Annotated in this window: 52 protein-coding genes; 20 read left to right on the plus strand and 32 right to left on the minus strand. The window is 68.4% G+C overall.

Going from position 1 to position 44,799, the window contains the following annotated elements; all coding sequences use genetic code 11:
- The 3 genes from MB1_RS23510 to MB1_RS23520 all read left to right on the plus strand — a co-directional run.
- Positions 1-364: PadR family transcriptional regulator (locus MB1_RS23510; protein ID WP_084352562.1), on the plus strand; the 364-nt coding region annotated here is incomplete at its 5' end.
- Positions 365-549: 185 nt separating this feature from the next.
- Positions 550-1,263, plus strand: coding sequence for an HNH endonuclease family protein (locus MB1_RS23515; protein ID WP_245650336.1), 714 nt, complete (start codon positions 550-552; stop codon positions 1,261-1,263).
- A 176-nt stretch (positions 1,264-1,439) separates the two neighbouring features.
- Positions 1,440-1,715, plus strand: coding sequence for a GlsB/YeaQ/YmgE family stress response membrane protein (locus MB1_RS23520; RefSeq protein ID WP_066913308.1), 276 nt, complete (start codon positions 1,440-1,442; stop codon positions 1,713-1,715).
- 91 nt (positions 1,716-1,806) lie between these two features.
- Here MB1_RS23520 and MB1_RS23525 read toward each other — a convergent pair whose 3' ends face one another.
- The 7 genes from MB1_RS23525 to MB1_RS23555 all read right to left on the minus strand — a co-directional run bounded on the left by MB1_RS23525 (position 1,807) and on the right by MB1_RS23555 (position 8,042).
- Complete coding sequence (locus MB1_RS23525) at positions 1,807-2,829, minus strand: phosphotransferase family protein (RefSeq protein WP_066913310.1); 1,023 nt, start codon at positions 2,827-2,829, stop codon at positions 1,807-1,809.
- Positions 2,826-3,998 (minus strand): acyl-CoA dehydrogenase family protein, encoded by a 1,173-nt coding sequence (locus MB1_RS23530; RefSeq protein WP_245650341.1) that lies wholly within the window; start codon positions 3,996-3,998, stop codon positions 2,826-2,828. Before MB1_RS23530 ends, MB1_RS23525 begins: the two co-directional genes overlap by 4 nt.
- 164 nt (positions 3,999-4,162) lie before the next feature.
- On the minus strand, positions 4,163-4,447 hold the full coding sequence (locus tag MB1_RS23535) for a hypothetical protein (RefSeq protein ID WP_157084340.1): 285 nt from the start codon (positions 4,445-4,447) through the stop codon (positions 4,163-4,165).
- A gap of 295 nt (positions 4,448-4,742) precedes the next feature.
- The gene (locus MB1_RS23540; RefSeq protein ID WP_066913316.1) at positions 4,743-5,915 is read right to left on the minus strand and encodes an LLM class flavin-dependent oxidoreductase; all 1,173 of its coding nucleotides are present in this window, start codon (positions 5,913-5,915) and stop codon (positions 4,743-4,745) included.
- Positions 5,916-5,943: 28 nt separating this feature from the next.
- Entirely contained in the window at positions 5,944-6,438 is a 495-nt protein-coding gene (locus tag MB1_RS23545) for a flavin reductase family protein (protein ID WP_066913318.1), read from the minus strand.
- Positions 6,435-6,953: an NADPH-dependent FMN reductase gene (locus tag MB1_RS23550; protein WP_066913320.1), complete on the minus strand. Its 519-nt coding sequence runs from the start codon at positions 6,951-6,953 to the stop codon at positions 6,435-6,437. Before MB1_RS23550 ends, MB1_RS23545 begins: the two co-directional genes overlap by 4 nt.
- A 234-nt stretch (positions 6,954-7,187) precedes the next feature.
- Positions 7,188-8,042, minus strand: a complete 855-nt coding sequence (locus MB1_RS23555) for an SDR family oxidoreductase (protein ID WP_245650337.1) — start codon at positions 8,040-8,042, stop codon at positions 7,188-7,190.
- 194 nt (positions 8,043-8,236) lie between these two features.
- Between MB1_RS23555 and MB1_RS23560 the strand changes: the two genes are divergently transcribed.
- The gene (locus tag MB1_RS23560; protein WP_245650338.1) at positions 8,237-8,728 is read left to right on the plus strand and encodes an HIT family protein; all 492 of its coding nucleotides are present in this window, start codon (positions 8,237-8,239) and stop codon (positions 8,726-8,728) included.
- A gap of 7 nt (positions 8,729-8,735) precedes the next feature.
- The gene (locus tag MB1_RS23565; protein WP_066913322.1) at positions 8,736-9,377 is read left to right on the plus strand and encodes a Type 1 glutamine amidotransferase-like domain-containing protein; all 642 of its coding nucleotides are present in this window, start codon (positions 8,736-8,738) and stop codon (positions 9,375-9,377) included.
- A 33-nt stretch (positions 9,378-9,410) separates the two neighbouring features.
- Here the strand turns inward: MB1_RS23565 and MB1_RS23570 are convergent, their stop codons facing one another.
- Complete coding sequence (locus MB1_RS23570) at positions 9,411-9,887, minus strand: hypothetical protein (RefSeq protein WP_066913324.1); 477 nt, start codon at positions 9,885-9,887, stop codon at positions 9,411-9,413.
- Between the two features lie 206 nt (positions 9,888-10,093).
- On the minus strand, positions 10,094-10,585 hold the full coding sequence (locus MB1_RS23575) for a WKL family lipoprotein (RefSeq protein ID WP_066913326.1): 492 nt from the start codon (positions 10,583-10,585) through the stop codon (positions 10,094-10,096).
- A 226-nt stretch (positions 10,586-10,811) separates the two neighbouring features.
- Between MB1_RS23575 and MB1_RS23580 the strand changes: the two genes are divergently transcribed.
- The 5 genes from MB1_RS23580 to MB1_RS23600 all read left to right on the plus strand — a co-directional run bounded on the left by MB1_RS23580 (position 10,812) and on the right by MB1_RS23600 (position 14,826).
- A complete protein-coding gene (locus MB1_RS23580) occupies positions 10,812-11,327 on the plus strand; it encodes a GNAT family N-acetyltransferase (protein WP_066913328.1) in 516 nt (171 codons plus the stop codon).
- Positions 11,328-11,494: 167 nt separating this feature from the next.
- Positions 11,495-12,253: a TenA family protein gene (locus MB1_RS23585; protein ID WP_066913394.1), complete on the plus strand. Its 759-nt coding sequence runs from the start codon at positions 11,495-11,497 to the stop codon at positions 12,251-12,253.
- A complete protein-coding gene (locus MB1_RS23590; RefSeq protein ID WP_066913332.1) occupies positions 12,250-13,278 on the plus strand; it encodes an ABC transporter substrate-binding protein in 1,029 nt (342 codons plus the stop codon). Before MB1_RS23585 ends, MB1_RS23590 begins: the two co-directional genes overlap by 4 nt.
- Positions 13,256-14,077, plus strand: a complete 822-nt coding sequence (locus MB1_RS23595) for an ABC transporter permease (RefSeq protein WP_066913334.1) — start codon at positions 13,256-13,258, stop codon at positions 14,075-14,077. The genes MB1_RS23590 and MB1_RS23595 overlap by 23 nt, the downstream gene beginning before the upstream one ends.
- Positions 14,074-14,826 (plus strand): ABC transporter ATP-binding protein, encoded by a 753-nt coding sequence (locus tag MB1_RS23600; RefSeq protein WP_245650339.1) that lies wholly within the window; start codon positions 14,074-14,076, stop codon positions 14,824-14,826. The genes MB1_RS23595 and MB1_RS23600 overlap by 4 nt, the downstream gene beginning before the upstream one ends.
- A 66-nt stretch (positions 14,827-14,892) precedes the next feature.
- Here MB1_RS23600 and arcA read toward each other — a convergent pair whose 3' ends face one another.
- From arcA to MB1_RS23625, 5 genes are all read right to left on the minus strand, one after another.
- Complete coding sequence (gene arcA, locus MB1_RS23605) at positions 14,893-16,107, minus strand: arginine deiminase (protein ID WP_066913335.1); 1,215 nt, start codon at positions 16,105-16,107, stop codon at positions 14,893-14,895.
- A 66-nt stretch (positions 16,108-16,173) separates the two neighbouring features.
- A complete protein-coding gene (locus tag MB1_RS23610; protein WP_281190361.1) occupies positions 16,174-17,085 on the minus strand; it encodes an SDR family oxidoreductase in 912 nt (303 codons plus the stop codon).
- A gap of 514 nt (positions 17,086-17,599) precedes the next feature.
- Positions 17,600-18,265, minus strand: coding sequence for a TetR family transcriptional regulator (locus tag MB1_RS23615; RefSeq protein WP_169801726.1), 666 nt, complete (start codon positions 18,263-18,265; stop codon positions 17,600-17,602).
- A gap of 1,083 nt (positions 18,266-19,348) precedes the next feature.
- Entirely contained in the window at positions 19,349-20,230 is an 882-nt protein-coding gene (locus MB1_RS23620; protein WP_066913338.1) for a phosphotransferase, read from the minus strand.
- Positions 20,227-21,459 (minus strand): helix-turn-helix domain-containing protein, encoded by a 1,233-nt coding sequence (locus MB1_RS23625; protein WP_084352570.1) that lies wholly within the window; start codon positions 21,457-21,459, stop codon positions 20,227-20,229. Before MB1_RS23625 ends, MB1_RS23620 begins: the two co-directional genes overlap by 4 nt.
- Before the next feature lie 250 nt (positions 21,460-21,709).
- Here MB1_RS23625 and MB1_RS23630 point away from each other — a divergent pair, with 250 nt between their 5' ends.
- Positions 21,710-22,033, plus strand: a complete 324-nt coding sequence (locus tag MB1_RS23630; protein WP_157084342.1) for a hypothetical protein — start codon at positions 21,710-21,712, stop codon at positions 22,031-22,033.
- A gap of 317 nt (positions 22,034-22,350) precedes the next feature.
- Here the strand turns inward: MB1_RS23630 and MB1_RS23635 are convergent, their stop codons facing one another.
- The gene (locus MB1_RS23635) at positions 22,351-23,247 is read right to left on the minus strand and encodes a DUF4230 domain-containing protein (RefSeq protein WP_066913343.1); all 897 of its coding nucleotides are present in this window, start codon (positions 23,245-23,247) and stop codon (positions 22,351-22,353) included.
- A 163-nt stretch (positions 23,248-23,410) separates the two neighbouring features.
- Positions 23,411-23,863 carry a hypothetical protein gene (locus MB1_RS23640; protein WP_066913344.1) on the minus strand — a complete coding sequence of 151 codons (453 nt, stop codon included), beginning with the start codon at positions 23,861-23,863 and terminating at the stop codon, positions 23,411-23,413.
- A gap of 86 nt (positions 23,864-23,949) precedes the next feature.
- On the opposite strand from MB1_RS23640, the gene MB1_RS23645 reads away from it, so the two are divergent.
- On the plus strand, positions 23,950-24,777 hold the full coding sequence (locus tag MB1_RS23645; protein WP_169801727.1) for a helix-turn-helix domain-containing protein: 828 nt from the start codon (positions 23,950-23,952) through the stop codon (positions 24,775-24,777).
- Here MB1_RS23645 and MB1_RS23650 read toward each other — a convergent pair.
- Entirely contained in the window at positions 24,766-25,443 is a 678-nt protein-coding gene (locus tag MB1_RS23650) for a hypothetical protein (protein ID WP_066913348.1), read from the minus strand. The two genes, MB1_RS23645 and MB1_RS23650, sit on opposite strands and share 12 nt — an antisense overlap.
- 152 nt (positions 25,444-25,595) lie before the next feature.
- Complete coding sequence (locus MB1_RS23655; protein ID WP_245650340.1) at positions 25,596-26,204, minus strand: dihydrofolate reductase family protein; 609 nt, start codon at positions 26,202-26,204, stop codon at positions 25,596-25,598.
- Between the two features lie 139 nt (positions 26,205-26,343).
- Between MB1_RS23655 and MB1_RS23660 the strand changes: the two genes are divergently transcribed.
- Positions 26,344-27,165, plus strand: a complete 822-nt coding sequence (locus MB1_RS23660; protein ID WP_066913352.1) for a TIGR03619 family F420-dependent LLM class oxidoreductase — start codon at positions 26,344-26,346, stop codon at positions 27,163-27,165.
- Between the two features lie 4 nt (positions 27,166-27,169).
- Here the strand turns inward: MB1_RS23660 and MB1_RS23665 are convergent, their stop codons facing one another.
- Positions 27,170-27,625: a DoxX family protein gene (locus MB1_RS23665; protein ID WP_066913357.1), complete on the minus strand. Its 456-nt coding sequence runs from the start codon at positions 27,623-27,625 to the stop codon at positions 27,170-27,172.
- A 77-nt stretch (positions 27,626-27,702) separates the two neighbouring features.
- Here MB1_RS23665 and MB1_RS23670 point away from each other — a divergent pair, with 77 nt between their 5' ends.
- Positions 27,703-28,308 (plus strand): TetR/AcrR family transcriptional regulator, encoded by a 606-nt coding sequence (locus MB1_RS23670; RefSeq protein ID WP_084352572.1) that lies wholly within the window; start codon positions 27,703-27,705, stop codon positions 28,306-28,308.
- Positions 28,309-28,352: 44 nt separating this feature from the next.
- Here the strand turns inward: MB1_RS23670 and MB1_RS23675 are convergent, their stop codons facing one another.
- The 4 genes from MB1_RS23675 to MB1_RS23690 form a co-directional block, all read right to left on the minus strand.
- On the minus strand, positions 28,353-28,592 hold the full coding sequence (locus tag MB1_RS23675; protein WP_084352586.1) for a hypothetical protein: 240 nt from the start codon (positions 28,590-28,592) through the stop codon (positions 28,353-28,355).
- Between the two features lie 158 nt (positions 28,593-28,750).
- Entirely contained in the window at positions 28,751-29,614 is an 864-nt protein-coding gene (locus tag MB1_RS23680) for a 3-hydroxyacyl-CoA dehydrogenase (protein WP_066913363.1), read from the minus strand.
- 61 nt (positions 29,615-29,675) lie between these two features.
- Positions 29,676-30,332 (minus strand): TetR/AcrR family transcriptional regulator, encoded by a 657-nt coding sequence (locus MB1_RS23685; protein ID WP_157084344.1) that lies wholly within the window; start codon positions 30,330-30,332, stop codon positions 29,676-29,678.
- 104 nt (positions 30,333-30,436) lie between these two features.
- Entirely contained in the window at positions 30,437-30,778 is a 342-nt protein-coding gene (locus tag MB1_RS23690) for a hypothetical protein (protein ID WP_066913365.1), read from the minus strand.
- 310 nt (positions 30,779-31,088) lie between these two features.
- On the opposite strand from MB1_RS23690, the gene MB1_RS26705 reads away from it, so the two are divergent.
- The 3 genes from MB1_RS26705 (at position 31,089) to MB1_RS23705 (ending at position 33,637) form a co-directional block, all read left to right on the plus strand.
- Entirely contained in the window at positions 31,089-32,393 is a 1,305-nt protein-coding gene (locus MB1_RS26705) for a TetR/AcrR family transcriptional regulator (RefSeq protein ID WP_066913367.1), read from the plus strand.
- A 129-nt stretch (positions 32,394-32,522) separates the two neighbouring features.
- Positions 32,523-33,188, plus strand: coding sequence for an SDR family NAD(P)-dependent oxidoreductase (locus tag MB1_RS23700; RefSeq protein WP_066913370.1), 666 nt, complete (start codon positions 32,523-32,525; stop codon positions 33,186-33,188).
- Positions 33,185-33,637, plus strand: a complete 453-nt coding sequence (locus MB1_RS23705) for a cyclophilin-like fold protein (RefSeq protein ID WP_066913371.1) — start codon at positions 33,185-33,187, stop codon at positions 33,635-33,637. Before MB1_RS23700 ends, MB1_RS23705 begins: the two co-directional genes overlap by 4 nt.
- Before the next feature lie 28 nt (positions 33,638-33,665).
- On the opposite strand, the gene MB1_RS23710 is transcribed toward MB1_RS23705, so the two are convergent.
- The 5 genes from MB1_RS23710 to MB1_RS23730 all read right to left on the minus strand — a co-directional run bounded on the left by MB1_RS23710 (position 33,666) and on the right by MB1_RS23730 (position 38,064).
- Entirely contained in the window at positions 33,666-34,685 is a 1,020-nt protein-coding gene (locus MB1_RS23710) for a zinc-dependent alcohol dehydrogenase family protein (protein ID WP_066913372.1), read from the minus strand.
- 178 nt (positions 34,686-34,863) lie between these two features.
- Entirely contained in the window at positions 34,864-35,481 is a 618-nt protein-coding gene (locus tag MB1_RS23715; RefSeq protein ID WP_066913374.1) for a LysE family translocator, read from the minus strand.
- A gap of 108 nt (positions 35,482-35,589) precedes the next feature.
- Positions 35,590-36,486: a hypothetical protein gene (locus MB1_RS23720; RefSeq protein ID WP_066913376.1), complete on the minus strand. Its 897-nt coding sequence runs from the start codon at positions 36,484-36,486 to the stop codon at positions 35,590-35,592.
- An 89-nt stretch (positions 36,487-36,575) separates the two neighbouring features.
- Positions 36,576-37,355: a helix-turn-helix transcriptional regulator gene (locus MB1_RS23725; protein ID WP_066913378.1), complete on the minus strand. Its 780-nt coding sequence runs from the start codon at positions 37,353-37,355 to the stop codon at positions 36,576-36,578.
- The gene (locus MB1_RS23730; RefSeq protein WP_218000308.1) at positions 37,348-38,064 is read right to left on the minus strand and encodes a TetR/AcrR family transcriptional regulator; all 717 of its coding nucleotides are present in this window, start codon (positions 38,062-38,064) and stop codon (positions 37,348-37,350) included. Before MB1_RS23730 ends, MB1_RS23725 begins: the two co-directional genes overlap by 8 nt.
- Before the next feature lie 96 nt (positions 38,065-38,160).
- On the opposite strand from MB1_RS23730, the gene MB1_RS23735 reads away from it, so the two are divergent.
- Entirely contained in the window at positions 38,161-38,778 is a 618-nt protein-coding gene (locus MB1_RS23735) for a DUF4386 family protein (protein WP_218000309.1), read from the plus strand.
- On the opposite strand, the gene arr is transcribed toward MB1_RS23735, so the two are convergent.
- Positions 38,771-39,181 carry an NAD(+)--rifampin ADP-ribosyltransferase gene (gene arr, locus MB1_RS23740; RefSeq protein WP_066913380.1) on the minus strand — a complete coding sequence of 137 codons (411 nt, stop codon included), beginning with the start codon at positions 39,179-39,181 and terminating at the stop codon, positions 38,771-38,773. The two genes, MB1_RS23735 and arr, sit on opposite strands and share 8 nt — an antisense overlap.
- 189 nt (positions 39,182-39,370) lie before the next feature.
- Positions 39,371-39,931 carry a TetR/AcrR family transcriptional regulator gene (locus tag MB1_RS23745; protein ID WP_169801728.1) on the minus strand — a complete coding sequence of 187 codons (561 nt, stop codon included), beginning with the start codon at positions 39,929-39,931 and terminating at the stop codon, positions 39,371-39,373.
- A 53-nt stretch (positions 39,932-39,984) separates the two neighbouring features.
- Here MB1_RS23745 and MB1_RS23750 point away from each other — a divergent pair, with 53 nt between their 5' ends.
- The gene (locus MB1_RS23750) at positions 39,985-40,848 is read left to right on the plus strand and encodes an alpha/beta fold hydrolase (protein ID WP_169801729.1); all 864 of its coding nucleotides are present in this window, start codon (positions 39,985-39,987) and stop codon (positions 40,846-40,848) included.
- Between the two features lie 56 nt (positions 40,849-40,904).
- A complete protein-coding gene (locus tag MB1_RS23755; RefSeq protein WP_084352581.1) occupies positions 40,905-41,564 on the plus strand; it encodes a TetR/AcrR family transcriptional regulator in 660 nt (219 codons plus the stop codon).
- A gap of 20 nt (positions 41,565-41,584) precedes the next feature.
- On the opposite strand, the gene MB1_RS23760 is transcribed toward MB1_RS23755, so the two are convergent.
- Positions 41,585-43,282, minus strand: a complete 1,698-nt coding sequence (locus MB1_RS23760; RefSeq protein ID WP_066913387.1) for an aldehyde dehydrogenase family protein — start codon at positions 43,280-43,282, stop codon at positions 41,585-41,587.
- 68 nt (positions 43,283-43,350) lie between these two features.
- Entirely contained in the window at positions 43,351-44,559 is a 1,209-nt protein-coding gene (locus MB1_RS23765; protein ID WP_157084348.1) for an oxygenase MpaB family protein, read from the minus strand.
- Positions 44,560-44,799 lie beyond the last annotated feature (240 nt).

A 44,799-nucleotide genomic window follows, 5' to 3' on the forward strand; every position in this document is an offset into this window, starting at 1 on the left:
CGAGATCGCGACCCGCACCGAGGGACGCTGGACCCCCAGCCCCGGATCGGTGTACCCGACGATCTCCCAGCTCGAGGACGAGGGCCTGGTGCAGACGACCAAGCAGGACGGACGCCGGGTGGTCGAACTGACCGACGCCGGCACCACCTGGGTCGCCGAGCACCGCGAGGAACTCGATCGCGTCTGGGAATCGGCTGTCGCCGAGGACGAGCCCGCACCGGCCGATCAGCTGTGGGAGCAACTCGCCCAGCTGCACGCCGCCGCCGCGCAGATCGCGCAGGCGGGCACGCCCGAGCAGATCGCCGAGGCGACCACTGCGATCACCGAGACCCGCAAGGCCATCTACCGGCTGCTCGCCGAGTAGTGGCCCGACGCCGATAGGGCGTCGACAGCAGGACCCACTCTCCGGGGGTGTCGCGACAATTATTGTCGCGACACCCCCGGATTCGTCCGTTCCGTGGCGTGCATACCCGGGGATAACCCCGCGGCACCCCGGAGCCCGGGGATAACCGAACCCGCCGATCGGGCCATCCGAGCGACACTGCCGAGGTGTCCGCCCCGGGGAAAACCGCGCGCCGTCTCGGCTGGATCTTCTTGCTGTGCACGGGATTGGCCGGCTGCCTGCCGTGGTTCGACCGCGTCGAGCCCGCGCCGGGAAGCCCGGGCCGCGAACAGCTGACGGCCTTGCTGGCGACGGTCGAGGTCATCGACGAGCGGCCCCGGGCGCCGGGATACGACCGCGACTGCGGCGCCGGCCGCGGCTGCGTCTTCGGGCCCGCATGGACCGATGCCACCGGCGCGCCCGGCGGTCGGGACGGCTGCGATACCCGCAACAACGTGCTGGCCGCGGCCCTGCGCGATGTCGAATTCCGTTCCGGCACCAACGATTGTGTCGTGGTCGCCGGCACCCTCGACGACCCGTACTCCGGCGATACCTTCCGCTTCGTCCGGGGTTCCGGTGGTGGCGGCATCGAGATCGACCACATCTATCCACTCTCGGCCGCCTGGGATATGGGCGCTCGCGACTGGACCCTCGCGGAGCGCATGCGGTTCGCCAACGATGTCGACATCACGCTGGTGGCGGTGCGCGACAACGTCAATCAGGACAAGTCGGACGCGATGCCCGGCCGGTGGCTACCACCGGATCCGAGCCGGCACTGCTACTTCGCCGGCCGATTTCTGATCGTCGCGGCGTCCTACCGGCTGCCGATCACCACCGAGGACGCCGACGCACTGACCCGAGTGATCGCGAGCTGCCCCTGAGTCGCTCCACGAACGGGATTCCGACCGGTCCGCTCTGCCGGCGTCATCGACGGGCGACGAGCGTCGCCGATCGGTCACCTCGTGGACCGAAAAGCACCCGATCGGTGACCACACCGTTGTCAACCCGAAGAGGATAATTCACCCGCCGTGCGCCGTCCGGGACTATCGTTCCCCGCATGAGCATTGGAGCAATCATCAGCCTGCTGATCGCAGGCATCGTCTTGGGCATCATCGGCCGGCTCATCGTTCCGGGCAAGCAGAACATCCCGTTCTGGTTGACGATCGTGGCCGGCATCGTCGGTGCGCTGGTCGGAACCTTCGTCGCGGGCATCTTCGGGGTGGACCAGACCCGGGGTATCGACTGGATCCGCATCATCCTGCAGATCATCGCCGCAGCCCTCGCGGTTGCCGGCGCCGCTGCCATCTGGCCGCGGGTCAGCTCCGGACGCTAACCGCCACATACGGACTCGGGCCACCGGGTGCTTCCCTGCGGGGAGGCACCCGGTGGCCCGCTGCGTTTCGCCATCCGAACGGCGCGTGTGCTCAGAGGATTCCGGCGGCCTCCGCCAAAGCGCCCGCGCGGGCGATCACCCCGTCGACCAACTGCTTCGTCGGGGCTCCGGCTGCCCGGTTGCGCGGATCGTCGGTGATCCGGCGCAGCACACCCTCGGCGATGATCGCGAGCTTCCACGTGGTCAGCGCATGCCAATAGGGCACGGCCGAGACATCGCGGCCCGTCGTGCGCGCGTACCGCTCCACCAGTTCGGCGCGGCTCGGGAACCCCGGCAATGCCGACGCACCGAACAGGGCGATCGCGTCCTCACCGGGTTCGGTCCAATACGTCAGCAGGGTGCCGACATCGGCGATCGGATCGCCGAGCGTGCACAGCTCCCAGTCGACGACGCAGCGCACCCGCCCGACCTCCGGGTCGACGATGACGTTGCTCAGGTGGAAGTCGCCGTGCACCAGCGTGACCTCGGACTGCTCGGGCGCGTGCTCGGCGAGCGCGACCGCCAACCGCTCGATCACCTCGGAGTCGCGGGTCTTCGACTTCTCCCATTGCGCCGACCAGCGCCGGATCTGCCGGGCCGCGAACGGCGCATGCGACGCCAAGCCATCCAGACCGGCGGCCGTGAGGTCGACCGCGTGGATCGCCCCCAGCACATCGGCCATGTCGACACCGATCTCGTGGCGGACCGATTCCGGGAGCGGCTCGGCGACGGCCGGATCGCTGAGCACCACACCGTCGACGTGGCTCATCACCACGATCGGGGCATCGGTGAACTCGGGGTCCTCGATCGTGGCGAGCATCCGCGGCACCGGCACGTCGGTGTTCTGCAACGCGGACAGGATCCGGTACTCGCGCAGGACATCGTGGGCGGACGCCAGCACCGAGCCGAGCGGGGGGCGGCGCAGTACCCACCGCTTGCCTTCGGCGTCGGTGGCCAGATAGGTCAGATTCGATTGACCGTTGCCGATGCGCGCGACGTCGATCGGTCCGACCGCGCCGAGTGAGGATTCCGCGAACCACTTTCCGATGGCGGCATCGTCCAGTCCGGTGGTCATTTCCGCTCCTGTCGGTACGGGCGCAGTTCGGCGCGCGCAATGGTCCGCTTGTGCACCTCGTCCGGTCCGTCGGCCAGCCGCAGGGTGCGCAGGTGGGCGTACATCATCGCGAGCGGATAGTCGTCGCTGACGCCGGCGCCGCCGAAGACCTGGATCGCGCGGTCGACCACCTTCAACGCCACATTCGGCGCGGCGACCTTGATCGCCGCGATCTCGGTGCGCGCCTCCCGATTTCCGACGGTGTCCATCATCCAGGCGGCCTTGAGGGTCAGCAGCCGGGCCATCTCGATGTCGATGCGCGACTCGGCGATCCAGTCCTGGATGTTCGCGTTGGCGGCGATCGGCTTGCCGAAGGCGATCCGGGTGGACGCCCGCTCGCACATCAACTCCAGGGCGCGTTCGGCCATGCCGATCGCGCGCATGCAGTGGTGGATGCGGCCGGGGCCGAGCCGGGCCTGCGCGATCATGAAGCCCGCGCCGGGACCGGCAAGCACGTCGGAGCCGGGGACCCGGACGTCCTCGAAGACGATCTCGGCGTGGCCCTCGCGGTCCTGGTAGCCGAAGACCGGCAGCCCCCGCACGATCGTGACGCCGGGAGCGTCGATCGGTACCACCATCATCGACTGCTGCAGATGGGTCGCCGCGTCGGGATCGGTCTTGCCCATGACGATCAACACGCGACAGAGCGGATGCAGCGCATTCGAGGTCCACCACTTGCGGCCGTTGAGGATCCAGTCGTCACCGTCCGGGGTCATCCGCATCTCGATATTGGTCGCGTCCGAGCTGGCGACGGCCGGCTCCGTCATCGCGAAGGCCGAGCGGATCTCACCGTCGAGCAGCGGGCGCAGCCATCGCTGCTTGTGCTCCTCGGTGCCGAAGAGGGTCAGCACCTCCATATTGCCGGTATCCGGCGCGGCGCAGTTGGTGGCCTCGGGGGCGAGCAGCGCGCTGCGACCGGTGATCTCCGCCAGCGGCGCGTAGTCCGAGTTGGTCAGACCCGCACCGTATTCCGGGTTCGGATGGAAGAGATTCCAGAGTCCGAGATCGCGCGCCCGACGCTTGAGATCCTCGACGATCGGCGGATGGAAGTGCGGGTCCCCCGATGCCGCCATCTGCTCGGCGTAGACCGGTTCCGCCGGTATCACCTCGTCGGAGACAAAGGCTGTCAGCCGTTTGCCGAAATCGACCGCCTTGTCACTGGGTGCAAAGTCCACCGCGTCACCTTTCGCCCCGCCGCCGCCTCGTCGCGACAACTGCGCCGAACGCCGCCCGGTCCGCGACCGTACGGCGCCTTACTCCACCACCCGACGATAGCGCCGCGAGGTCGGCGAACTCACCCGGCCGGTGACGTTCGACCGAGCTGCGGCATCAACAGGTCGCACACCGACTCGACCACCCGCTGATCGAGGGCGTCCGAGGTGAACAGAAAGCCGTCTCCCCCGACCTCCTCGTACACTTCCCGGAGGAATCCGGCTGCGGTGCGTGGTGACCCGATCACCTCGAATTTGGCCTGGCCGACGACGAAGTCCCGCAGTGTCGACTGACCCGCGTTACGGAAGTACTGCTCGACGAGCCCGCGCGTCCCATTGGTCGACACACTCGAGGCGTACGTGGACATCGGAACGTCCGGGTCGAAGGCCGAGAAGTCGACGGCGGTGTTGATCGAGGTGATCGCGGCGGACTCGACGATATTCGCCCGGGCAGCGTCACGCGTCCGTCGCCACGCCGCCAGAGCATCGTGGTCCGTTTCGGCGATATAGGGGACCGTCAGATACAGGACCTGGCCATGCCACTATCGGCGTAGGACGTCGCCCACATCCGGAGGGGGGCGCTGCGGCGGCTCGATCCGCCGAAGGAGCGCAATTGCTGCTGTCCCAGGTGAAGTGCGAGATACGTCAATGTCGTCGGACCTTTCATCGTTCCACCGTCAGCGGATTGACGGCATGGGAGCGAAGTACGCCCCGCCGTTGGAGTTCGGGGACGAGGCCGTCGGTGATCGCGGCGACGTTCGCGTAGCTCAGGTCGTCGTCGACCTCGAAGAGGAATCCGTCGCCGCCGACCTCGGCCATCATGTCGATCAGTTGATCGGCGACCGTCGCGGGTGTTCCGGCGACCACGGGCAGGCCCTCGTGGACGGCGACCTCGAGCAGGGTCATATCGCCGTACGCCCGGACCATGCTCTCCATCAGGCCTTTTGTTGCGTTGGCGTTGACCGCGACGTCCTTGAGCAGCGTGCCCGGGTCGTACGTCGACAGGTCGATACCGGCCTGGCGCGAGAGCATCGGCAGCACGTAATCCGGGTACTGCATCAGATGCTCGGCAACCCGATCCTTGATCGCGTGGGCTTCCTCGTCGGTCGACGCGACGATGGGCCACACGATGAAGTAAACGCGGCAGTCGTCGGGATCGCGGCCGTGCCCGACCATCCGGCGTCGCACATCGTCGCGGTACTCGGTCATCCCGGCGACGGTCGGCGAGTACGCGACGATAACGTCTGCATGTTGCGCGGCGAAGTTGCGGCCGGCTTCCGACGCACCGGCCTGGGCGGTGAGCGGACGGATGGTCGCCCTACGGTCCCAGACCTCACCGACGGTCTGCACGTACGTGTGGGCGTTGCGGTACCGGTCGGCGTGCGAGGGCAATTCCTTGCCGTAATTGTCCATCGCCCGCTGATCGAAGCCGGTGACCGCGTTCCAGCCGGAGCGCCCACCCGACTGTTCGGCGAGCGCCGCCGTGACGCGGGCGAGCGGTTCGGGTTCCCATTCGTTGGTGCCGAGCGTCGGGAAGATGACGATATGGTCGGTGGCGCTGAGCATTCGGGCGGCCAATGGGATCGGATCGCCCTTCGGGACGCCGACCGCATTGCGCACATAGGGATCGATCGTTCCGGTGTGCTTGTCGGGGATGTAACTCGAGTCTTCGAGCAGGATGAAGTCGAAGCAGGCGCGCTCGAGGCTCTTGGCGAAGTCGACGTAGAAGGTCGGATCGGCCCAGTTCGCGGCGTGGCTGTCGGTGATGGAATCCCAATGCACCGGCGAGTACCCGTCGACGAACCACCCGAGACCGAACGATTGTGGAGATATCATGAGCGCCCTTTCGTGTTGGCCGGTTCGATCAGCTCGCGAGCGTCGCGAACTGCGATCGATGCCAGACAAGGGGGTGGTGGTCGAAATCGGCGCGCAGGCCGAGGACTCGCATGACGACGATGTCGTGGTCGCCCGCCGGATGGGTGGCCCAGATGGAGCATTCCAGCCAGATCGGCGCTCCTTCGAGGAAGAGTGCTCCGCTGTCGACCGTGGTGCTCGCGACACCGGCCAGTCGGGCGGCCTTGTCCTTGGCCGCCAACTGGCGGGTGACGTCCACATGGGAGGTGCCCAGCACGGATACCCCGAGTGTGGGTGCCGCCGACAGCGCCGGCCAGGTGGTCGAGCTGCGTTGGACCGCGAACATCACCAGCGGCGGAACCTGCGACACGCCGACGGTGAACGACGAGGCCACCAGGATGTGCGGCTCCTGATCGATGACGGCACTCAAAGCTGCTACACCGCAGGGGAACCCGGAGAACGCTCGGCGCAATGCGCTCGGGTCGTCCGAGGTGGGGGTGATCATGCGAGACTGCCCTTCCGGGTCGTGGCGGACGCGGCGGCGAGGAGTACATCGCCCCACTGCGCAAACCAGGTCTGCGCGACGTCGGTGTCGGCGTATTGCCTGTCGTTGAGGTAGAGACCCTGCGCGGGGACGATCGCGCCCAGCTCGACCAGCACTGGCTTGAGCAGCAGCTCCGGAGCGAGCGCATGGGTCGGGGCGGCGCCGAGCATCAGCGGCACGGCGACCACCCCCGCCAGACCAGTCGCCGTGGCGAATTGGTCGAGGAAAAGTTTGAGCACCCCCGTATAGGTGGCCTTGAACGTCGGCGACGCGATCACGACCAGATCGGAACCGGCCACGGTTGCCACCGCCTCGGCCACCGCCGGGTCGCCCCAGCCGAGCAGACCCGGTCCGAGGGTCACCACGTCGACCACGTGATCCGGGGCGGCTCCGGTGAGCCGTTCGGCGACGAGGCCGGCAGCCTCCAGCGTTCGGGAGCCGGCCTTGGGATTTCCGGCGACTACAGTCACGTGCATCTGCGCTCCTGGTGACGACTCTCCGGGTGACGACGAGCTGACACCATGGAAAGGCCTCGGAGTGTTTCGGTGATTGCGCCACCGTCACCAGATGTTTGCGCCGCGCCCGGCCGGGTATCCGACCAGGTCAGCGCCGCGGCCGATTGTGTTGCGCCGCCGTCCGGAGCCACGACGGCCGCCGTGGGGCGAATCACGCCGCGCCGGCGGCGTCGCGTGCGCCGCTTCGGCGGGTATCTATTCGCCGCCGGCGGCCGCGCCCTGTTCCAGGACCCGTCGGTAGCGCCGCATCCCGGACAGCCACCGCTCGTAGTCGGCGCCCTTGCCGCGATACATCTCGAGGACCTCGGGGTGCGGCAGGATCAGGAAGCTGCCCCGCTCGATGCCCGCGATCACCTCCCGGGCGACGTCCTTCGGTTCGAGCACCGCCCCGGCGGTGGTCACGGCGGCCGCGGCGATCGCTCCGTCCGGGCTGCCCTCGGAGAATCCGGAGTGCAGCAGCGCGGTGTTGACGCCCATCGGGCACAGGCACGAGACACCGATCCCGCGGTCGCCGTAGGTCACCGACAGCCATTCGGCGAACGCCACCGAGGCGTGCTTCGACGCGGAGTAGGTCGGCGAACCGATCTGGGTGAGCAGGCCCGCCGCCGACGCGGTGGCCAGGAAGTAGCCGGCGCCCCGCTCGAGCCATTCCGGGACCAGCAGCCGCGCCGCGCGCACCTGCGCCATCACATTGACCTCGAGCGCCGAGCGCCACTGCGCGTCGGTCGATTCCAGGCCCACTCCCCCGGCGACCCCGGCGTTGGCGACGTAGAGGTCGACCGGGCCGAACCGCTCGCGGGCGGTGTCGACCATCCGCTCGATCACCGCGAGGTCGGCGGCGTCGCCGGGGACGGCGACCGCGTTCGGACCGAGGTCGGCGGCGATCCGCGCGACCGCATCGGCGTCGATATCGGAGACGACCACCCGGGTGCCGTGCTCGACCAGCGCGGCGGCGATCGCCGCACCGATCCCGGCGCCGGCGCCGGTCACCACCGCCACCCCACCGAGCGGGCCCGTCGAATCCACCTGTGCGTCCGTCGTATCCGTCACGGTGCCGATGCTAGAGGGCGCGGCCGTCCGGGTCGGGCGCTTCGCTCCGGTCGGTCGCCTTCCGTCCACGCCACAACACGCGTCACAGAGCGACGCCGAGGACATATCGTCCTCGGCGTCGCCCCCAGCGTCGTCTTGTGGACGTCTACCCCGACGACTACTGATCCGGCCGACCGCCCGCCTACAGTAGCCGCGTGGATGCCGATATCGACGGGCCCTCCGAAGCACTCGGCGGAGTGGACTGTGCATTTTGTCGGATCGTCGAGGGTGTCGGCCCGGCCGAACGGGTCCACGAGGACGACCATGTGGTCGCCTTTCTCGATATTCGACCGATCAGTCGTGGTCACACGCTGGTGATTCCCCGAAAACATTGCCGGGATCTGACCGACGCCGATCCCGCGACCACTGCACATATGTTCGCCGCTGCACATCGGATCGCGGTGGCAATGCGGCGATTTCCGGTCGGCGCGGACGGGGTGAACCTCGCCGTCAACGACGGGCGGGCCGCCTTCCAGACGGTCTTCCACTCCCACGTCCACGTCGTCCCGCGGTGGAAGGGCGACCGGTTGCGCTTCGCCGCCGGCTTCCTCACGCGACGGCCCGGAGACGCCACGACGATCGGCGCGCAGGTGCGCGCGGCAATCGCCGATGCCTCCCCGTCGACCGATCCGCGCCTCCCCGACTGAGCCGGGCATGCGACTGTTCCTGGCCTCGTACCGCTTCGGGGCAGATCCGGACGTGCTGCTCGATCTGGTGGGCCGGCCGGGCCGCATCGCGGTGCTCGCCGCGGCTTGTGATGCCTGGTCGCCGCCCGCGCGCGCGTCGGCGGTGACCAGCGATCTGATCGCCCTGCGGGGCTTGGGATTCGACCCCGTCGAGATCGACCTGCGCGCACCCGACCCGGCCGCGCGGATCGCCCGATTCCCCGCGGTATGGGTGCGGGGCGGCAATACCTTCGTGCTGCGCCATCAATTGGCCGCCGGCGGCGTGGACACCGCGTTGACCGACCTGGTGCGGGCCGACGCAATCGTCTACGCCGGCTACAGCGCGGGTGCCTGTGTCACCGGTCCCGACCTGCGCGGCCTGGAGTATGCGGACCCGATCGAGGAGCTCGCCGAGGTCGCCGGCCCCGGAACGGCGGTTCCGACAGTCGGATTGAACTGGATCGATCGAGTACTCGTCCCGCACTACCGATCCGAGTTCCTCGGCGGGGCGGAGAGCGACCGGATGATCGGCGATCTGCGCGAGCGGGGTACGCCCTATCTGACCCTGACCGACGACCAGGTCGCCGTCGTCGACGGGCCCATCGGAACGGCGCCGGTCGTCATCGGCTGATCGGCGCCCGGGTCGGGGCGCCGATCGGTCGGGTCAGAAGCGACGCAGGACCACCGAGATCGCCGGATCGTTCGGATCGTGGGCGTCGATCGACAGGTCGTACTTGTTGACCCGCAGGATCGTGTCGACGCAGACACCGGTCGAGCCGGTGACCTCGACGATCCGCTGAGCCCCGTCGACGCCGATCTCGCGCCAATTGGCGGTGCAGGGAGCCTCGGGCGAGCTGAGCGTGCCCACCAGCGGAGCCTCGCCGGTCGTGGTCAGCGTCGCCGGGAAGAGTCCACCGGCAAACGCCCAGGTACCGGTCCACTTGGTACCGGTCGGCTCCGATTCGTCGCCGCCGGAGGATCCGAAGAACTGGGCGATGCGGCCGAAGAGGCTGCCGAAGGAGCCGCTGGACGAACCGTTGGACGAGCCGGCCGACCCGGTGTCGGCACTGCCCGGTTGGGCCGACGCCATCGGCGCGCCCGTCACGGTCAACGCGGCGACCAGCGCGCCACCCGCCACCATTCGTGTGATCCGTCCGGCCGATGGCCGCCCAACCCGCATTCCGAACCTTCCCTCGACCGACATATCGGCCGGGGAGTCGCCACCGGCCGCGGAGGCGGGCACCAGACCTCACCGCCGGGACGAAGTCTAAGCATCCGGCTGCGGCGGCCGGCAATCCTCTCCCCGAACGACAGACGTCCGATCGGCGAACGATCGCGGCCGGTCGGTCAGCAGGCGACCTGTCCCATGGCGGCCAGAGCGCAGAAGCTCGGATCGGCCAGCTTCCAGCTGCCGTCCTGCTCGACGAAGGTGAACGGGATGGGCGCACCGCCGTGCGGCCCCGCGACGTCGACCTGCGCGGTGGCCGTGGTCGGGTCGACCTCGACCACATCCGAGACGCCGAAGGTCAGCGGGTAGTTGGCCAGCACGGCGTTGAACGCCTCGATCACCGCTTCGCGGTCGGTGCCGTCCTGGACCAGGTCGACCTTCTGCGCGGTCGGCAGATTCGGGTCGCCGATCCCCTCGACGACGGCGAGCAGCGTCGCCTCGTCGGGCGCGCCGGCGGCGGCTTCGGTGGTCGCGTCCGCGGTCTGCGTGGTGCTGTGCTCGGCGTGATCGCCGGTCTCGGTATCGGACCCGCCGCTCGAACTGCACCCCGCCAGCGCTACCGCGCCCAGCGCCGCAATGGCGATCGATGTGCGCATCCGCGACATCGGCATGTCCTTTCCTCGGGGCGGAGCCCGGGATCGGTGCTCCGACCAAGGGGATGCTAACAGTCACCGATCGGGCGAGGAGCGCTACATCCGGCCGGGCCCGGCCGGTGCGCGGCGTCCACCGGCCGTCCGAAGACCTCGCTCGACGGTCGCCGCCGACGACCTGCCTTCGGCCTGCGCGATACGTCGGAATTCCCGCGCGAGCTGCGCGACCGAGCCCTATGCTCGCTCCATGACCGTGCTCGACGGGGACCGGGTCCGACTGCGGACCGCGACCGCCGCCGATGTGGACGAACTGGCGGCCATCCGGGCCATGCCACGTGTCCATCGCTGGTGGGGTGGTGATCGCGACACCCTCGTCGAGGAGACGCGCGCCGATGTCGAGGACGACGCCCGCAAGATATTCGTCGTCGAGTACGACGGTCGCACGGTCGGCGCCATCCAGTGGTGGCAGGAGGACGACGATCAGTATCGCCACGCCGGGATCGACATCTTCCTCGATCCGCAGGTGCACGGTCGCGGCCTCGGCTCCGACGCGGTGGACACGATGGTGCGCTACCTGATCGAGACCGAGGGCCACCATCGGCTGATCATCGATCCTGCGGCCGACAATCGCGCGGCGATCGCCTGCTACGAGTCGGTGGGCTTCCGGCCGGTCGGTGTGATGCGTCAATACGAACGCGGCGCCGACGGCGGGTGGCACGACGGGCTGCTGATGGAGTTGTTGGCGTCCGACCTGCTCGACTGATCCACACGCGGGCGCGCGTCTCACCGCGACGCCTGTCGTTCACCCGCTCCACACGCCGCATTCGTGCGTGTATGGTCGAAGCGGACACGGGGTGCCCGGTGCAGACGCCGAGCTGAGAACACACCCGAGAACCTGATGCAGGTAATGCTGACGAAGGGATTGTCACGATGGCCTCCCCATCGGACGCGGTCGAAACACGCGACCCATCCATCACCACCGCCCTCTGGGATTCGATTGCGCCCCTGCGTGATCGCATCGATTCCCTCGAATTCCTCCACCGCCTCGGCGACGGGACGCTGCCGATCGAGGCCTTCGATCGCTATATCGCCCAGGACGCGATCTATCTGCGCGGCTATGCGCGCGCCCTCGCGCTGCTGGCGGTGCGGGCGAGCGACCCCGACGCGGCGGTTTTCTGGGCATCCGCTGCCGCCCAAGCGATCACGGTCGAATCTCAGTTGCACGCCGAGCTGCTGTCGAAAGATGCATCCGGGCAGGGTGATTCGTTCGACATCGCCGACCTGCCGGAGCCGACACCGACCTGCTTGGGATACGTGAGCTACCTGATCGCGACCGTCGCCACCGAGCCGTACGCCGTGGGCGCCGCCGCCGTGCTGCCCTGCTTCTGGATCTACGCCGACGTGGGCACCTCGCTCGCGCGGCGGGCGCACGACGTGCTCGCGGCCGATCCGGATCACCCGTACGCCAAGTGGGTCGCGACCTACGGAGATCCGGCCTTCGGTGAGCAGGCGGCCGCCGCGCGCCGATTGGTCGACCGGGCCGCGGCCGAGGCCGGCGCCGCCGAGCGTGCCGCGATGACCACCGCATTTGTCACCGCCTCGCGCTACGAACTCGCCTTCTGGGATACCGCGCTGTACCCGCAGCCGTGGACGTCGGGGCACGGCGTCGACGCGGCGGTGACGTCGTGATCGGCCGGACCGTGCGGCGGATCGCCGTCGCCCTGGTGCTGGTCCTGGCCGCCTCGGCGTGCTCCTCCTCCGGGTCTTCCGACTCGCAGGCGCAGAGCGACCAGCCGATCCGTTTCGCGCTGGACTGGACGCCGAATACCAATCACACCGGGCTCTACGTCGCGCTGGCGAACGGCTGGTTCGCCGACGCCGGCATCGACGTATCGATACTGCCGTACTCCGATACCGCCCCGGATACCCTGATCGATTCCGGCGCAGCGGACTTCGGGGTCAGCTTCCAGAGTTCGACCACCTTCGCCCGGTCCTCCGGCGCGCAGGTGGTGTCGGTCTTCGCCCCGCTGCAGCATTGGGCTTCGGCGATAGCGGTGCGCGAGGAATCCGATATCGCGCGTCCCCGCGACCTCGACGGGCGCACGTACGCCGGCTTCGGCGATGTCGGCGAGATCGCCTCCCTCGAGCGGGTGATCCGCGACGACGGCGGCACCGGCGACTTCCGGTCGGTCACCCTGGGCACCTCCGCCTACGAGGCGGTGTACTCGGGCGCCGCGGACTTCACCACCTCCTTCGTCGCCTGGGAGGGCATCGAGGCCGAGCGCAGCGGAATGCCGATGCGCTACTTCGACTTCACCGACTACGGCGTCCCCGACACCTACAACGTGGTCATCGACGCCAATCAGGAGTGGCTCGCCGCGAATCCGGAGCGGGCACGCGCCTTCGTCGGGGTGCTCGCCCGCGGCTATGCCTTCGCCGCCGATCATCCGGAGGAGGCCGCCCGCATCCTGATCGAGCAGAACCCGGGCACCTTCACCGACGAGCAATTGGTGATCGACAGCCAGCAGATGCTCGCGGAGTCCTATATGCGGGACGCGTCCGGTCGGGTCGGGCCGATGACCGCCGAGCAGTGGGCCGATTACGGCAACTTCCTCTACGACTCCGGCACTCTGAGCGACAACGCCGGCAACCCGTTGACCGAGCGCCCGGACTGGTCGACATACTTCACGAATGAGTATCTCGACCCAGCCTGAGAAGGAGGCGCAGCCGACTCGCCGGTCGGGTCCGGTCGGGCGTCTGCTTCCGCCGATCATCGTGACGGCGGTGGCGATCGCCGTCTGGCAGATCTACGTGTCGGTGGCGCAGCCGCGGCCGCAGGTGCTGCCGTCGCCGGGCCGGATCGCCCAGCAGGGGTGGGCCAATCGGGAGATCCTGCTCGAGCACACCCTCGCGACCCTGCAGGTGACGATCATCGGGTTCTCGATCTCGTTGATCTGCGCCGGACTGCTCGCCACCGCGATGGATTTCGTCACGTGGCTGCGCCGCGCCCTGGTGCCGTTGATGGTGGTCTCGCAGACCCTGCCGATCGCCGCGATCGCGCCGCTGATGATCATCTGGTTCGGGTTCGGGACCCTGCCGAAGGTCCTGGTGGTGGTGCTGGTGACCTTCTTCCCGATGACCGTCGGCCTGGTCGAGGGCTACTCGTCGGCGGATCGGGACGCGATCGCGATGGTGCGCGGTATGGGCGGCGGGCGCTGGAAGGTCTTCCGGCTGATCCGACTTCCGGCGGCGATGCCGCGGTTCTTCACCTCGCTGCGCATCGGCATCACCTACGCCGTGGTGGGCGCGGTATTCGCCGAATATGTCGGCGCGGAACGGGGTCTCGGGGTGTACATGAGTCAACAGAAGAACTCGTTCCGGACCGATCTGGTGCTGGCGGCGGTGGCGGTATGTGCGGTGGTCAGCGTGACGCTCTTCGCGCTGACCTACCTGGTCCAGCGGCTGGTGGCGCCGTGGATCACCCGGATCGCGCGGGCGGAGGCGTACACGTGAGCGACTTCGTCTCCGTCGAACATGTCGATGTGCGCTTCGGCGATCGCGCGGTCCTCGAGGCGGTGACCTTCGGGCTGGCGAAGTCGTCGTTCGTGTCGATCATCGGGCCCAGCGGGTGCGGCAAGTCGACGCTGCTCAATGTGCTGGCCGGGACCGTGCAACCGTCCGCGGGTGCCGTGCGCAGCCCGCGAGCGGCGCATATGCCGCAGAAGGATCTGCTGTTGCCCTGGCGAACGGTGCTGGACAACACCGCACTCGGGCTCGAGGTACAGGGCGTTCGGCGGGCCGAGGCGCGGGCGCGGGCAGCGGAGTTGTTCGCCCCGTTCGGCCTCGACGGTTTCGAGCGGGCCTGGCCGGAGCAACTGTCCGGCGGGATGCGGCAGCGGGCGGCGCTGCTGCGCACCGTCGTTCAGGGCCGGCCGGTGTTGCTGCTCGACGAGCCGTTCGGCGCCCTGGACGCGATCACCCGGATCCGCATGCAGGACTGGCTGCAACGGATGTGGCAGGAATACCGGTGGACGATCCTGATGATCACCCACGACATTCGGGAGGCGATCCACCTCTCGGACCGGGTGATCGTGCTCGGTGGCCGCCCGGCACGGGTGCGCGCGGATATCGAGATCGACCTGCCCCGACCGCGGACCTCGACGCTGCACGCCGATCCGCATTTCGGGCGGATCGAATTGTCGGTATCGGCTGCGTTGGATCAGGGCAGCCCCGACAACCTGCTGCTCCCCCACCTGCCCTGAGCCCGGCCGGTCGCCCACCCTCCGAGGTGGCGGCACACGGCGGTGAGCCGTGCTGCGCAGGGCGCCTTATAGGGGATCGCGCAGGACCGGGCAGGACATGCAACGCGGGCCGCCGCGGCCGGAGCCCAGTTCCGATCCGGAGATGCGCAGGACCTCGATACCGGACGCCTCGAGCCGGGCGTTGGTCTCCACATTGCGCTCGTAGGCGATCACCACTCCGGGGGCCAGCGCGAGGGTGTTGTTACCGTCGTCCCACTGCTCGCGTTCGGCGGTCACCGCGTCGAGACCGGTATCGATCACCCGCAGCTTGTCGATCCCCATCGCGTCGGCGGCCGCCTCGATGAAGCCGTTGGCCCCCTTGATGCTCACGCCCTTGTCCTCACGGTGGATCGTGAAGGCCGACAGGGTGTTCTGGATATTGGGGTACATGACCACCGCGTCGCGGTCGACCATGGTGCACACCGTGTCGAGGTGCATCGACGCGCGCTCCTGGGCGATCGGCACCGCGAGCACCGTATGCGCGAGGTCGTCGTCGAAGAGGCTGCGCGCCAACGCTTCCGCGCCCGCGGGTGTGGTCCGCTCACCGACGCCCACCGCCACGACCCCGGGGGCGAGCAGCAGCACGTCGCCGCCCTCGACGGGAGCGGTATGCGACTCGTAGGCGCGCCGGGCGCCGAGGAAGCGCGGATGGAAGGCGTAGATCAGGTCGGTCAGCGAGGTTTCGCGGACCCGCGCGGGCAGCGCCAACGACGTGATCGCCACCCGGTCGCCGATCCAGAACGACGAGTCGCGGGTGAACAGCAGATTCGGCAGCGGTTCGATGACGAAGTCCGGGCCGTGGTGCATCCGCCGGACCAGCGAGTCGTTGCTGCCACCGAAGGACAATTCGTCGAATGTCAGTCCGGCCATCAGGATTCCGGCCAGTTCGTCCGCCGGAAGGCTGCGCAGATGGACCGACAGTTCGTCGGCGAGGGTATGTCCGAGCCGGCGCGGGTCGACCGCCGCGGCGATGCCCTGGACGCGCGCGGCACCGCTGTGCCGCAGCGTCTCGGTCAGCAGATCGGCCAACAGCAGCACCTCGACACCGCGCTCACCGAGCACCTCCGCGAAGCGGTCGTGCTCCTCCTGGGCGCGATCCACCCAGGGCAGACCGTCGAACAACAATTGATCGTTGTTGCGCGGCGTCAGTCGGCGAAGCTCGTCCCCGGGACGATGCAAAATGACCGTCCGCAGCCGGCCCACTTCGCTGTTGGCCCCGAACGGGCCCGATTCGCTGGTCATTGCAGCACCGTACCCCGCCACCTGCGAAGTTCTCACCCGGAACAGCACGAACAGCGACCGCCGAAGCTAGCGCGGCCGCGCCGGAAGGATGCTCGAGAATCGGTCGTTCGCCTTCTGCATGACGAACTCGTACGGCGGCGCGAATTTGCGTGCCCACCAATAGCCGAAACGTACCTCGCGGGAGGTATGCACCAGATAACGACGCCGGGCCACCCCGTCGATGATGCAGGCCGCCACGTGTTCCGGCGTCGCCGCGCGCCGCTCGAACAGTCCGGTCATGCGCCGCACCCGAGGATCGTCGCGGTCGATGCCGGCGATCTGCACCGTCTCGACCAGCGGCGTGCGCACCGCGCCGGGCACGACGAGCGACACCCCGATGCGATGGCGGGCGAGGTCGAACCGCAGGACGTCCGAGATCCCCCGCAGCCCGAACTTGCTGGCGCTGTAGGCGGCATGCCACGGCAGGGCGAGCAGACCCGCCGCCGAGGAGACGTTGACCAGGTAGCCGCCCGTGCCCGCGCGCACCATGGGGGGCAGGAAGGTTTCGATGATGTGGATCGGGCCCATCAGGTTGACCTCGATGACCGATCGCCATTGCTCGTGGGTGAGGTTCTCGACGGTGCCCCAGACGGAGATACCCGCGATGTTCATGACGATGTCGACGCCGTCGACATGCTCGTGGACGATCGCGCCGAAGGAGCGCACCGCCTCGTAGTCGGTCAGATCGAGTGCGCGACAGACCGGCACGGCACCGCCGGCGTCCTCGATCGCCTCGCGGGTCTGTTCGAGCGACTCGGCATTGATATCGGTCAGCACCACGCGGGCACCGAGGGCGGCCGCCGCCTTGGCCGTCGCAGCACCGATCCCGCTGCCGGCGCCGGTGATGACGACGGTCTTGTCCCGGAAGGCCTCGTCCTGTCGGCGGGCCCGGTTGCGGCCGAAGCGCCGCGATACGGCCGCCGCTCCTGCGTCGTCCACTGTCCGATTCGCGCCCATTCGCTTCCTCACCCGATCGCCGGAGCCGTTGCCCTTCGGACGATAGCCGCCCCGTCTCGGACGCCTGCCGGGGACGCGGCCCTCGCGCCCCCGGAGAACGACATCGATGCGACCGACCAGGGATTTGGTCGACACGACCGGGCAGGAATCTCGTCGAAGGACTGGGCAGGAATTTGGTCGACGCGACCGAGCAAGGATCGCCGACGCGACCGGGCAGAGACGGACGATCCGGACTAGCGGCGGGCGCCGAGGTCCTCCCGGTGCTGCGTGATCGACTGCTCGATCCGAGCAGCCTCCTCGGTTCTCCCCTCGCGCCGAGCCAAGTCGGCGCGATCCTGCATGGTGCGGATGGTCCTGCGGAGTTCTACTTCAGATTTGGTGTGGTTCATATCACATTTTGACCCGGGGTCGGGTGGTTGCGCCACCCCTCGCGGACAACCACCCGACCCGAGTACGGATCCGTCTCCCGTGAGAGCTCGGACCGGCGTCGAACGCCCTAGAGGGCGACCGACTCGTCATCCCGCTCGCGCAGGAAGCTCGACAGGCTTCGGGAGGCGAACTCGCGGAAGTACGGCAGCTTGTCCGGGGCGACCAGCGACGGCAGGATCGCCCGCCAGACGCGCTCCATGCGCACGGGCGCCCGATCGAGAGCGTCGGTCGCCTCGGAGACGACCAGCACACCGCTGAGGACCTCGCAGACCAGCAGCGCGGCGTTCTCCGCATCGAGGTTGTCGAGGACGTCCCCATGCACGATCGCCCGCTCGAAGAGATTCTGGAAGTGGTTCTGCCAGGTGGAGAAGACGCTGTCCTCACGGGAGCCGCGCACCTCGAGCTGCAGGCGGTACATCACCCGCACCAGCGTGTCGGAGTTCGCGAGGTCCAGAACGGCGTAGGAGATGCCGATGACCGATTCGAGGGCCGGGGAACGGGAGTCGACCAACGCCGCACACGCCGCCGCGACGCGCTCGCGCCCCTCGTCGACGATGGCGCGCGCCAACTCCTCCTTCGAGGCGAAGTGGAAGTACAGCGCCCCCTTGGTGACACCGGACTCCGCGGAAACCTGACTGAGCGTGGCACTGGCGTGCCCGACTTCGAGGAACAGGTCCGCCGCCGCCCGCAATGCGGCCGACCGCGTAGCCTCCGCTCGCAATTGCCTCGCCATGTCAAATCCTCTCGCCTGATTCGAATGCCGGAGGCATTCTCGTCACCGGACCCGCGAAACGCTTCGTCCGAACATTTCCGCCCACCCCACGATTTTGCCGAGCAGATCACAGGTGAATTCCCGAGAATTTCTGATCGCACGCCCGACTACGCCGCAGATTCCCCAACTATAGCTTCTACCTGGGCATACTTCGACGTGAATCGCCGGTTTGTGCAGGCCCGACCCGATTCCGTGCGCGTCACACTTTGCCGACGGCGACTTTTTGAAAGACACGCCTGCAAGCTGAACGGATGTCCAGTATTTGAATATTCGACCCGACCGGTCGTAATCTTCTGCTCCAGTTCGGGCCCGAAGCGGGACCGGCAGGGACGCAGAGACTCGACGGACGGCAGTACCCCACCCCCGACAGCGCGCCCCCGATACCGGACAAAACAGGCCACTCGGGCCGACATCGGTCCGCCTAACGCGAGGCGTCCACGCCTACACCACTGTCCGGATCACGGCCGGCCATGCCATCCGACCTGCACATACGCCGACACGGAGCGAACCGGCCGCCGCCGCCGATCGCGTCGCCCGGCCATCGGGAGCAGCCGCCCGAACCATCCGCGGCGACCCGACCCCGGCCGATCGCACGCTCGCATCGCCACAGTCCTGCCGACCGGTTGGTCCTACCTGCATGGCCGATTCACCGGCGTTACGCCGAGCCCAACCGACTCGGCGCCCACCCATCGGGCCCGACGACGATCCCACCGGAGGGATCCGGGCGGCCTGTGGCAATAAACACAACAAAGCCATCGGGGATCCACCGCGGACGCAGGAAGCGGGAGGGACACCCGAATCGGCGGCCCGGAGTCGGCGCCGGACGCCCGGTTACGCACGAACCGGGCCTTTGGTCACCGACGTCCAACATTGGCGACCGGACAGACTCGGACAGGCGTCCAATAGTTGTTTCGCCCCGCCCGGGAATACCCGAACCGTCATCATGACCGTATGCCACGAGCCGACCGCTCGGTCGGCGCCACCCGAGCGAGGCGGCGTGGCACCCACGAGATGACACGGCCCGCGCCCGGCGGCGCGGCGCGATCAGCCCACGGCGCGCCACCGGGTGCCGGACAGGGACGGATCACGCAGGAAGTGCAGCCGTAAACGCAACTCCGCCTCCGCGGCGCCATCGCCACGCGTCGCACGACGGATATAGGCGCTCAGGGTGTGCAGGTCGCGCATATCCAGCAGGACCGGGAAGCCCTCCCAGTCGCGCACGTCCCAGCCGTAGGCGTCGGTGAACTCGCGCAATTCCTCCTCGGTCGAACCGAAGCGCGCACCGTGGCAGGTGTTGACCAGGTCGAGCTCGCGCGGCGCGACGGCCGCCTCGTCCCAGTCGCCCAGCAGAGCCCGCGTCGGACCCCACAGGGTGTTGCCGGGGTAGGCGTCACCGTGGACGAAGCCGACGCCGATCTCCGAGCGCAGCCCGTGGTACCGCTCGACGATCACCGCCGCCCGATCCGAGAGCCACTCCCGCTCGGATTCGCTCAGCACGCTGGGCGCCGCGAGGACCTCCAACAGGCTCTGCAACGGCGGATACTTCGGTAGGTCGAACGGAGGATGCGGCAACGCGTGCAGCTGCCGCAGGATCGCACCGAGTTCGCGGGCGGCCGGCTCCGGCCGATCGGCCTGCTGCGGATACCAATTCCAAAACGCCACCGTGCTCGAGCCGACGTCGATCGCCTCGTCCAGTGCGGGTTCCGTCACCGGAATACCCTGGTCGGCAAGCCATCCGGTCAGTTGAATGCTCATCTGCACGCGCCGACCGGACAGGTCGCGCGAGCTGACCCGCGCCACGATCCGCTCCCGCGGCAAGAGATACACACCGGTCGCGTGGGCCCGCAGCAGCGTTGCGTCCTTGCACGACAATCCCACCCGCGCGCATGCGTCGACGAGGCTGGGGTCGAGCATGACCGCGGTCATCCGTCCTGTCCCTGCGAATCGTCCAACGTGTCGAACAAGGCAATCTCCTCGCGTAATTCTTTGGCCTGAAGGGCTTTTGCGCACCGGTTGTCGACCAGGGACCGGTCCACCTGCCGCAGGCCGTCGCCGATTTGGCTGATGTGTTGTGAGGGTGGCAGGTCGAGGACCGGGCGCAGCGCCACTATCGCGCCGTCGAGATCCTGCTTGGCGATGCGCGAAATCGACACGTCGACCCGCGCCAATGCCTCGTCCCCGTAACTGCGTTCCACCGTCGAACCCGACTCGTAGGTCGCGATCGCGTCCGACGCATACCGCTCCGCGTCGTCGTAGTCGCCGATGAGTCGAAATGTACTGCCCGCGTAGTACCTCGCCTTGACCGGGGGAAAGGTGAGAATCCCACCGAACTCCCCCAAATCATCGGTACCCGTGGAGATCTCGGCAGCCATCTCGGCACGCCGAACGGCGTCGCGCGCATCGGCGGCCCGACCGAGTCGAGCGGCGCTGCGCGCCTCCAGCGAGGCCAGGCGGACCTGCTGCTGCCCCTTCGGTGCGTAATGAGCACCGCGTTGGGCGAATTCGACCGCCCGTCCCGGATGACCGCTCCATTCGGCGATCAGCGCGCGGGTACCGGCCACCCAAGCGAGCAAACCGGCATGATCGGCCTGTTCGGCCAGCTTTTCGGCGGCCATCGCCTGCTTCATCGCGGCGATGGGATTTCCCATGTTATCCGTAGCGTGTGCGAGCAATGTCACAGTCACCCCCCCAAGGAAGAACAGCTCGCGCGCCTGCTTCGGATGCGGTCGATCCTTCAGCAGGCGCCAGACCTGATCGCGCATGGTCTGTAGGTCGGCAAACAACGGTTGCAGCGGCGCATGAACGTAACTCGTCGCGATTCGGGTCAGCTCGTACGACAGACTGTCGATCGTCAGCTGATCGACCTGATCGGCCGATGCCCATCGCGCGAACTCCAGCGATTCGTCCGCCGCGGCGTTGCCCGCGTCCCGTGCAACTGCGCCTCGCCCGGTGGCGAGGCGGATCAATTCACCCCCAGCAGATAGCGTTTCGTCAAGGGTTCGCGCCAGATCCAGTGGCGGTCGACGTTGACCACTCTCCAGTCGAGACAACGCACCCGGATCGTAGTTGATGGCGCGCGCCAGGCTGCGCAACGAGCGGTCTTGTTGTTCGCGACGCCTTTTCAGTTCGTCGCCGAACGCCTGCCATTCACTCATGACGGTAGGTCCCCTCACCCCCGCGACCAGCGTTGCAACAGATCGGCAACGACTGGCAACACCGCAACACTATCCGACCCGGTCCCCCCGGACGATTCTGGTACGCATGGCCATATCTACCGTGGGAAGCGGAGCTACCACCGCAACCGACCGAGCGGCTTACTATCGCAAGTACTTTGGCTTGCCGCACGTTCGGGAGTCCAGTGGGTTCGTTCTGCTGCCTCTGATCGACTCGATCGGGGCGATTCACATGCCCGGCACATTGGCCAAGCTGGTTCTCGCCGAACTGGACGAACGCGGCGTTTCGGGCCCGGTCGTGGCGCGCACCAAGCCATCCGAGCGACATACGTTCTTCGCCCTGTCCGACAGCGGCCGCGCAACGGACGTCATCAGCCCGCTGGAACGCTTCGGGGTCTCGATCGGCTCCTACGGCAGCGCGGTGATCCTGCCGTCGCGGCTCGAGCGCCTGCCCGATGCGTGGTGCTGGTGGGAACGTCGACCCGAGCGATCGAGCAAGCTGCCGCTGGTATCCGAAGTGGTCGCCGCGGTGCTCACCGTCGCCGACAAGCGCTAGTTCCGAACCGGCGCCGCCACGCGCCGACTCCGCCGCCGCACCGGCCGCGACATCCGGAGCCGCATCGCCGACCGGGCGTGTCGTTCGAACGATCGACACCGACATGGCCGCCTCGTCCATCATCACCACCGTTTCCGTGCCGCCGCTACGGCGACCCCGGAGTATCCGGTTCGCACGACGAACCGAACGCCGGCGGAGGGCACATCGACTACCTGTTCGGGTGATCCTACCGAGCAGTCGTCCGTATCACACCTGATCGAATATTCGCCGATATCACCGTCGGCGGCGTGTCCTGTCGGAAACCGGCCGGCTACCGGTCAGCTCGGATTGGTGACCGGTGCTCCGAAATTGACCGTCACCTGCGTGAATCCCACCTCGCCCAGCAATGCGACCAGCATCGCGTGCGTGTTCTGCTCCGCGCGGGAGACCAGATCGTCGGTACGCGAACCCGCCTCCGCCAGTCGACGCTCCGCCTCGCTGTAGAGCTGTTGCATGTCCAGATCGGACGACACCCCGCTACCGAAGGCGTCCTGTAGGCGCTCGGTCAGGCCGCGATCCCGATCGGCGACATAGCTGCGGTCCAGATCGAGGACCGGTTTGGCCAGTGTGACCCCCGGCAGATTGATCGTCGCCGCGGTCCGGTCGTCGTTGATCTGCACCGAATCCGGGCCGATCGCTCCGAAATCGACCGTGGCATCCACCGTTCCCGCCGCCACGAACAGCACCCGCTCCCCCGCGAGGAAGGATGGCAGGTTGCTGACGTCGACCTGCTGGTCGATCACGAGTTCGTAGTAGCCGGAGGCCGCGTGGTAGGTGCTCAGGTCCTGCAGCGAGAGCATGACCGGGGCGCCGGACTGGTCGACAACCTGCTGTTGAAACGGGTTCGCCCAGTTGACCGACCAGCCGAGGGTGCGGTGCAGCAGCCAGGGGCCGGCGGCGACCAGAGCGACCAGCAACACCACCGCGACCAGCGCCTTCAGCAGTCCCGAACGCTTCGTGGCTCCGCCGGCGGTGGTCGGGGCCGGGGTACCGGGCGCCGGTTCGGACGCGGTGGACCCGCCCGGCGAGGCCGCGGCAGTGGGCGCGGCCGCGGCCGGCTGGGCCGGGACGGTGGGCGCGGACGTGGCGGTGGAGGACGTCGACGACCCCGAGGGCTCGTCGACGTCGGTTATCGGCGTGGTCGCCGGGCCCGAGCCCGGTTCGACGTCGCCCATGGCTTCCTCCTGCCGCATCGCCGTCCGGGGATGCACGCCCCGGCGCTGTCCTCACACAGGATGCCGCATTCCGTACCTTCCCGCCCCCGCATCGACGATCGGAACGTGCGATTGTCACCTGTCGTTCGGTTCGATTCCCCCGACGACCGCGACCACGCCGACGTCAGCGACGCCGAATACCGGCCAATTGCACGACGGCGAAGGCGAGCACCACCATCGCCTGCGCCACCGCCCAGAGCCGTCCCCAGCCGGTGAGGTCGATCAGCCCGCCCGCCGCGACGACGAGCGAGGCGGCCACCCAGGCCAGATTGAGCAGCGCCGCCGCGCGAACGGCGGCAAACGATATCGGCCGCCCGCGACCGATCAAGGCGACCACCAGCGCATATACCGTCAGGAAGGCGCCGATCCCGATCAGAACGGCGGGCGCCGGGCCCAGCAGGCCGGCCAGCAGGGAGGCCCCGGCGAGGTAGGCGACGCCGTTGGCGCCGGTGATCGCGGCGTCGATGTACATCACCGCGACCAGCCGATCCCGCCCGGCGGATCGGCCGGAGGCCGGCGGGGCGGGCTGCTTCGCGGTGCGGGAACGAGGGTCGGTGTTATCGGTGCGAGTAGTCATGGCACCCACGATCGGTCGCGGGGATAGCCGAGTCGATTACGTCCGGGGTAATGGATCGGCGGCCCGGCCACTGCGACCATGGGCGGGTGAGTCCGCTATCGGAAGCCCGTGCCACCACCGACCGTCCCCCGGTCGGCGTCCTGCTGTCTCAGTGGCGTTCGCGGCGCGGGCGCAGTCAGATGCAGGTGGCCCACGCCGCCGGTATCTCGCCCCGCCACCTCAGCTTCGTCGAGACGGGACGCTCGCAGGCGAGTGTGGCGACGATCGAGCGCCTCGCGGAGAGTCTCGACCTCCCCCTGCGCGACCGCAATGCGCTGCTGATCGCGGCCGGCCATGCGCCGCGCTATGCGCAGTCACCCATATCCTCGGATCAGCTTGCGGGACTGCACCGATCGCTCGAGACCCTCGTCCACGCGCATATGCCGTTCCCGGCCGTGGTGATCGATCGCTACGGCGACGTGCTGCTGACCAACACGGCGATGGATCTGCTCTTCTCGCCGCTACCGGTCGCGCTGCGCGATCCGATCAATGTCTTTCGCGCCGTGCTGCATCCGGACGGGCTCGGCGACGTGATCGAGAATCGCACCCAGTGGGCGGTCGCCCTGCAACGCCGGCTGCGCGAGGCGGTCGCCACCACGGCCGATCCGCTCCTGGCCGATCTGCTCGACGAGATCGCCGACTACCCGATCTGTCGCGAGACACGGACGACCGCCGAGCCGCCCACCCCGCAGCCGGTGCTGCCGCTGACGGTCCGTCTCGGCGACCAACGACTGACCTTCGCCGGATTGATCGCCGTGCTCGACGAGCCGCGCGACGTCACCGCCGCCGAACTGATGTTGGAGACCTTCGTCCCGCTCGACGAGGCGACCCGGATGGTGCTCGAGGCCCTCGCAGGTGGGACGTCAGCGCAGTAGGTGCGGTCCGCCGACCAGGACGTCGAGCTCCGCCTCGCGGTCGAGCCCGAGGGTGGCCAGGAGGTCCTCGAACAATTCGAACCAGACCCGATGGCAGGAATCGACATCGGTGCGATCGACCCGGGTGACATCACCCGCGCGAACCGCCGCCAAGGCGTCGGCGAAGCGCAGGTCGTAGCCGCGGAACCGGCCGAGAACGCCCCCCAGGGCCTCCACGGCGGGCGGCAGTGCACTGTTGATGCCCGCCAGCTCCAGCAGCACGGCCGCATCCCATTCGACGTCCGTGTGATCGTTGATCGCAAACGGGTCGCCGAGGATCGGACGCAGCTGCCAGTCCGTGCAGGCGCGGGTCAGGATGCGGTTGAGCGGAACCAACTCGCGGTAGACCTCGGCCACCATGTCCTCGGCACCGACGGCCTCGAGTTCCTCGGCGAGCGCCCGCAGGTTCTCCTCGCGGCCCGCGGCGGTCAACGACCAGCCGTGGACACCGGGGATCGGCTGCGGGGTCACCAGGTCGTGATGGGCGGCATCGGAGATGACGTCCGCCACTTCGACCGGATCGAGGTCGTAACGGCGGGCAACACCCATCGCGTCCACCGACCCCGAGAGCCATATCGCCTGCAGCACAAGAACTTCGATCGACGACTGCGGCAACGCGCGAATCATCCGAGTACCCCCTCCTCCACGCCGACCTCCGAACAACATACCGGCTCGACCCGCGGATCCCGGTACCGGATCGCCCAAAAGGAGCTGTTTCAACCGATCCGTTCGACCGACACGCCAAAAACCGGTGACAGGCAGGTTCCGGGGCGGGCCTCTCAGGCGACGGGCGTGCGGCGCACCCGGTAGTGAACATGCGTGGTCAGCGAGGTGGGACGCACATCGAGCTGCTCGAGTTCGATCGGCGGCAGGCCGTCGAACAGGCGCACCCCGACGCCCAGAGCCACCGGGGCGATCTGCAGGCGAAGTTCGTCGATCGCACCGGCGGCCAGGTAGGCGTTGACCGTCGTCGGGCCGCCGGCGATGTGCACCTCCCGATCGCCGGCCGCGGCGCGGGCACGCTCGAGCGCGACATCGATTCCCTCCGTGACGAAGTGGAACGTTGTTCCACCCGCCATGGTCAGCGATTCGCGCGGGTGATGGGTCAGCACGAAGACCGGGGCGTGATAGGGCGGCTCGGGACCCCACCAGCCATTCCAGTCCCCGGACCACTCCCCCCGGATCGGCCCGAACATATTGCGGCCCATCACGAAGGCGCCGGCATCGATCAAAGCGGCCATCTCGGCCCGGTTCTCGTCCGGGGCCTCGAACATCCAGCGGTGCAGGATCCCCTCCGGGATGTCGCCGAAGGGGCGTTCCTCGGTCTGATTGTGGCCGGCTCCGATGCCGTCCAGGGAGACGGACATCGTCGCGACTACGGGTGGCACGATTGCTCCTCCTCGATCGCCGCGGATCCTGCGCTGCACGCGGCCGATCCGGACGGTACCCGCGCCGCCGGGCGGGGGCGGCGATCATTCGTCATCGATCGTCGGGAATGCATCCCGCGGACCTCCGGTTGGGCCGTAGGTGAACCTCGAGGTTGTGCTCCCCGACGAATCACCCGATATGCCGGCCGCCACGCTCGGTGCGCTCGCCCGGACAGCCGAGCGACTCGGGTACCACACCGCGTGGTTGCCGGACCACATCCTGCCGCCGGAGGCATATGGGCCGGTCTTCGGCGGGGTCTACGAACCGCTGGTGACCATCGGCTTCCTCGCCGCCGTCACCGAGCGGCTGCGGTTCGGCACGTCCGTCCTGGTGGCGCCGCTGCGCAATCCCTTCGTCCTGGCCAAGCAGGTGGCGACCCTGGCCCGGCTGTCCGGGGACCGCGTCACCCTCGGCCTCGGGGTCGGGTGGAATCGGCCGGAGTTCGAGGCGGTCGGGGCGCACTACGGCCGTCGGGGCGAGATCACCGATCACACGCTCGAACTGCTCGCCCATCTGTTCTCCGGTTCCGCGGCGCCGTACCGCGGGCCGGGCTTCGGCTACGACCGCGGCGTCTTCGAACCGGTACCCGCGGCGGTACCGATCATGATCGGCGGCAACAGTCCGGCCGCGCTGCGACGCGCGGCCCGCTGGGCAGACAGCTGGCAGGCGGTCTCGCTGACGCCCGCCGAGTTCGCCGAGCGGGCCGCGCCGCTCGCCGCCGGCGCGCGCCCGGTCGTCCCGACCGTCCGGATCGGTTGGCCCGAGGGCGCTTCCGCGGACGATGTCGCCGATACCGCGCGGTCCTATACCGCGGTCGGCGCCCGCCGGGTCGCCGTGCACTTCGGACCGTACGAGCGCTACGACGAACGGATGGCCGCGCTCGCACGCATCCTGGTCGACCACGGGGCGGTCTCCGGATAGCGGTTCAGGCCCACAGGACAACCAGCGTCGCCGCCAGGAAGACCGCCTGGATCGCCGTTCGCAGCGGCAACGGGGTATGCGGCGCATCCGGGTGGCGACGCTCGCCGGCGGCAAAGACGTTGGCGGGGAACATCGCCACCAGCATCAGGGCCAGACCGATCGCCGCGGCCGGCCGGATGCCGGGCACCACATCGGGCGGTACGAGCAGACCGATCGCCCCGGCGAGTTCCAGGACTCCGGTGATCGTGACCGCGAGCGCCGGGCGGGGAACCGCCGGCGGCACGATCGCGATCAGACCGGCCCGTCGGGGCTGCACGAAGTGGGCGGACGACGTCATCACGAACATCGCCGCGAGCCCCACGGCCACCGACTCGGCCACCGTATCGACGTAGCCCACGCCGAACAGGCCGATCACCCGGGCCACCAGCGTGACCACCACCAGAACCACCAGCGGTGCCATGACATCTCCAATCTAGTCAGTGACTAGATTGGCCGCGGAGTCGCGCCCCTGTCAAGGGCGGCGGCTATTGTTGGGCAATGGCCTCCTATCACCACGGAGATCTGCGGGCACAGGTACTGAGCAGCGCCGCGGAACTCATCGGCGCGGACGGCCCCGATGCCCTCTCGATGCGAGATCTCGCCCGTCGCGCCGGGGTATCACACGGCGCACCCGCCCACCACTTCGGCGGCCGCAATGGGCTCTTCACCGCCCTGGCCGCGGAAGGCTTCACCCTGCTCGCGGACGCGCTGACCGAATCGGTTGTCGCGGAACGCTTCGACCGCACCGCCGTCGCCTATGTGCGGTTCGCCATGAGCCATCCCGGCCACTACGCGGTGATGTTCCGCGCCGATCTGCTGCGGCCGAATCACCTCGCCCTCGACGCCGAACGGAACCGGGCCGGGGATCTCCTCGCTGCGGGCATGGGAACGATTCCCCAAGAGCGCCTGACGATCTCACGTGAGGACGGCAGGCGGATCGCCTGGTCGATGGTGCACGGCGTCGCCTCGCTGTGCCTGAGCGGAGCGCTGCCCGACGTCGACCCGGAGACGCTGACGCTCGCCGGCGCCCATCAACTCTTCGGCGTCCGGCCCGATACCCGGACCGATCCCGATGCCCGGACCGGCGCCGCCGGCGAGCGGTAGACCCGCAGGGCGACGCCGACCCGAGCACCGGTCGGCCGAGACGTTCAGTAGTACATGTAGGTCGGAAGCAGGCCGGAGCCGGACGGATTCGGAACCGTGATCAACGCGCCCGCTCCACATCCCACGCTGTTGGCGACGCGGGCGACGTCGTGGACGCTGCCGTAGTTGCCCATCCAGCGCCACTGGGGCCGGTAGTTGGCGGCGACGACCCGCTGCCCGAGTTCGATCCCCTCCTCCGCCGTCAGATTCTGCTCCGGGCCGATCTGATCGAGTGTGTTGGTCATGACATCCTCCGGTCGCTGTCGATGCATCGACGCGTTGTCGATGCACGCGACGCTACGAGCGCGGCAGCGGGGGAACACGCGTAGTGACTACCCGGATTCGGCGTCGATAGACGCGCGCGTCAGACAGGTAGGCCCGTCGCCCAGCGGAACCGGGGCGTTCAGTTCTTCGGGTAGGAGTAGAACCCCTCGCCGGAGGCCATACCGAGCTTGCCCTTGTCGATGTAGGTCTCCTTGAGCCACGCGGCCAGTTCGTGGTCCTTCGGATCCTCGCTGTGCGACAGGATGTTGTACGGGGTCTCCAGGCCGATCACGTCGTAGATCTGGAAGGGGCCGATCGGCGCGCCGGTCGCGATCTTCCACACCTTGTCGACGTCAGCCGGCTCCGCGTAGCCGCCCTCGGCCAGCACGGCCGCGGCGTTGAGCAGCGGGACCAGCAAGGAGTTGAGGACGTAACCGGCCTTCTCCTTGCGCACCGGGATCGGGACCATGCCGATCTCGCCGGCGAAGGCCAGCACGGTGTCGAAGACGGCCGGATCGGTATCGGCGGTCCCCATCACCTCGCCGGTGTTGAACTGCCACACCCGATTGGCGAAGTGCAGCGCCAGGAAGCGTTCCGGGCGGCCGGTGAAATCCTTGAGATCGCTGGGCAGCAGGGTCGAGGAGTTGGTCGCGAAGATCGTCTTCTCCGGCGCCACGGCGGCAAGCTTCTCGTAGGTCTGCTGCTTGAGCGTCAGCACCTCCGGGATCGCCTCGATCACCAGATCGGCGTCGGCGACAGCCTTTTCGAGATCGGAGAAGTAGGAGATGCGGGTGAGCGCCTGCTGCGCCTTGCCGCCGGCCGCGCCCGGCACCTCCTGCTCGTAGATTCCGGCCAGCTCGGCGAAGCGCGCCCGCGCCTTCTCGAGGATCTCGTCGCTGATGTCGTAGGCCGCCACCTCGAATCCGCTGTAGGCGGTCTGGAAGGCGATCTGGGAACCGAGGACGCCGGTCCCCAGCACGGTCACATGTTCGATGTCGGTCATCTCTGCTGTTCCTCTCGATGTCCGGGCACGGGCGCGGTGCGCGCCCGGTGCCCGACGGGGTTCATGTCGCCGGTGCGGTATCCGAATGTGTTGTTTGCGTGAGGAATCCGAGGACGATCTGGCGGGCCTGGACGCGCATGTCGGCACAGGGATCGGAGTCGGGGTGCAGCCCCGAGGTGAAGCGGGCGATCGCCAGGTGCAACGCGGCGAATACCGACAGGCTCGCCGCTCGCGCCGCCTCGTCGACCGATGGATGGTCCACCGCCGCGGCCGTCAGGCGAAGGGCGATCGACTGTTCGAGCCGCAGCACGAGCGCCATCCCCTCGTTCCGGTACGTCTCACCGACCGGCCCGAACATCAGTTCACGCTGGTAGGCGGCCGCGTTCTCCGGGTGCCGGCGCGCCCGCTCCATCGTCGGCGCGATCAGCGCGTCGATCTGCGCGTAGGGGCCCGCCGCGGACTCGGCGAGCCGTTCGCCGTCGTCGAGGGCCGCGCGGAACTCCCGGTTGTAGATCATCAGCAGGAGTTCGCCTTTCGAGGCGGCATAGCGAAAGAGCGTCCCGGCGCCGATGTCCGCCCGCTCGGCGATCTCCTGCGTCGTCACCGCGCCGAAACCGCGCTCGGCGAACAGTTCGGATGCCGCTTCGAAGATACGTTCCTGCTTGCGCAGGGCGTTGCGGTCCCGTCGGCCCAATCCGACCTCCGACACCTCGCCCACCGTCACTCCTCACATTCGGAACACACTCATTAATGAGCGTAGTCCGTATTTGGGGTGACGCAAGCGTCCCACCGTCGGCGATCCGCCGGGTAGGGGGAATCGGATCAGGCGAACCCGTCGGGTTCCGGCGTCGCCGGGAGGCCGTCCACCCGATATCGGTGGGGCTCGATCATGCCGTCGCGTTCCATCGCGAAGAAGTCGGATGCCGTGACGTGTCCGCCGCACAGCAGGACCTGACCGTCGCGCATCCCCAGCCCGAACGACACCGTCACCGCGATACCGCCGTGCGTGGTCGCATGCACCGGCTCGGTCCACGGCCGGTCCACCGCACGTCGGGTCGGCGGGATCGCCGCGGCGGACGCGGGAATCCGCGTCAACCGGCAGGCGATCCTGAAGGCGTAGTCACCGTCCCGATATCCATCGAGCCGCCTGCGCCAGAAGCCCATTCCCTCTCCTCACAGCCCGACCCGAGACACCGCTGCTATCCGCATGCACCTTCTCGGACGAGTCACGCGCTCATCGATGAGCAACCACCACCGCGAGCGGAAGGAGGACGATCCGGTGCTCGGCCGCCGGCTACGGACAAGCCGGACGGCTGCACGTCAGCTCATTCGATCACGGGTGTGACCTGCTTCTCCATCAGGAAGCCCCCGAGCCGCACATCAAGATCGACAGGCTGGAGTAAAGGCATGTTTTACTTGCAACTCAAGGCGGGCGAGCGGCCTCGGCCGGGATCATGCGAACGATCGGAGCGTCGTGGCGGACGGTGCACAGTCGGCACGCGACCGGCTGCTGTCCGCCGGGCGCGAGATCCTCGCGAAGGGCGAGGCGGATCTTCTCGCGGGCGGTCTCACCATCGATCAGGTGTCCCGGCGGGCGGGCGTGTCGACGCAGACGTTCCACAACACCTTTCCCCGGCGCAACGGAGTCGGCAGCAAGGCCCGATATCTCGACGAACTGACCCGCACCCTCCTGGCCGATGCCGCATCCGTGGCCGCCGCACCCGATCCGTCGGACCAGGAGGCGCCCCCGCCGGATGGCGATCCCCGCAAGCTGATCCGCGAGGCGAGCCGCCGGGAGTACCTGCGCCTGAGCGGCGACCAGGCTCTGCAATTGCGTCTGGTCGCGAGCGCGCTGCTCGCGTCGGACCGCACCGTGGCCGCCGCCGTCCGCCGACAGTACGCCGACCACGGCACCGCGGTCCGGGCGAGCTACGACGAGACCTTCCAGCAGTGGGGCGCCGTGCTGCGTCGGCCGTTCACCGTCGAGAGCCTGGCGGTGGTCGTCACTGCTCTGGCCGAGGGTCTGGTGCTGCGGTCGCGTTTCGATCCGGATGCGGTACCCGAGGAACTGTTCGGCGAGGCCGTGCTGGCGCTGATGGCGTCGGTTGTCGACATCGAGGACCGCCACGCCCACATCGACGACGTGATCGCCCCGGTGGCGGGCGAGGTCATGCGCGACTTCCAGCTGTCGCAGCCCCGCCCCCTGCCGGAGGACCCGGAGCAGGCGATCATCGACGCGGCTTCGGCGGAGTTCGCCGGCCGCGGATACGCCAACACCCGCATCACCGACATCGCCCTGTCAGCGGGGGTGGACCTCCCTACGGTGAAACGGTTGTTCACCTCCAAGGCGCACATCGTGGTCGCGGGCCTGAAGCCGGCATTCGACACCCTGCACCGGCGGGTGACCACCGACCGCAAGCTGCACTCCCCCGTGGTGGTCATCGAGCGCTTCACCGAACGATTCGCGGACATGATCATCACCCATCGCCCCCTCGCCGATGCGATGGCTCTCGTGGCGTCGACCGATACCGCGCAGTCGCCGAGCAATCTGATCCTGATCAAGGACGAGCTGAATTATCCGGGGCTGATCGTGGGGGCCATCGAGGACGGGCAGGCGTCCGGCGAGCTGATCACCACCGGCCCGTCGTCTTTCGATCTGGCGGCAATGGTGGTGAACAACATCATCTTTCGCTGCCTGAGTCGCCGCACCGAGTCGGCGCGGGAGGTCGCCGACGCGGTTGTCGGGGTCGTCGTGCGCGGCATGTCGGTGCGCGGCTGACGGTGCGGCGACCCGCCCCACACGATCGGTATCCACTGCACCACAGCAGCTTCCGTACGGACGGTTCCCGATGATGGGGGTACTGACAGACTCTCCCTCGTGCGGCGGATCGTCCGTAGCGTCGGGGCCATGCCAGTTATCGCGATCGTCGGTGCCGGTCCCGGATTGGGAGCGGCCGTTGCCCGAACCTTCGGACGGGAGGGCTTCGCCGTCGCCCTCCTGGCCCGCAACCCGGAGAAGCTCGCCGCAGTGCGGAAACAGTTGGCGGAGAGCGGCATCACCGCCGAGACCTATGTGACCGATGTGCGCGACGACGCGGCCGTGGCCGCCGCGCTCGACCACGCGGCCGAGGACCTGGGCCCGATCGACGTCCTCCAGTACAGCCCCGTACCGAGCGCCGAACTGCTGAAGCCGGTCCTCGACACGACGGTCGACGATCTGCGCGCCGGGGCGGCCTTCTCGATCCTCGGCCCCGCGGCCGCGGTCGGACAGGTCCTGCCGAGCATGCGTGCCCGCGGCGCCGGAACGATCCTGCTGGTCAACGGGTCGAGCGCGGTCATCCCGAACGGCAGGGTCGGCGGCACCTCGGTGGTCTTCGCCGCGGAGTCCGCGTACGGCCGGCTCCTGCACGGCGCCCTCGAAACCGAAGGAATCCGGGTGCGCCAGTTGATCATTCCCGGCGCGATCGGCGGCGGTGATCCCCGTTTCGATCCCGATACGCTCGCCGCGCACCTCTGGGAGCTGCACACCACATCGGGGTCGCACCGCGTCACCGTCGGCGAGGACACCGAGTGATCCGGTCGGTCGCGACCCTGGCCGTCGTCGCGGTCCTCGGGCTGACGGCGTGCTCGGCCGCGACCGATCCCGCCGGCCCCGGAGGAGCGAACGTAACCCCCATCAGCATCGTGATCGGCGGCCGGACGCTCGACGCCGTCCTGTCGGACAACCCGGCCGCCCGGTCGCTGCTCGACCAGTTGCCGCTGACCCTCGACTTCTCCGACTACGGGGGTCAGGAGGTCCTCGCGCAGCCACCACGTCCGCTCGACATGGACGGCATGCCCGCCGGCGAGAGCGCGCCGTCCGGGACGATCGGCTACTACGCCCCGGACGACGTCGTCGTCCTGTACTACACCGACGTCCCCCGCTTCACCGGCATCGTGCGCCTCGGTCGCATCGATGCCGACCTCTCGCAGCTGAGCGGGTGGAGCGACGCCCGGTCCGTGACGATCGAACGCGTCGAATAGGACCGGGCGCCGCGCGGCTGCGACAGGGTCAGACGGTCAGCAGGACCTTGGTGGCCCGGCGCTCGTCCATCGCCGTATAGCCCTCGGCGGCCTGCTCCAGGGGCAGGCTGAGGTCGAAGACCTTGCCGGGATCGATCGTGCCGTCCCAGATCAGCCCGATCAGTTCCGGCAGGAAACGCCGGACCGGGGCCGCACCGCCGGCCAGGTGGATGCCGGCGCCGAACAGTTCCCGACCCGAGATCGTCTGATCGTGCGAGACGCCGACGAAGCCGACGTGGCCGCCGGGGCGGGTCGAGTCGATCGCCTGGCGCATCGATTCCCCGGTGCCGACCGCCTCGAGCACCGAATGGGCGCCGTAGCCGTCGGTCATCTGCTTGATGATCTCCACGCCCTCGGCGCCGCGCTGCTCGACGATGTCGGTGGCACCGAATTCGCGCGCGAGCGCCTGGCGGGCGGGGTGGCGGCTCATGGCGATGATCCGCTCCGAGCCCAGCTGCTTGGCCGCCAGGACGCCGCACAGCCCCACCGCGCCGTCGCCGACGACCACCGCGGTGCGGCCCGGTCCCGCGTTGGCGGCGACCGCGGCGAACCAGCCGGTGCCCAGGACGTCGGAGGCAGCCAGCAGGGACGGGATCATGGCCGGGTCGGGCGTGCCCGGGGTGGCGACCAGGGTGCCATCGGCCAACGGGATGCGCGCGTACTGGGCCTGGGTGCCGATCAGACCCATCAGGGTGCGGTGGCGGCAGTACGACTGGAATCCGGCCAGGCAGATCTCACAGGTGTTGTCCGAACTCCAGAAGGAGCCGACCACGAAGTCGCCGACCTTCAGGGTGCGGACCTCGGAGCCGATCTCCTCGACCACCCCGACGTATTCGTGACCCATCACCTGGTGGTCGACCGGGTCCGCCCCGCGGTAGGGCCACAGGTCGGACCCGCAGATACAGGTGGCGGCGATCCGGATGATCGCGTCGGTCGGTTCGATGATCGTCGGGTCCGGCCGATCCTCGACCCGCACGTCCCCCGCGCCGTACATGACCACTCCACGCATGCGTCACTCCTCATTGACCGGGTCGGCCGTGGCCGACGGTTGATCGGGCTGATCGGGTCGGCGGTGGCCGACCGGCGGCTCGGGCGCCGTCGGCCTCCATTCGACCCCATCGGCGCCGGGCGCGGGAGGCTCGGCCGGTACCCCTCTCGCGGCGGCCTTCGGACGGCCTTCGATGCGGCTAACCGAGGACGCCGGCGAGCACGTCGACGACCATGCCAACCCCGAACAGCACCAGCACGGTCCCTGCGACCTTGGTGATCCAGGGCAAGAGGCGGCCGAACCGGGCCCGCGCGGTCTCGGAACCGAGAATCCTCGCAATGAACAGATCCCAGGCGAGCACGACGGCGAACATCCAGATGCCGTAGAGCGCGAGGACCCGGGGGCCCACATCGGTCAGCGCGGCGGCGAGGCTGACGTAGAACAGCGCGTTCTTCGGGTTGAGCGCACCGGAGGCGAAGCCGGTGATGACGTTTCCGAACCATCCGCGCGACGGCGTCGTCCTCGGCTCCTCGTGCGACAACCGGCCGACGCTGCGCAGGAAGAGCACGCCGAGGTAGGTCAGGAACACTCCCCCGGCCGCCTGGATCACCCGCAGGACCGTCGAATCGGAGATCAGCGCGATCCCGGAGAACGCCAAGGCGATGAACATCCCGTTGGCGGCGGCGATGCCGAGGCATACACCGGTCGCGCGGCGCCATCCGTCGACCGTGGCGGTCCGAACGATGAGGAAGAAGTCGACGCCCGGGATCAGCAGGGCTACCGCGTGGGCGGCGGCTACCGCAAGAAACTGCTCCATGACTCCCCGACACGTCGACCGCTGATGGAGCCTGCAGCATCGCGCGCCGAATCCGCCGGTGTCTTGGACGATATTGCGGTATCGGACGATCTCGCGGCGGGTCTCCCGCTACGGTCGGCCCAGCGCGGCGTCGAGACGGGCGACCAGGGTCAGCAGGATCGTCCATTCACGTACGTCGGTGCCGTCCCATCCCGCCGAGGCGTAGAGCATCAGCCGATCGCCGACAAGTTCGGCATCGAGGTCGATCGGGCACGACTGCAGTTCGACGACCAGCCCGGGGTGGAGGATCCGCCGGACTGCCGCCTCCTGCCCGCGCTCGGTGTAGAGCCGCCACCCCGGGCCGAGATCGCTGCGCTGCCACCGCTGTAGCGCCCTCGGCAACCGGGTGCGGGATCCGACGGCATGCGAACGGGTCAACACCGCCGGGGGTGCGACGCCGACGAGCCGAAGCGACAGGTATCCGCGGATGACGACGGTCTCCGAATCCTCCCGGTATCGGTGCGTGCCGATTTCCGTCGGCCGGGGGCGGTTCAGGCGGACGATATCGGTCGTCTCCGGGTCGTACCCTTGCGAGCCGAGCAGTCCGGGCAGGGGCCGATCGCGAATCGCCGGGTGGTACGTCCACCTATTGGCCAGGGCGAGTCTCGCCATCCGATACCAGCGTTCCGGTGCGCGGTCCCGGGCTCGGCGCGACGATCGTGCAATCGCGCCCGCGATCGCGATCAGCACGCCCACGATGATCAGATTGCCCAGAGCGGCCATGACCGAGCCGCCGGTGAGGACCGTGATCACCAGGATGAACGCGAACAGTCCGCCGAACGCGATCGCAAGAACGAGGCCGAGACTGCGCACGATCTGATCGACGGTCGTGCCGGTGGATGTGAACGCGTAGGGAACCATGCCCGAAGCGCGCAGCTGATTTTCGTAGCCCTGGACGGCGCCGGGTGAGACGCGTTCGGTCAGCGGCGTCGCGTCGAAGCCCCCGGGAACCGCATGTGGCGTCATCGCGTCCGGACGCTAGCGGCCCGCGATGGCGCGCCGGTGAACGCCATCCGACCGGTGGGCCGGTCTCCCGGTGGCCGATCCGCGGTGCGTCAGGTGCGGTATGCGCCGGGTGCCGCCGCCACGTGTGCGCGGAAGACCCGGTGGAAGTGGCTCTGATCGACGAAACCCAGGGCGTGCGCGGTATCGACCACCGAGTATCCGGCCCGCAGCATGGTGCGCGCCCGGCCGACGCGCTGGTTGTGCCGCCAGGCCAGCGGGGAGAGCCCGGTGGACCGCTTCATCGTACGGATCAGTTGGTATTTGCTCATGCCGGCGAGCCGCGCGAGGTCATCGAGCGGCGGGTTGGCCGGGTCGTTGCGCAGCCGGTCGAGGACCGGTCCAAGAGCGGCGGGCAACGGCGGTCGTTCGGGCTCAGCGAGGATCGACGCCGCGCCGGCGCAGGCCTCGAGAACCCGACCCAGCGCCGTCTCGACCTGTGCCCGAGTGGCGCCCGTGAAGAGCAGGTCGGTCGCCTCGGCGAACAGCGCGGCGGTTTCGGGGGTGCGGAAGACACCGACACGATCGAGAACGCCGCGCGACGCGGGCGCGGCCACCTCGGACATCCAGTCGTTCACCGCGTGGATCATCCGGTAGCGCCATTGCCCGTGGTCGGGGTTGCAGGCGTGGACGTGGCCGGCGGGGATGACCACCACATCGCCCGGCAGCAGCCGGACGGCGGCGTCACCCGGCCCCCGGAACGTCGACGCGCCCGAGTCGATGAACCCGATCGACACCCGGTCGTGGGTATGCGGCCGGTAGCAGGTGTTCTCCCGGCAGGAGCGTCGCGCCTCGAGCTCGGGAATGTCCTCTCCGTGCCAGAACTCAGTCATCGGCGTCTCCTCCGGTTGTCTCGAAGGCCTTGCGTGCCTGCGCATCCGGTTCCGGCGCTCCGGGCAACCGGGCGATGCCGTCGAGCACGATCCCCAGCCCCACCTCGAACGAGTTTCCGAAGGCGTAGCCGGGGGCCACCACGTGCGCGGCGGCAAATTCGGCCATCCGGGGCGCGGCGGCGAGGTCCATACCGGCGGCGACCCGTTCGGCGTCGGTGTCGAGGTCGACGGCGGCCAGCATCGACTCCTGCAGGGCGAAGCCGTAGACGAAGGCATCGAGGGTCGCATAGGCGTCCGCGACCGCCTGCCAGGTGAAGCCCGCCGTGCGCAGGCAGTCCAGGACCGCTTCGTGGTTGGCGATCGTCGCGGGCCCGGGCTGTGGGCGCGATTCCATGATGCGCAGGGCCCACGGGCGCTCCCGCAGGACCGTGCGCAGCGACCGGCTGCGGCGGGCCAATTCGGCCGACCACGCTCCCCTGGGTGTCGGGGCGTAGACGTCGGCGAAGACGGCGTCGACGAGGCGGTTGAGCAGCTCGTCCTTGTTGGCGACGTGGTGGTAGAGCGCCATCGGCGTGACGCCCATCCGCGTGGCCAGGGTCCGCACGGTCAACGCGTCGAGGCCGACCTCGTCGATCAGCGCGATCGCCCCGTCGATCAGCCGCTCCATGCTCAGCGTATTGCGCGGGGCGCGACCGGACGGTGTGGACACAATCCTCAACCTAGCACTACTGTACGCCGTACAGTTATTTACTGTACGGCGTACAGTATCGGTGCGCCGATGACTTTCGAACCCCGTGGAGTTGAGATGTCGGTTCTGTCGAATACCCGCATGCCCGTCGGGGCGACGCGGTCGAACGCCCGGACGGCGGGCCTCGCCCTGCTGGCGATGGCGGTGCTCGCTCCCCTCGGACTCCTGGTCGCCCTCCCGGCAGGCTGGTTCGGGGCCGCCGCCGCGACCGTCGCGGTGGTGGCGGCGCTCGACATCGTGGTGGCCGTCGCGCTGCTGCCGATCCTGGAGCCGGGCGGAATCCTGTTGGCGCGCATCGCGTGCGCGGCCCGCGCGGTCTATGCGGCAGCCTTCCTGGCGGCGGCCGGGTTCCTTGTCGCCCCGGTCGAACCGGATCGGTTCCAGGCCGCGTGGGATGCGGCGCTGCTGATCTTCGGCGTTCACCTGCTGCTGGTCGGCGTCGCCCTGGTGCGGGCCGGCGCGCCGCGGTGGCTCGCCGCCCTGGTGGGTCTGGCCGGGGTCGGCTACGTGACGGACGCGGTGCTGGTGCTCGCGGGAGTCGACGTGTCGGTCGGCGTGGTCACGTTTGTCGGAGAGGTCGCGCTGTTGGTGTGGTTGTTGGGTTGGGCCGGGCGTGGGAATGCAAGCGGCGAGGAATCATCGCCCGGCGCCCACCGCGGGTCGGGGGTCAGTTGATGATCTGGGCGGTGTGGTCCTCGCGGAGCGCCGCGAGCCGGTCCCGCCACGCCTGGAGGGCCTCGGGGGTGAGCCTGGTCCAGTCGGTGACCTCACGGACGATCCGCAGCGGCTGCGCACTGCGGTACGAGCGGGTGGGGTTGCCGGGAAACTTCTTGTCGGTCACGTTCGGATCGTTCTCGAATGGACCGGTCGGCTCCACCTCGTAGACGTGCGGAGTCCCCTCGACAGCGGCGATCTCGGCTGCCGGCCCGGCACCGTCGGCGAGGGCGGTGAAGTAGATGTGGTTCATGACAACCTCGGGGCGGTAGTTCGACCGGTACCCCGCCGTCAGCAGATCACCGGGCCGCAGTTCGGCTTTCGTGCCGTGAAAGAACGGTCCCTCGTCGAGCGCGTCACTCACCCTAGACATTCCGGGGACGCGGTCGGTGCCCAACCAGGGCCGAGGAAAGTCACCGAGCGGACCAATTGGGGATACTCGCGGCGGTTCGGGCTCACCGCGCTGAGCCCGGCGGACTTCGCCGTGGTCCAAGACGCGATGACCGCCTCGGCAATCCACGAAGTGACCGACGGCTGCAACTCCTCCCCGGCTTCAACCGGCGACGATCGGCTCGAGAAGTTCACGCAATGCCGCGCGCACCTCGTCCGGGTCGAGGCCGCCGTCGTGTCGCAGGATGCGCCATGTCGTGGCGTCGCATACCGCGATGGTCGCCGCGAGCCGTCGGGCATGGACCGCGGGATTCCCCGCTATCCGCCGTGCGAACGTCTCGCGGCACCAGGCCACGTGGTAGCTGCGGGCATGCGCGGCGACCTCGGCAAGACCCTCGATCAGCGGCGCCTCCGCATACACCTTCAGAATGAGAACCCCATAGCGCTCGTAATGCTCGACCAGATCGCGTAGGACGACCTCGACGGGATCATCCGCATGCGCCGTACGGCGAGCGGCGAGAAGCGCGAGCTCCCTCTCGACCAGCGCGACGATCACCCCCGCCTTACCGCCGAACCGTCGCACGATCGTGGGCACGGTGACACCCGCCGTCCGGGCGATCTCCTCGAGCCGGATCCGGTCGACGGGATCCTGCGCGAAGTGCACCAACGCGGCATCGAGAATGCGCGACCCCGTTTCGGCAACGGAGTCGGCCCTTGCGCTCATGCGGTACGGACGCGTATTCATGTAAGTAGAACTTACATGAAATGAGGACGGCAATGGAAGACACCACCGCGGTACCCGCGAGCGACCGATACGAGTCGGGCGCCCGGGCGATGCGAGTGCCGACCCGACTCGGGTCGCTGGGCGTGCAGGTCATCGGCGACGGACCCGACACGGTGCTCTGGTCGTCGATGTTCGTCGACACCGCGAGCTGGGATCGCCTCGTGCCCCTGCTCCCGGGGCGTCGGCTCGTGCTCGTCGACGGACCCGGACTCGGTCGCAGCGACCCGCTTCAGCATCGCTCGACGATCGCCGAAGCCGCCGACGCGGCGGTCGATCTGCTTACGGGCCTGCGCGCCGCAGGCGTGCTGAGCGAGGAAGCTCCCGCGTGGGTGGGCAACGCGTTCGGCGGCCACGTCGGGTTCGAACTCGGCGTGCGGCCCGGCGTTCTCGGCAGCCTCGTCGCGATCAGCGCACCGCCGGAGCCCATCCCGGCCGCGCTTCGTCGACAGATCCGAATGCTGCGGCCGCTGCTGCGACTGCTCGGCCCGATCGGTCCGGTGCGCGCCGCGATCCTGTCCGGAATGATCACCGACGACGCCGCGCGCGATCCCGAGCTGCGCGCGCTCGTCGAGGCATCCCTCGCGCGTCCGACGCGGCGCAGCCTCACCCTGGCGCTCGACTCGTTCATCCTCGCGCGCGTCGACGTCACCGACCACCTGGCCCGCATTCAGGTGCCCGCGCTCTACCTCGCGGGCGACGACCGCGGCGACTGGAGCCCGGAGGATGCCCAGCGCGCGGCAGTGCTCACACCCCGAGCGAGCGCGGTCACGATCGAACGGTCGCGCACTCTTCTGCCCCTCGAGCAGCCGCATGCCGTCGCCGCCGCACTGCACACCTTCTGGGCGAGCCTGGCGTGAAGGATCCGATCCGAACACCCGGCTGTGTGAAGCGGTAAAATCGCTCTATCGTGTCCATGTCATCGCCGGAGTCCCCCCGCCGGCAGCAGTTGCTCGACGCGGCCCTGGAGTTGCTCGAAGATGTGGGGCCCGAAGCGGTCTCCGCGCGTAAGGTCGCCGCGCGAATCAATGCCTCGAGCATGACGGTGTACTCGGCCTTCGGTTCGGTCGGCGGGCTGGTGGCGGCCGTGGTCGAGGTGGGGTTCGATGAGCTGACCCGGGCGATACGGGTGGAGGCGAGCGATGATCCGGTTGCGGATCTGTGGGCTATCTCGTCGGCCTATCGACGCTTCGCCGTGGATCGTCCGCATCTATATCGGGTGATGTACGGTACGGGCGCGTTGGCGGGCTATCAGCGCTCCGGTACCGAACTGTTGCAGGGCAGCCAAGCTTTCGAAGCAACGCGACACGCGATGAGTCGGGCAATCGCGTGTGGCAGACTGCCGGGCCCGTCGTACGAGGCAACTGTCGTGCTGTGGGTGGCTGTGCATGGCTGCGTTACCGTCGAACAGAACGGCTATCTCTCGGCGATGCCGTCCTCGCGGGAACAGGTTCTGGTGCAGAGCTTTCTCGCAACGATCACCGGCCTGGGAGATCAACCCGACCTCGCTCGGCGCTCCGTCGAATCTGTTCCGACGTGTACCGACGAAACACGCAAGCGACACGGCAGCCAATAGTGGACTGCGATCTTCGTGGCTCAGCCGCGAAACGCTTGGTTGAAGATGCCGGGCAATTTGTTCCAGGACGGGTCGGCGGCGAAAGCGGTGAGCCTCGTCGCGATGTCCCCGGCCTTCTTGTTGGTGACGAACCAGGACGGCTTGGGCGTCAGCGCGAACTCGCCGTGACGGACCGAGCGTGGGAACGGTCGGAATGGTCCGCTTATCACCGATCGTTCGACCTCGGAGACGAGGTGGGCGTTGTGCACGATTCCGATGCCCGACCCCACCGCATCGAGCGTGTTGCCCGGATACGCGCCCCACGACAGGGCCGGGACGAGAAAGCCGATCGCCGACCAGACATTGATGCCGATGGTGCCATATCGCAAGTCGGCGATTGCCTCGTCGAATGCGCCTCCCATCGACTTGCGGTCGCCAGGCGCAACGATCACGCCGGCACCCAGGGAGCCGTCGAGCCGGGTATTGGCGAATTCGACTGCGTTGCGCAGAAACACGATGCCGTCCCCCGGCAGGCTGGTGTGACCGAGCACGGGGGCGAAGTACTCGGTGGTGAACAGATCCTGTGAGGTGGATTCGTCAACCTCGATGAGAAGGCCGTTGCTCACCTTGTGGGCATCAGGATAGGAATCGACGGCGGCGGCCAGTTTCGCGTCCGATCCCGGATACCAGACGGGTCGGGCCGGCGCCTGCGCCAATACCTCGCTCAGCACCCTGAGGAAGTCGTCTCTCTGTGGCCAGTCGGCAGACACGATCAAAGCTTGTCCGGCAATGCAATTGTGCCCGCTGTTGTGTAGCCGCTGGGTCGCGACATGTTCGGCCTGGAACTGCAGATCGGCCGCCGACCACTCCCCCGGTACCACGATGATCGGAGAAACGCCGCCCAGTTCACTTGTGATGGGCTTGTCCAGAATGGGTGCGCCGGATGTGTCCGTGGTGGAACCCCAGACGATCAGGTCATGAGTCTTCCCGGAGCCGGTGATGTGCACGTGGGCGATACCGACGTGAGCGGTCAAATAGGAACCTACCTCGGCCCCTCCGTTCACGATACGGAGCAGATCGGCGTGGATCAGAGGAGCGAACGCCTTGGTGTAGGCGTCTGTGAGGGCGGCGAACGTTGGATTGAGCTTCAATACGCTCGCGCGATTGTGCGCGACGAGTTCGTAGAGCACATCCAACGGACCGATCGCGGAGATATTGCCGGCGCCCAATACCAGACCGACGCCGCCATTCTCCCCGACGCGCCTCGCGCCCAATCCTGCTCTCGCCCGAGCATCGTGCTCGCTGACGCCCGGAGAAAGCCATACCTCAGCGGAAAATCCGTGAAACAGATTGTACTCGAACAGATTTCCTGGAAGTACGCGGAACGTTGTGCGGTCGCCCGGTGCTCGCCCGGCTTTCACACCCGCCAGGGGTGACGTGTTGTTGGCGAGCTTGTCGAGCGAGTCCGCTACCGCGGCGTACCCGGCCAATGCCGCATACGGCCCGGACATCCACTCTTCGCCTTCGAGTGATCCTGCCGGGACCCGCTTTGCGGCAATCGCCGCCTGCGCCCAGTCGGCGGCAGCAGACGCGATCGCGGTATGGGTCTGCCGTAGCAGTTCGGCACGTCCGGTGAGGTCGAGGGCGGCCCACGACCGCGCTCCCACGGCGAGTTGCTCGACGGCATCATCCAGTTCGGCGTTCGTCGCGAAGCCGATGCCGTCCGGGGCGGTGCTCACATTCCTGCTCCTGCCGAGAGGGGTCCGCCACTGCCAATGATCAATTGCCAGCGGCTATTGGTCGGTTGCTAGTGGTCGGTGGGTTTTCCCGCGACCGGCGTACCGCGGTACTCGGCCTTGATGCCGTCGAGGCCGCGGTCGACGATATGGTCGAGGAGTTGTTGCCCGCGGCGATCGGCCAGTCGCCGCACCACCCGAGTGCGCGTCACCTGATTGATGATTCTCAGCGCGAACCCCACGCTCTTCATCACGTTCTCGGCGAACGGGTCTCGCGGTACACCCAGGTCACCGGGTACGTCACGCCCGGGCAGGGTCTGCACCATCCGTGGACTCAGAAGCTGACGCACCACGGCACTGTGCAGTCGCCGTGGCAAGACGAATGCTCGCATGGCTGCCGACCCGTCGATGACATCGGCGGTCATTTTCCGGGCCTTGTCGGCACGAGCGTAGAGGAACTGATGCTGACGCTCCTGGAGGCGGAACTGCTCGGCGTGCGTCCGGCCGAGGAGTTGGTTGTTCGCACCTTCGATCCGGGCCACCCAACGCCACATCAGCGCGAACCCGTCAGCCTCCTCCGGTGAAACCACACCACCGAAGTATCGAATGATGTTCACCCGATAGGGACCGAAAATGTGGGCGGTCGACGCCGACGCCACTTGACTGATCGGTATAGCCGTCTCCGCCAGCGGCCACTGACCGCCCCGAATGATGCCCATGCGGATCATCGTGTGCAAGAACCTGATCCGAACCCACTGAACCCACCGCTCCCCGCCGGGCAGCATGCCGTCCACATCGAGCGAGCCGACGAAACCGGTGGCGGTCTCCCAGAAACGGCGCCCATAATCGCCGTTACGCGCCAGCCGCCCGGTCGACCCCATCACCTCGGCCGTAGCGGGATCGATGTAGGTGAACGGCAGACCGCCATGCATGCCGAACAGCATGCCGACCGGGTTTCGCCGCCCCAGGCTCGCTCCCTTGCGCAAAGCGTCGATGTCGAGCCACGACGGCACGGCCTCGACGTCGGCAAAAAAGGCCACCGCCTCGCTCACACCCTCGGCCTCGAGCCTGCGGGCGGTCGCGTAGATATCGCCACCCATCAGCTTGCGCTCGCGCATCAACCCCAGCAAGGCCTCACAGAGTGGGTCACCAACATGGTTCCACGCCTCCACGTCGACCTCATCAGGGTCCACATAAGACTCGGACCCGGGCTCGAGCGCCAGTGCCCGCACCTGATCGATCCGCGCGAGCAGGTCCGGACGGAAGTCGGTCTCGAGCATGACACCGTTATGGTCCATGACACTGTTATACAGCACCGGCACGCTCGGCTGTAGAAAAGTCCGATGATCTCCCGCACCGGCCCACGCCATATGCTCGGCGGAGCGGAACTTGCCAAGGTGATTGAGTTCAGTGGGTGTTACGCGGCGGCCGGGGCTTGACCCCATAGGTTGGACACGCTGAATCCTGGCGGGTTGCCTGAGGTTCCCCTGAAAAAGTGGACACGTCTAGCTTGATTGCCA

Origin of the sequence: Millisia brevis NBRC 105863, from assembly GCF_001552615.1 — a bacterium.
Lineage (GTDB): Bacteria > Actinomycetota > Actinomycetes > Mycobacteriales > Mycobacteriaceae > Millisia > Millisia brevis.

Excerpts from the sequence above, each read along its gene's own strand:
- MB1_RS23520 (WP_066913308.1), top strand. The coding sequence starts at position 1,440 with ATGAGCATTGGAGCAATCATCAGCCTGCTGATCGCAGGCATCGTCTTG.
- MB1_RS23525 (WP_066913310.1), bottom strand. The coding sequence starts at position 2,829 with ATGACCACCGGACTGGACGATGCCGCCATCGGAAAGTGGTTCGCGGAA.
- MB1_RS23535 (WP_157084340.1), bottom strand. The coding sequence starts at position 4,447 with ATGTCCACGTACGCCTCGAGTGTGTCGACCAATGGGACGCGCGGGCTC.
- MB1_RS23540 (WP_066913316.1), bottom strand. The coding sequence starts at position 5,915 with ATGATATCTCCACAATCGTTCGGTCTCGGGTGGTTCGTCGACGGGTAC.
- MB1_RS23545 (WP_066913318.1), bottom strand. The coding sequence starts at position 6,438 with ATGATCACCCCCACCTCGGACGACCCGAGCGCATTGCGCCGAGCGTTC.
- MB1_RS23550 (WP_066913320.1), bottom strand. The coding sequence starts at position 6,953 with ATGCACGTGACTGTAGTCGCCGGAAATCCCAAGGCCGGCTCCCGAACG.
- MB1_RS23565 (WP_066913322.1), top strand. The coding sequence starts at position 8,736 with ATGCGACTGTTCCTGGCCTCGTACCGCTTCGGGGCAGATCCGGACGTG.
- MB1_RS23570 (WP_066913324.1), bottom strand. The coding sequence starts at position 9,887 with ATGGTGGCGGGTGGCGCGCTGGTCGCCGCGTTGACCGTGACGGGCGCG.
- MB1_RS23575 (WP_066913326.1), bottom strand. The coding sequence starts at position 10,585 with ATGCCGATGTCGCGGATGCGCACATCGATCGCCATTGCGGCGCTGGGC.
- MB1_RS23580 (WP_066913328.1), top strand. The coding sequence starts at position 10,812 with ATGACCGTGCTCGACGGGGACCGGGTCCGACTGCGGACCGCGACCGCC.
- MB1_RS23585 (WP_066913394.1), top strand. The coding sequence starts at position 11,495 with ATGGCCTCCCCATCGGACGCGGTCGAAACACGCGACCCATCCATCACC.
- MB1_RS23595 (WP_066913334.1), top strand. The coding sequence starts at position 13,256 with ATGAGTATCTCGACCCAGCCTGAGAAGGAGGCGCAGCCGACTCGCCGG.
- arcA (WP_066913335.1), bottom strand. The coding sequence starts at position 16,107 with ATGACCAGCGAATCGGGCCCGTTCGGGGCCAACAGCGAAGTGGGCCGG.
- MB1_RS23615 (WP_169801726.1), bottom strand. The coding sequence starts at position 18,265 with ATGGCGAGGCAATTGCGAGCGGAGGCTACGCGGTCGGCCGCATTGCGG.
- MB1_RS23620 (WP_066913338.1), bottom strand. The coding sequence starts at position 20,230 with ATGACCGCGGTCATGCTCGACCCCAGCCTCGTCGACGCATGCGCGCGG.
- MB1_RS23625 (WP_084352570.1), bottom strand. The coding sequence starts at position 21,459 with ATGAGTGAATGGCAGGCGTTCGGCGACGAACTGAAAAGGCGTCGCGAA.
- MB1_RS23630 (WP_157084342.1), top strand. The coding sequence starts at position 21,710 with ATGCCCGGCACATTGGCCAAGCTGGTTCTCGCCGAACTGGACGAACGC.
- MB1_RS23635 (WP_066913343.1), bottom strand. The coding sequence starts at position 23,247 with ATGGGCGACGTCGAACCGGGCTCGGGCCCGGCGACCACGCCGATAACC.
- MB1_RS23640 (WP_066913344.1), bottom strand. The coding sequence starts at position 23,863 with ATGACTACTCGCACCGATAACACCGACCCTCGTTCCCGCACCGCGAAG.
- MB1_RS23650 (WP_066913348.1), bottom strand. The coding sequence starts at position 25,443 with ATGATTCGCGCGTTGCCGCAGTCGTCGATCGAAGTTCTTGTGCTGCAG.
- MB1_RS23665 (WP_066913357.1), bottom strand. The coding sequence starts at position 27,625 with ATGGCACCGCTGGTGGTTCTGGTGGTGGTCACGCTGGTGGCCCGGGTG.
- MB1_RS23670 (WP_084352572.1), top strand. The coding sequence starts at position 27,703 with ATGGCCTCCTATCACCACGGAGATCTGCGGGCACAGGTACTGAGCAGC.
- MB1_RS23675 (WP_084352586.1), bottom strand. The coding sequence starts at position 28,592 with ATGACCAACACACTCGATCAGATCGGCCCGGAGCAGAATCTGACGGCG.
- MB1_RS23680 (WP_066913363.1), bottom strand. The coding sequence starts at position 29,614 with ATGACCGACATCGAACATGTGACCGTGCTGGGGACCGGCGTCCTCGGT.
- MB1_RS23690 (WP_066913365.1), bottom strand. The coding sequence starts at position 30,778 with ATGGGCTTCTGGCGCAGGCGGCTCGATGGATATCGGGACGGTGACTAC.
- MB1_RS23700 (WP_066913370.1), top strand. The coding sequence starts at position 32,523 with ATGCCAGTTATCGCGATCGTCGGTGCCGGTCCCGGATTGGGAGCGGCC.
- MB1_RS23710 (WP_066913372.1), bottom strand. The coding sequence starts at position 34,685 with ATGCGTGGAGTGGTCATGTACGGCGCGGGGGACGTGCGGGTCGAGGAT.
- MB1_RS23715 (WP_066913374.1), bottom strand. The coding sequence starts at position 35,481 with ATGGAGCAGTTTCTTGCGGTAGCCGCCGCCCACGCGGTAGCCCTGCTG.
- MB1_RS23720 (WP_066913376.1), bottom strand. The coding sequence starts at position 36,486 with ATGACGCCACATGCGGTTCCCGGGGGCTTCGACGCGACGCCGCTGACC.
- MB1_RS23725 (WP_066913378.1), bottom strand. The coding sequence starts at position 37,355 with ATGACTGAGTTCTGGCACGGAGAGGACATTCCCGAGCTCGAGGCGCGA.
- MB1_RS23735 (WP_218000309.1), top strand. The coding sequence starts at position 38,161 with ATGTCGGTTCTGTCGAATACCCGCATGCCCGTCGGGGCGACGCGGTCG.
- MB1_RS23745 (WP_169801728.1), bottom strand. The coding sequence starts at position 39,931 with ATGAGCGCAAGGGCCGACTCCGTTGCCGAAACGGGGTCGCGCATTCTC.
- MB1_RS23750 (WP_169801729.1), top strand. The coding sequence starts at position 39,985 with ATGGAAGACACCACCGCGGTACCCGCGAGCGACCGATACGAGTCGGGC.
- MB1_RS23755 (WP_084352581.1), top strand. The coding sequence starts at position 40,905 with ATGTCATCGCCGGAGTCCCCCCGCCGGCAGCAGTTGCTCGACGCGGCC.
- MB1_RS23765 (WP_157084348.1), bottom strand. The coding sequence starts at position 44,559 with ATGCTCGAGACCGACTTCCGTCCGGACCTGCTCGCGCGGATCGATCAG.